At 60.8% G+C, this 52,910-nt stretch carries 69 protein-coding genes (2 of these 69 running past the window's edge); 39 read left to right on the forward strand and 30 right to left on the reverse strand.

What is annotated here, in order from left to right; all coding sequences use genetic code 11:
- Positions 1–89 carry the 3' portion of a flavodoxin gene (locus ACYPYQ_RS01665; RefSeq protein WP_459718490.1) on the forward strand. It extends 454 nt beyond the left edge of the window, so 89 of the gene's 543 nt are visible here — the last part of the coding sequence; the start codon falls outside the window, past its left edge; its stop codon occupies positions 87–89.
- The gene (locus ACYPYQ_RS01670) at positions 86–418 is read left to right on the forward strand and encodes a hypothetical protein (protein ID WP_459718493.1); all 333 of its coding nucleotides are present in this window, start codon (positions 86–88) and stop codon (positions 416–418) included. The genes ACYPYQ_RS01665 and ACYPYQ_RS01670 overlap by 4 nt, the downstream gene beginning before the upstream one ends.
- Positions 419–516: 98 nt before the next feature.
- Here the strand turns inward: ACYPYQ_RS01670 and ACYPYQ_RS01675 are convergent, their stop codons facing one another.
- The 12 genes from ACYPYQ_RS01675 to ACYPYQ_RS01730 all read right to left on the reverse strand — a co-directional run bounded on the left by ACYPYQ_RS01675 (position 517) and on the right by ACYPYQ_RS01730 (position 10,908).
- Complete coding sequence (locus tag ACYPYQ_RS01675; protein WP_459718496.1) at positions 517–903, reverse strand: glutaredoxin family protein; 387 nt, start codon at positions 901–903, stop codon at positions 517–519.
- 34 nt (positions 904–937) lie between these two features.
- Positions 938–1,675, reverse strand: coding sequence for a DNA/RNA non-specific endonuclease (locus tag ACYPYQ_RS01680; RefSeq protein ID WP_459718499.1), 738 nt, complete (start codon positions 1,673–1,675; stop codon positions 938–940).
- A 107-nt stretch (positions 1,676–1,782) separates the two neighbouring features.
- The gene (locus tag ACYPYQ_RS01685) at positions 1,783–2,658 is read right to left on the reverse strand and encodes a DMT family transporter (protein WP_459718504.1); all 876 of its coding nucleotides are present in this window, start codon (positions 2,656–2,658) and stop codon (positions 1,783–1,785) included.
- A gap of 319 nt (positions 2,659–2,977) precedes the next feature.
- Positions 2,978–3,448 carry an ankyrin repeat domain-containing protein gene (locus tag ACYPYQ_RS01690; protein WP_459718509.1) on the reverse strand — a complete coding sequence of 157 codons (471 nt, stop codon included), beginning with the start codon at positions 3,446–3,448 and terminating at the stop codon, positions 2,978–2,980.
- A gap of 123 nt (positions 3,449–3,571) precedes the next feature.
- On the reverse strand, positions 3,572–5,101 hold the full coding sequence (locus ACYPYQ_RS01695; protein ID WP_459718513.1) for a hypothetical protein: 1,530 nt from the start codon (positions 5,099–5,101) through the stop codon (positions 3,572–3,574).
- Positions 5,102–5,103: 2 nt separating this feature from the next.
- Positions 5,104–5,373: a nitrogen fixation protein NifZ gene (locus ACYPYQ_RS01700; protein WP_459718517.1), complete on the reverse strand. Its 270-nt coding sequence runs from the start codon at positions 5,371–5,373 to the stop codon at positions 5,104–5,106.
- A complete protein-coding gene (locus tag ACYPYQ_RS01705) occupies positions 5,370–5,774 on the reverse strand; it encodes a bacteriohemerythrin (protein WP_459718520.1) in 405 nt (134 codons plus the stop codon). Before ACYPYQ_RS01705 ends, ACYPYQ_RS01700 begins: the two co-directional genes overlap by 4 nt.
- Positions 5,771–6,628: an SIR2 family protein gene (locus tag ACYPYQ_RS01710; protein ID WP_459718524.1), complete on the reverse strand. Its 858-nt coding sequence runs from the start codon at positions 6,626–6,628 to the stop codon at positions 5,771–5,773. Before ACYPYQ_RS01710 ends, ACYPYQ_RS01705 begins: the two co-directional genes overlap by 4 nt.
- Positions 6,629–6,789: 161 nt before the next feature.
- Entirely contained in the window at positions 6,790–8,163 is a 1,374-nt protein-coding gene (locus ACYPYQ_RS01715; RefSeq protein WP_459718527.1) for a (Fe-S)-binding protein, read from the reverse strand.
- Complete coding sequence (locus ACYPYQ_RS01720) at positions 8,160–8,777, reverse strand: glutathione S-transferase family protein (RefSeq protein WP_459718530.1); 618 nt, start codon at positions 8,775–8,777, stop codon at positions 8,160–8,162. The genes ACYPYQ_RS01715 and ACYPYQ_RS01720 overlap by 4 nt, the downstream gene beginning before the upstream one ends.
- Positions 8,778–9,067: 290 nt before the next feature.
- Positions 9,068–9,844, reverse strand: a complete 777-nt coding sequence (locus ACYPYQ_RS01725; RefSeq protein WP_459718534.1) for a hypothetical protein — start codon at positions 9,842–9,844, stop codon at positions 9,068–9,070.
- A 173-nt stretch (positions 9,845–10,017) separates the two neighbouring features.
- Positions 10,018–10,908, reverse strand: coding sequence for an NAD(+)--dinitrogen-reductase ADP-D-ribosyltransferase (locus ACYPYQ_RS01730; RefSeq protein ID WP_459718537.1), 891 nt, complete (start codon positions 10,906–10,908; stop codon positions 10,018–10,020).
- 112 nt (positions 10,909–11,020) lie between these two features.
- Between ACYPYQ_RS01730 and nifH the strand changes: the two genes are divergently transcribed.
- From nifH to ACYPYQ_RS01770, 8 genes are all read left to right on the forward strand, one after another.
- Positions 11,021–11,899 (forward strand): nitrogenase iron protein, encoded by an 879-nt coding sequence (gene nifH, locus ACYPYQ_RS01735; RefSeq protein WP_459718539.1) that lies wholly within the window; start codon positions 11,021–11,023, stop codon positions 11,897–11,899.
- A gap of 106 nt (positions 11,900–12,005) precedes the next feature.
- Positions 12,006–13,481: a nitrogenase molybdenum-iron protein alpha chain gene (nifD, locus tag ACYPYQ_RS01740; RefSeq protein ID WP_459718541.1), complete on the forward strand. Its 1,476-nt coding sequence runs from the start codon at positions 12,006–12,008 to the stop codon at positions 13,479–13,481.
- 84 nt (positions 13,482–13,565) lie between these two features.
- Complete coding sequence (gene nifK / locus ACYPYQ_RS01745; RefSeq protein ID WP_459718543.1) at positions 13,566–15,134, forward strand: nitrogenase molybdenum-iron protein subunit beta; 1,569 nt, start codon at positions 13,566–13,568, stop codon at positions 15,132–15,134.
- Between the two features lie 71 nt (positions 15,135–15,205).
- Positions 15,206–15,427 carry a putative nitrogen fixation protein NifT gene (gene nifT, locus ACYPYQ_RS01750; protein ID WP_459718546.1) on the forward strand — a complete coding sequence of 74 codons (222 nt, stop codon included), beginning with the start codon at positions 15,206–15,208 and terminating at the stop codon, positions 15,425–15,427.
- Positions 15,428–15,445: 18 nt separating this feature from the next.
- Positions 15,446–15,646 (forward strand): 4Fe-4S dicluster domain-containing protein, encoded by a 201-nt coding sequence (locus ACYPYQ_RS01755; protein WP_459718548.1) that lies wholly within the window; start codon positions 15,446–15,448, stop codon positions 15,644–15,646.
- 132 nt (positions 15,647–15,778) lie between these two features.
- Positions 15,779–16,489, forward strand: a complete 711-nt coding sequence (locus ACYPYQ_RS01760; RefSeq protein ID WP_459718551.1) for a dinitrogenase iron-molybdenum cofactor biosynthesis protein — start codon at positions 15,779–15,781, stop codon at positions 16,487–16,489.
- A gap of 2 nt (positions 16,490–16,491) precedes the next feature.
- Positions 16,492–16,764 carry a DUF6129 family protein gene (locus tag ACYPYQ_RS01765; RefSeq protein WP_459718554.1) on the forward strand — a complete coding sequence of 91 codons (273 nt, stop codon included), beginning with the start codon at positions 16,492–16,494 and terminating at the stop codon, positions 16,762–16,764.
- An 84-nt stretch (positions 16,765–16,848) separates the two neighbouring features.
- Complete coding sequence (locus ACYPYQ_RS01770) at positions 16,849–17,115, forward strand: hypothetical protein (RefSeq protein WP_459718558.1); 267 nt, start codon at positions 16,849–16,851, stop codon at positions 17,113–17,115.
- On the opposite strand, the gene ACYPYQ_RS01775 is transcribed toward ACYPYQ_RS01770, so the two are convergent.
- The 6 genes from ACYPYQ_RS01775 to ACYPYQ_RS01800 all read right to left on the reverse strand — a co-directional run bounded on the left by ACYPYQ_RS01775 (position 17,116) and on the right by ACYPYQ_RS01800 (position 20,091).
- On the reverse strand, positions 17,116–17,724 hold the full coding sequence (locus tag ACYPYQ_RS01775) for an HD-GYP domain-containing protein (RefSeq protein WP_459718561.1): 609 nt from the start codon (positions 17,722–17,724) through the stop codon (positions 17,116–17,118).
- Between the two features lie 146 nt (positions 17,725–17,870).
- On the reverse strand, positions 17,871–18,935 hold the full coding sequence (locus ACYPYQ_RS01780) for a hypothetical protein (RefSeq protein ID WP_459718564.1): 1,065 nt from the start codon (positions 18,933–18,935) through the stop codon (positions 17,871–17,873).
- A 22-nt stretch (positions 18,936–18,957) separates the two neighbouring features.
- On the reverse strand, positions 18,958–19,107 hold the full coding sequence (locus tag ACYPYQ_RS01785; protein ID WP_459718567.1) for a hypothetical protein: 150 nt from the start codon (positions 19,105–19,107) through the stop codon (positions 18,958–18,960).
- A gap of 86 nt (positions 19,108–19,193) precedes the next feature.
- Entirely contained in the window at positions 19,194–19,508 is a 315-nt protein-coding gene (locus ACYPYQ_RS01790; protein ID WP_459718570.1) for an antibiotic biosynthesis monooxygenase family protein, read from the reverse strand.
- Positions 19,509–19,531: 23 nt separating this feature from the next.
- Positions 19,532–19,867, reverse strand: a complete 336-nt coding sequence (locus ACYPYQ_RS01795; RefSeq protein ID WP_459718573.1) for a hypothetical protein — start codon at positions 19,865–19,867, stop codon at positions 19,532–19,534.
- Between the two features lie 77 nt (positions 19,868–19,944).
- On the reverse strand, positions 19,945–20,091 hold the full coding sequence (locus tag ACYPYQ_RS01800) for a zinc ribbon domain-containing protein (RefSeq protein ID WP_459718575.1): 147 nt from the start codon (positions 20,089–20,091) through the stop codon (positions 19,945–19,947).
- Positions 20,092–20,275: 184 nt separating this feature from the next.
- Between ACYPYQ_RS01800 and modA (ACYPYQ_RS01805) the strand changes: the two genes are divergently transcribed.
- The 8 genes from modA (ACYPYQ_RS01805) to ACYPYQ_RS01840 all read left to right on the forward strand — a co-directional run bounded on the left by modA (ACYPYQ_RS01805) (position 20,276) and on the right by ACYPYQ_RS01840 (position 27,040).
- Entirely contained in the window at positions 20,276–21,040 is a 765-nt protein-coding gene (gene modA, locus ACYPYQ_RS01805; protein ID WP_459718578.1) for a molybdate ABC transporter substrate-binding protein, read from the forward strand.
- A gap of 228 nt (positions 21,041–21,268) precedes the next feature.
- A complete protein-coding gene (locus ACYPYQ_RS01810; protein WP_459718581.1) occupies positions 21,269–22,075 on the forward strand; it encodes a TOBE domain-containing protein in 807 nt (268 codons plus the stop codon).
- A gap of 19 nt (positions 22,076–22,094) precedes the next feature.
- Positions 22,095–22,850 carry a molybdate ABC transporter substrate-binding protein gene (gene modA, locus ACYPYQ_RS01815; RefSeq protein ID WP_459718585.1) on the forward strand — a complete coding sequence of 252 codons (756 nt, stop codon included), beginning with the start codon at positions 22,095–22,097 and terminating at the stop codon, positions 22,848–22,850.
- Positions 22,851–22,920: 70 nt separating this feature from the next.
- Positions 22,921–23,607 carry a molybdate ABC transporter permease subunit gene (modB, locus tag ACYPYQ_RS01820; RefSeq protein WP_459718588.1) on the forward strand — a complete coding sequence of 229 codons (687 nt, stop codon included), beginning with the start codon at positions 22,921–22,923 and terminating at the stop codon, positions 23,605–23,607.
- Entirely contained in the window at positions 23,604–24,677 is a 1,074-nt protein-coding gene (gene modC / locus ACYPYQ_RS01825; RefSeq protein WP_459718591.1) for a molybdenum ABC transporter ATP-binding protein, read from the forward strand. Before modB ends, modC begins: the two co-directional genes overlap by 4 nt.
- Positions 24,678–24,694: 17 nt before the next feature.
- The gene (locus ACYPYQ_RS01830; protein WP_459718594.1) at positions 24,695–25,144 is read left to right on the forward strand and encodes an N-acetyltransferase family protein; all 450 of its coding nucleotides are present in this window, start codon (positions 24,695–24,697) and stop codon (positions 25,142–25,144) included.
- A 151-nt stretch (positions 25,145–25,295) separates the two neighbouring features.
- Positions 25,296–26,078 carry a 4Fe4S-binding leucine-rich repeat protein gene (locus tag ACYPYQ_RS01835; protein ID WP_459718597.1) on the forward strand — a complete coding sequence of 261 codons (783 nt, stop codon included), beginning with the start codon at positions 25,296–25,298 and terminating at the stop codon, positions 26,076–26,078.
- A complete protein-coding gene (locus tag ACYPYQ_RS01840) occupies positions 26,075–27,040 on the forward strand; it encodes a hypothetical protein (RefSeq protein WP_459718600.1) in 966 nt (321 codons plus the stop codon). The genes ACYPYQ_RS01835 and ACYPYQ_RS01840 overlap by 4 nt, the downstream gene beginning before the upstream one ends.
- Before the next feature lie 8 nt (positions 27,041–27,048).
- Here the strand turns inward: ACYPYQ_RS01840 and ACYPYQ_RS01845 are convergent, their stop codons facing one another.
- From ACYPYQ_RS01845 to ACYPYQ_RS01875, 7 genes are all read right to left on the reverse strand, one after another.
- A complete protein-coding gene (locus tag ACYPYQ_RS01845) occupies positions 27,049–27,921 on the reverse strand; it encodes a peroxiredoxin family protein (protein WP_459718603.1) in 873 nt (290 codons plus the stop codon).
- Between the two features lie 5 nt (positions 27,922–27,926).
- Positions 27,927–28,514 (reverse strand): carboxymuconolactone decarboxylase family protein, encoded by a 588-nt coding sequence (locus ACYPYQ_RS01850; RefSeq protein ID WP_459718606.1) that lies wholly within the window; start codon positions 28,512–28,514, stop codon positions 27,927–27,929.
- 127 nt (positions 28,515–28,641) lie between these two features.
- Positions 28,642–29,541 (reverse strand): AraC family transcriptional regulator, encoded by a 900-nt coding sequence (locus ACYPYQ_RS01855; RefSeq protein WP_459718609.1) that lies wholly within the window; start codon positions 29,539–29,541, stop codon positions 28,642–28,644.
- A 6-nt stretch (positions 29,542–29,547) separates the two neighbouring features.
- Entirely contained in the window at positions 29,548–29,724 is a 177-nt protein-coding gene (locus tag ACYPYQ_RS01860) for a zf-HC2 domain-containing protein (protein ID WP_459718614.1), read from the reverse strand.
- 4 nt (positions 29,725–29,728) lie between these two features.
- Positions 29,729–30,292: a sigma-70 family RNA polymerase sigma factor gene (locus ACYPYQ_RS01865; protein ID WP_459718617.1), complete on the reverse strand. Its 564-nt coding sequence runs from the start codon at positions 30,290–30,292 to the stop codon at positions 29,729–29,731.
- A 94-nt stretch (positions 30,293–30,386) separates the two neighbouring features.
- Entirely contained in the window at positions 30,387–31,025 is a 639-nt protein-coding gene (locus ACYPYQ_RS01870; protein ID WP_459718620.1) for a c-type cytochrome, read from the reverse strand.
- Positions 31,026–31,043: 18 nt separating this feature from the next.
- The gene (locus ACYPYQ_RS01875) at positions 31,044–31,172 is read right to left on the reverse strand and encodes a hypothetical protein (RefSeq protein WP_459718623.1); all 129 of its coding nucleotides are present in this window, start codon (positions 31,170–31,172) and stop codon (positions 31,044–31,046) included.
- A 173-nt stretch (positions 31,173–31,345) separates the two neighbouring features.
- Here ACYPYQ_RS01875 and ACYPYQ_RS01880 point away from each other — a divergent pair, with 173 nt between their 5' ends.
- The 4 genes from ACYPYQ_RS01880 to ACYPYQ_RS01895 all read left to right on the forward strand — a co-directional run bounded on the left by ACYPYQ_RS01880 (position 31,346) and on the right by ACYPYQ_RS01895 (position 33,760).
- A complete protein-coding gene (locus tag ACYPYQ_RS01880) occupies positions 31,346–31,726 on the forward strand; it encodes a thioredoxin family protein (RefSeq protein ID WP_459718627.1) in 381 nt (126 codons plus the stop codon).
- 73 nt (positions 31,727–31,799) lie between these two features.
- A complete protein-coding gene (locus ACYPYQ_RS01885; RefSeq protein WP_459718630.1) occupies positions 31,800–32,525 on the forward strand; it encodes a cytochrome c biogenesis CcdA family protein in 726 nt (241 codons plus the stop codon).
- An 11-nt stretch (positions 32,526–32,536) separates the two neighbouring features.
- Positions 32,537–33,373, forward strand: a complete 837-nt coding sequence (locus ACYPYQ_RS01890) for an HD-GYP domain-containing protein (RefSeq protein ID WP_459718633.1) — start codon at positions 32,537–32,539, stop codon at positions 33,371–33,373.
- 9 nt (positions 33,374–33,382) lie between these two features.
- Positions 33,383–33,760 carry a hypothetical protein gene (locus ACYPYQ_RS01895; RefSeq protein ID WP_459718636.1) on the forward strand — a complete coding sequence of 126 codons (378 nt, stop codon included), beginning with the start codon at positions 33,383–33,385 and terminating at the stop codon, positions 33,758–33,760.
- A gap of 7 nt (positions 33,761–33,767) precedes the next feature.
- Here the strand turns inward: ACYPYQ_RS01895 and ACYPYQ_RS01900 are convergent, their stop codons facing one another.
- The 3 genes from ACYPYQ_RS01900 to ACYPYQ_RS01910 form a co-directional block, all read right to left on the reverse strand.
- Entirely contained in the window at positions 33,768–34,550 is a 783-nt protein-coding gene (locus ACYPYQ_RS01900; protein ID WP_459718638.1) for a DUF6969 family protein, read from the reverse strand.
- Complete coding sequence (locus ACYPYQ_RS01905) at positions 34,535–34,813, reverse strand: hypothetical protein (RefSeq protein ID WP_459718641.1); 279 nt, start codon at positions 34,811–34,813, stop codon at positions 34,535–34,537. The genes ACYPYQ_RS01900 and ACYPYQ_RS01905 overlap by 16 nt, the downstream gene beginning before the upstream one ends.
- Before the next feature lie 174 nt (positions 34,814–34,987).
- Positions 34,988–35,401, reverse strand: a complete 414-nt coding sequence (locus ACYPYQ_RS01910) for a DUF7674 family protein (protein WP_459718644.1) — start codon at positions 35,399–35,401, stop codon at positions 34,988–34,990.
- 217 nt (positions 35,402–35,618) lie between these two features.
- Between ACYPYQ_RS01910 and nifE the strand changes: the two genes are divergently transcribed.
- From nifE to ACYPYQ_RS01995, 17 genes are all read left to right on the forward strand, one after another.
- On the forward strand, positions 35,619–37,025 hold the full coding sequence (nifE, locus tag ACYPYQ_RS01915) for a nitrogenase iron-molybdenum cofactor biosynthesis protein NifE (protein WP_459718647.1): 1,407 nt from the start codon (positions 35,619–35,621) through the stop codon (positions 37,023–37,025).
- Between the two features lie 171 nt (positions 37,026–37,196).
- Positions 37,197–38,588, forward strand: a complete 1,392-nt coding sequence (gene nifN, locus ACYPYQ_RS01920) for a nitrogenase iron-molybdenum cofactor biosynthesis protein NifN (RefSeq protein ID WP_459718650.1) — start codon at positions 37,197–37,199, stop codon at positions 38,586–38,588.
- A gap of 10 nt (positions 38,589–38,598) precedes the next feature.
- Positions 38,599–39,009 carry a NifB/NifX family molybdenum-iron cluster-binding protein gene (locus ACYPYQ_RS01925; RefSeq protein ID WP_459718653.1) on the forward strand — a complete coding sequence of 137 codons (411 nt, stop codon included), beginning with the start codon at positions 38,599–38,601 and terminating at the stop codon, positions 39,007–39,009.
- Positions 39,006–39,428: a SoxR reducing system RseC family protein gene (locus tag ACYPYQ_RS01930; protein WP_459718656.1), complete on the forward strand. Its 423-nt coding sequence runs from the start codon at positions 39,006–39,008 to the stop codon at positions 39,426–39,428. Before ACYPYQ_RS01925 ends, ACYPYQ_RS01930 begins: the two co-directional genes overlap by 4 nt.
- Positions 39,425–39,886 (forward strand): NifX-associated nitrogen fixation protein, encoded by a 462-nt coding sequence (locus ACYPYQ_RS01935; RefSeq protein WP_459718660.1) that lies wholly within the window; start codon positions 39,425–39,427, stop codon positions 39,884–39,886. Before ACYPYQ_RS01930 ends, ACYPYQ_RS01935 begins: the two co-directional genes overlap by 4 nt.
- 10 nt (positions 39,887–39,896) lie before the next feature.
- Positions 39,897–40,109, forward strand: coding sequence for a CCE_0567 family metalloprotein (locus ACYPYQ_RS01940; protein WP_459718663.1), 213 nt, complete (start codon positions 39,897–39,899; stop codon positions 40,107–40,109).
- 2 nt (positions 40,110–40,111) lie between these two features.
- The gene (gene fdxB / locus ACYPYQ_RS01945) at positions 40,112–40,402 is read left to right on the forward strand and encodes a ferredoxin III, nif-specific (protein ID WP_459718666.1); all 291 of its coding nucleotides are present in this window, start codon (positions 40,112–40,114) and stop codon (positions 40,400–40,402) included.
- Between the two features lies 1 nt (position 40,403).
- Positions 40,404–40,727: a (2Fe-2S) ferredoxin domain-containing protein gene (locus tag ACYPYQ_RS01950; protein ID WP_459718669.1), complete on the forward strand. Its 324-nt coding sequence runs from the start codon at positions 40,404–40,406 to the stop codon at positions 40,725–40,727.
- Positions 40,721–41,095: a hypothetical protein gene (locus tag ACYPYQ_RS01955; protein WP_459718672.1), complete on the forward strand. Its 375-nt coding sequence runs from the start codon at positions 40,721–40,723 to the stop codon at positions 41,093–41,095. The genes ACYPYQ_RS01950 and ACYPYQ_RS01955 overlap by 7 nt, the downstream gene beginning before the upstream one ends.
- Positions 41,096–41,178: 83 nt before the next feature.
- Positions 41,179–42,522: a TAXI family TRAP transporter solute-binding subunit gene (locus ACYPYQ_RS01960; protein WP_459718675.1), complete on the forward strand. Its 1,344-nt coding sequence runs from the start codon at positions 41,179–41,181 to the stop codon at positions 42,520–42,522.
- 261 nt (positions 42,523–42,783) lie between these two features.
- Positions 42,784–42,999, forward strand: coding sequence for a hypothetical protein (locus tag ACYPYQ_RS01965; RefSeq protein ID WP_459718678.1), 216 nt, complete (start codon positions 42,784–42,786; stop codon positions 42,997–42,999).
- Positions 43,000–43,139: 140 nt separating this feature from the next.
- Entirely contained in the window at positions 43,140–45,065 is a 1,926-nt protein-coding gene (locus ACYPYQ_RS01970) for a transglycosylase SLT domain-containing protein (RefSeq protein ID WP_459718680.1), read from the forward strand.
- 4 nt (positions 45,066–45,069) lie between these two features.
- Entirely contained in the window at positions 45,070–46,287 is a 1,218-nt protein-coding gene (locus ACYPYQ_RS01975) for a multifunctional CCA addition/repair protein (protein ID WP_459719296.1), read from the forward strand.
- A gap of 247 nt (positions 46,288–46,534) precedes the next feature.
- On the forward strand, positions 46,535–47,290 hold the full coding sequence (locus tag ACYPYQ_RS01980) for an SEL1-like repeat protein (protein ID WP_459718682.1): 756 nt from the start codon (positions 46,535–46,537) through the stop codon (positions 47,288–47,290).
- Positions 47,287–48,558: a hypothetical protein gene (locus tag ACYPYQ_RS01985; protein WP_459718687.1), complete on the forward strand. Its 1,272-nt coding sequence runs from the start codon at positions 47,287–47,289 to the stop codon at positions 48,556–48,558. The genes ACYPYQ_RS01980 and ACYPYQ_RS01985 overlap by 4 nt, the downstream gene beginning before the upstream one ends.
- Before the next feature lie 63 nt (positions 48,559–48,621).
- The gene (locus tag ACYPYQ_RS01990; protein ID WP_459718690.1) at positions 48,622–49,017 is read left to right on the forward strand and encodes a hypothetical protein; all 396 of its coding nucleotides are present in this window, start codon (positions 48,622–48,624) and stop codon (positions 49,015–49,017) included.
- A gap of 73 nt (positions 49,018–49,090) precedes the next feature.
- Entirely contained in the window at positions 49,091–52,123 is a 3,033-nt protein-coding gene (locus ACYPYQ_RS01995) for a tetratricopeptide repeat protein (RefSeq protein ID WP_459718693.1), read from the forward strand.
- A 139-nt stretch (positions 52,124–52,262) separates the two neighbouring features.
- Here ACYPYQ_RS01995 and ACYPYQ_RS02000 read toward each other — a convergent pair whose 3' ends face one another.
- Both ACYPYQ_RS02000 and ACYPYQ_RS02005 read right to left on the reverse strand, forming a co-directional pair.
- Positions 52,263–52,769 (reverse strand): DNA-deoxyinosine glycosylase, encoded by a 507-nt coding sequence (locus ACYPYQ_RS02000; RefSeq protein ID WP_459718696.1) that lies wholly within the window; start codon positions 52,767–52,769, stop codon positions 52,263–52,265.
- A 4-nt stretch (positions 52,770–52,773) separates the two neighbouring features.
- Positions 52,774–52,910 carry the 3' portion of a class I SAM-dependent methyltransferase gene (locus tag ACYPYQ_RS02005; protein ID WP_459718699.1) on the reverse strand. 1,018 nt of this gene lie beyond the right edge of the window, so 137 of the gene's 1,155 nt are visible here — the last part of the coding sequence; its start codon lies beyond the right edge, outside the window; it ends in the stop codon at positions 52,774–52,776.

Consider the following 52,910-nt stretch of genomic DNA (forward strand, 5'->3'; position numbering starts at 1 on the left):
TGGATCAGGAGAACCAGAAACTATTGACCGATGCGCGCGTGGAAGCCTGGCTGAAACAGATCGCGCCCGCGTTCGGATTGCCGCTATGAGCAATAAGCGCGCTGCCATGTTCCGCAGCCTGCGTGCCAAGCATCGCCAGCAGGCGATGATCGTCGGCGTGGTCGGCTACACCGCCGAGACTTGGGCGCAGGTGAAAGCCACGGCGACTGATCCGCAATGTTTCGAAGAGACATTCGAGAGATGGAAGGACGTTGCCGTCTCCGCCCGGCGCGAGTTCCAGCGTTCCGGCGTGCAAGCAGTGGAGTATCAGATAGAGCCGCAAGTGTTCGCTGACTGGTGTGCGCAGCATCAGCAGCAGAACGATGCAAAAGCGCGCGCCGAGTTCGTGTCAGAGAAACTGAGCGCGGTTTACCGGTAACCCACCTGAATACGGCACAACGCTGCACCATCGGGGAGCGCTGCTTTCCGGTTTGGTGCATGAGTAGTATGGCTCAGGGCTTCCAGCGGCATCGTGAATCAGGCGAAGCGCTGCTGCAGATACCGGATGATGTCGCCGGACTCGTACATCCACTGTACCTGACCATCGTCGCCGGTGATGCGCAGGCAGGGCGTCTGAACTTTGCCACCGCCTTGCAGCAAAGCTTCTTTATGTTCCGCTTCATGCTGTGCATCGCGCAATTCTATCGGAAGCGACAAGCGCCCCATCTCATGCCGCACCTTGATGCAGAACGGGCAGGTCTTGAAGTGGTACAGCGACATCTTTGCGCATTCGCGTTCGACCTGCTGCTGGGCCTCCGCACTGCGCACCACGCCTTTCGGCATCGCCAGCTTCGCCCAGAGCAGCATGAACGGCATCAACACCAGGCGCAGTGTGCGGAAGAACATTCGTATCAAGGTTCTCATTTTTTGTCCTTTCGTTTTTCGTGTGGCGGGGGAGTTAGCTGCCACGATAGTTGGGCAGGAAATCCATCCCGGTGCGTTTTACTAATTCGATGTAGCTGATCGGTTTGCCTGCTTTCGCCGCATCATGATTGTCGATCCAGTGCGCCCATGTCTTGTTCGCGGACGGGTCGTAGACCAGCTTGAACAGATGTTTAGGTACCCAGACGCGGTTGCTGCCGATGGTGGAGGGCGCGGCATCGAACACCGGGCCGGTGATCACATACACATCCCCTTTTGCGCGCAACACGTATTTGCGCGTGTCCTTCTCGATCCTGGCCCATGCCTTGCGATTGTTGATCGGTGCCTGCGGCACCATGTTGGCGAGCGAGAAACTCTGCGCCATCGTTTCCGGTGTGGCCATGTCTGCAGCGGGTGCCATGTGGCCGCGGTCATAGCCGGAACCATTGTAGTCCTCCAGTTCGGCGCGTTCCGAGAGAGGCAGGCGTGCGTCGGCGAAGAATTCATCCGTGCGCTTCTCGTGCGCGGTTTGCAGGGTCTTGCGGTTCAGTTTTTCAGCGACGTAGAGCGGCGTGCGACTTTGCCCGGAATGCAAGACGGCGAACGCAGTGAAGCAGAGCGCACGCGTCTCATTGGCTTGCGGTTGAAGGACGATAGGCGGACTCTGGTTGGCGAATAGCTGGCGGCATTGTCCAAAATCGTTTTTGTCGGCAGATGCGTGAGACGAGAAAGCGAATGAGGCGGTGAAGACAAGTGCGTAGAGGAGGCGCTGCATAAGACTCTTGGTGAAGAACGACGCGCGAGTCTATAACAATAAGCAGGGGCAACTCATCGAATGAGCCGCCCCCGAGTGTCAGTAGTCACAATCTTTCTGCGGTTTATCTATCCCGCTTTCACCCGGCGCCCGCCCCACTGATGCAAGGCTAACCCGAGCACGATGCTGGCCGTGCCCAGCCAGACCTGCGGCAGGATGGCTTCGTTGTTCAGCGCGTGGCCGAGCAGCAGCGCCATCACCGGGGTGATGAGGGTGATCAGTGCGACGCGGGCAGTGTCCATGTGCTTGATCAGGTAGTAATACAGCGCGAAGCCGAGCACCGAACCGAACACGCCCAGATACAGAGTCGCCGCGATGGACTGTTGCGGTGCGCCGTGCGGCACATGGCCGTCCAGCACGAACCACGCCAGCAGGAACAGCGGCAGCGACACGGCCAGCGTGCCGCAGGTCATCGCCAGCGGCGGGCTGTCGTCGCCGATGCGCTTCACCCAAACCAGGCCGAGCGATTGCGCGGTGACGGCGCACAGCAGCGTGACGATGCCGAAGCCCGCGTTCGAGCCGAGGTCGAGTCCGCCGTAGAACACCATCACCAGACCGAGTACGCCCAGCAGCATGCCCGCTACTTTGTTGCGGCTGAGCGTTTCCTCTTCCAGCCACAGCATGGCACCCAGACTGGTGATCAGCGGCGACAGGCCGAACAGCACGGCGATCATGCCCGAGCTGACATATTGCGCCGACCAGTAGGTAAGCGCCATCGCGGCGAACATGCTCACGCCGCCCGCGACATAGGCCATACGCGCTTTGCGGTGCAGCGGGAAGCGGATACGGAACAGCGCCAGCAGGGCGATGCACAGCAGGACGCCGATCGCCATACGCGCAAAGACCGCAAAGCTGAACCCGATACCGAGCGAGCTCCACTTGATGGCGAGCGGCGTGGTGGACCAGATCAGGACGACAGAAACAAATGCTGCCGGAAGCGACATGATTTTCTCCATGGCTCAACTAACAAGCCGTTCGCCTGAGCCAAGTGGCGAACGGTGAAAAACAAAAAGGCCACAGAGGGAAGTCTGTGGCCTTGGGGATATCGTTACGACGGACTACGAAACTACTGCGAACCTCCCGGGCCACTGCGCGCAATGCGCCATACCGCGCGCTTCATCGCGACGGGTAGGGCTCGTACGTTGCAGTGGTGGTGTTGGGATCTCATGGGGTGGATTATCGTCATGCGGCCAGCCCGGCGTCAACGGAAATCTGTCGCCGGGCCATCCAGTGTGCTGCGCACTGGCAAGCGAGAACCCTGGCTCAGGCACAGACGGTCTTGCGAGCATCCTTGAGCAGGCGCAAACACTGCAGGTCGGCTGCCAGCTCCAGCGCGGTGAAATCGTCATGCGTCATCAGCTCGGTGTTCGCCCCCGCTTCCAGCAACAGTTCCACCAAGGGCGCCTTGCCTGCCGAGGCGCAGTAGATCAGCGCGGTCGCGCCGTTCACGTTCTGCGTGTCCAGCGGCGCACCGGCCTTGATGAGTTCGGCAACGCATGCCGCGCTGTTGGAATAACAGGCGAACCACAATGCTCCGTTGCCGTCGTTGTTCAGCAGCGCCGGGTCGGCACCACGCTTGAGTAGCGACCGGACCACGTCCAGATCGCCGGTCTGTGCGGCATACATCAACGGTGTGGTGCTGTTCGCCAGTGGGCGGTTGATGTCGGTCTCCACCGGGTCGCTGACATGGAATCTGGCCTGCGCCAGCCAGCAGCGGAGTTGATTGTCGTTCATGCGTGTTCCTTTCCGGGATGGGTTGCCAAAGCGCGGATGTTTCCGCGCGCAGGCCGCTCAGAGTTCAGGATGGGAAAAGAGTTCATTTTGATGGATGATTCTGCACAAGTCACTTGCGATGTCTTATGCGTAGGCAGGCAGGGTGGATATGCGCGCATCGTCCAGCGCCATGCCGATGGCATAGTGGTAGATCACCTGAAATTGCGCATCCTTGAGGCCCAGCACCTCGTGATCGGCATCGTCGAAGAAGCAGCCGATGCCGGTACCGCGCCAACCGGCGGCTTCGGCCTCCAGCGTGAGGATGTGGCCCAGCATGCCCGCTTCCCAGTGCAGGTGGCGGTAGGCGGCGGCATCGTGGGCGATGGGTGCTTCGAACTCGGCCAGCATCATGAATGTGACTGCGCAATGTGCGGCGATATCCTGATGGCAGGACAGGGTACGTGCGGTCTTTCCCGCTTGGGCGGTGACCAGGCGATAAAGCGGCAGGGTGTCATCGGCGACCTGCCAGGAGAAGCTGTCGCGCAGGGCTGACCCCAGTGATTCAACGACATCGGCGCGCGGCAACACATACAGGCCGGGTGCGACGCCTTCCACGCGGTGCACCAGCAACACCGGATGCACGCGCGGCGTGTGCGGCCACAGTTGCCACACCGGTGAGCCGCCTGCCAGAAGTGAACTCAGCATGCGTTTGAACAAGGAGTGCGGTATCACCGATACGCCGTCGAAGGCTTGTGCACTGCGGCGCTTCAATATCACTTGTGCGGCGCGTATGTCGGATGCATCGGTGTGCGTGGCGATCGCCTGCGCGGCAGATGCTGTCGCGGGCAGTGCGCCGCGCGTGGCGGCAGCGACCTCCTCGATCACCGGCCATTGGTACAGCGGACGCGGATCGAGCAGGCTGGGTGTGCCCGCGTAGTGCTGCCATGAAGTGGGTACATTATCTTCTGCATGCAGCGCCACGATCACTTCCGCCTCTTCCGTTTCCACGCCGCTGAAATCCTCGCTGCGATCCACGCCAAGCGCCTGCGCGACCTTGTTGGAGTCTAGGCGCAACAAGCGCGGTTGCCAGCCGTGCAGTGCTGCCGCGTAACTCACCGCCGCCAGCACATGGCCCATGTCGAGCTGGCAATAACGGAAGGCGCGCTCGCCGTACTTCCATGCTTCGCGCCAGTGGATGGAACTGAAACCCAGCCATACGCCGGGTGCGAATGTTCCGTCGTTCCAGGCGCGTCGTTCGAGCGCGTGATACAGGTTCTGATAGTGGTGCAGCCCGTCCGCGATGCCCGGTACTTGCGAGGTGATCAGCCAGCTTTCGGTGGGATGCAGGTTGCCAGAGGAAGGATGCGCGCGCAGCGACCAGCGCGAACCGGCGTATTCCTTCCATGCGGTGAGGCCGAGCGAGAGGCGCAAGAAGGAACCGAGATTGTGCGCATCGAACGGCAACGGTGCACGCGGCGCACCGAGTTCGCCCCATGCGATGTCATCGACGACCACTTCTCGCGGCAGCGCGGTCTGCGTGCAGCCAGTCCAGTCGCGGAACGCGGCCGGTTGTGCCTCCCAGTCCAGCGTACCGGGTCCGGCGGCGTAGCGGTCCAGTGCGTGTTTGCTGCGCACGTGATAAGTCATCACACGCGCAGCGCGTGGGTTGGACATCCTCAGTTCAGCCCGCTCAATTCGTCAGTTAGACAGCCGATGGGTTCGCCCAGCGTTCCTTCGGCGTCGATCTCGAAACGCACCAGATAGATGGCCTCGTCCGGTAGTTCCTTGGCATGGCCGACATTGACCACCACGCCGCGCGTACCGGCCGCGGCCAGCAGTGCGCCCACCGCCACATCGGGGATGCCGCTCTCGCCGGTCTCTTCCACCGGTTCGTTGAAAAGGTCGTATACGGCGAACACCATGTCGCCCATGTTATACATGCTCATACCGTCTCCTTCTGTTTCTTCAGGTGCATCGCCAGTGCCGCGTCCATCATGGCGACGTGCGTGTCGAACCAGTCCATCAGGCCATCCTTCACATAGGCGCGCACCAGCGGCAGGTGACCGCGCTTGAGGCTGCGGTTGAGTTGCTGCATCTCGCCCAGCACGCGGTGATGCTCTCCTTCGTGTTCCGGCAGGCCGCGATATTTCGATTCGCGCATCAGTTTACCCTCTGCGATGAAATGTTCACGGGTATGTGCGACCAGCGTCTGGAACAGCGCAGGGAACTCGGCAGGGCCGGCGGCGCTGAGCGCGGCCACCTGCGCGATGAATTCGCGGTGCGTGTCGTCGAATTCCGCCATCCCGAGCGTATGGCGTGCGTCGTCCCATGCGGAGGGATGCGTCATGCAGCTTCCAGCGCGGTACTCACCCCTTGCGCGGCGGCGAGCAGGTCGGCCACATCGGCGTTGACGATCTCGATGTTGAGGCGGTCGAGGTAACGCTTCTCCTTGTCGGTCGGATGCGGGATCAGCGCCCATCCTGCGGGCTTGTCCGCGCCGAAGATGATGTCGGAGAACACCATGCGGTCGGTGTCGCGGTTCAGGCGCAGGCCCAGCGTCACGTAGCGCTTGTTCTGGCGCGAACGCTTGATGAAGGACGGGATGGCGAAGCCGCCCATCAGTTCGGTGATGTAGTCGACGAAGTCGGCGTCCGATGCGATGTAGTTCGATTCCGGTGTCGGCGTGCCCAGCGGTTTGAACAGGATGGGCAGACTGCTGTCGACGGCTTCCTGCTCGACGGAGGTGTAGCTGGTGCCGTCGTAGTGGTAGAGCTTGAAGCGGAACGCCGTGCCCGACATGCGCGCGATGCCCACCACCAGCGTGTGCGGCGTGCCCGCATACTGCAGTTGCATCTGCGTGTCGCGGTTGGCGTCGATCATGTAGGGCAGCTTCTGCTCGCCCAGCCAGGCGTGCAGGGGCGATGTGCTCCACTGCATGTCCTTGTAGGTCGCATCGAGGAAGTTGTTCACTGCCTTGCGGCCGCGCTTCAATTCGATGTTCATCGCCGCGCGCGGGAATTCGTACATCAGCTTTGGCGCCATCGGCTGGCCGTTGTTCATCGCCAGGATCAGGCTATCGCTGTCGGCGGGGATCGCCTTGCCATTGGCATCGGTCACGCCGTTCAGGGCGCCGGGGCCGAGGTAGGGCACGACGCTGCCATCGCGCAGGCCGGATAAGATGTCGTCGAATGCTTTGCTCATGGGTCATGACTCCTGTCAGTAGGGATGCCATTCCATTCGCAATAATCACGCCAGCCATGCGAAGCCTGTAACAGTGGGGTTTGTGGGGCAGGGAGCTTGGTAGCAAACCCGACAAAGGCTAAACCGTTGTCGGGAATGGGTGCGGGGGTAGAGCGGATCGATTACTGGATCGCGCGTTGCAGCACCTGCGCCAGATGGTGAGATTCGCGTGCAGCGCCGTCGCGGATCTGTTGGCGGCAACTGGTGCCGTTGGCGATCACCAAGGTGTCCGTTTCAGCGGCACGTACCGTGGGCAACAAAGACAATTCGCCCATCTGCATCGACACATCGTAATGCTCCGCCTCCATGCCGAACGACCCTGCCATGCCGCAGCAACTCGACTCGATCAATTCCACCTGCAAGTCCGGCACCAGCTTCAATACCTTTTGCATCGCGGGCATCACTCCGAATGCCTTCTGGTGACAGTGACCGTGCACCAGCACTTTTTCCGGAATGGATATCAAGGGCAGGTTCAAACGTTTCGCATCATGTTCGCGTGCGAGGAACTCTTCCAGCAGCACGGCTGCGTTGGCGACCTTGCCAACACGTTCACCCAGTCCTAGCGAGTGATATTCGTCGCGCAACATCAGCAGGCAGGAAGGCTCCAACCCGATGATGGGCAGACCACGTTCAGCGAACGGTGATAGCACCTCCAGCATGCGCGTCGCTTCTGCGCGCGCCTCGTCTATCAATCCGTTGGAATGGAAAGTGCGGCCGCAGCACAGTGCGCGTTCACCTGCTTCTGGTTGTGCGATGTGCACTGTGTAGCCCGCAGCTTGCAACACATCCAGCGCCGCCTGTGCGATCTGCGGATCAAGGTGGTTGGAGAAGGTGTCCACCAGCAACACGACTTCGCGCGCCGCCACGTTCCCGAATAGTGTTCGCGGCACACTGGAAAGAAAATCCTGCGCCGCCGCCTTGGGCAGAGAACGTTGTGCGGCGATGCCCAGCCAGCGTTGCATCGCTTTCGCGACCAGCGGTACGCGAAGGCGCAACGCACCAATCAAATTGAGATGCTTCAGATGCTTCGCGTAGCGCGGTGTGAATGCGAACAAGCGCTCGCGCAATGGCACGTGGCCGAGTCGCTGCCAGCGCTGCGCCAGTGCTTCCACGCGCAGCAAGGCCATATCCACACCGTGCGGACACTCGCTCTTGCAGCCTTTGCAACTGACGCAATACTCCATCGCCTCGGTCAGCTCTTTGCTCAGGAATGGATGAGCGCCCAGTTCGCCGTCGAGCGCGGCCTTGAGCATGACCGCGCGATGATGCGTGGAATGCTTCTCGTCATCAGTGGCGCGGAAGCTGGGACACATCACGCCCTTGTCTTTCTTCTGACAATGGCGCTTGCCCATGCACACTGCCGCCGCCTTGGCATAACCTCCACCAGTTGCGGGCGCTGCTGCGCTCTCTCCGAAACCGCCGAAATCAAAACTGCAGTAGCTCTCGTAAGCCGACCAATCGAGTTGGGTCTGTATCTGTGCAGGCTTCTCGCTCATACCCGGTAACCTTCTTCCATCAGCACACGACGCACCGCAGGGCGTTGCAGCATGCGCTGGTAATGCGCCAGACAGTTAGTCGGCAGTTCCAGCTTGATCTTGTCCGCCCAGAATTCCACATAGAACAGCGCCGCATCCGCGATGCTGAAACTGCCGACCACATATTCCTTGCCCGCCAACACTTCGTTCATCACCGCAAAACCCTTGCTCACGATCTCGCGACCACGCGCCTGGATCGCTGCATGCTCGGTTGTGTTGGAAGAATAGTTCTCAGTAGTAAAGATGCGCGTGTAACCCGAACCGTGGATCGTGCCCACCACGTAATCCAGCGTCTCGATCACGCGCACCTCGCCCTCCACATCGTCCGGCAACAACTTGGATTTTGGATATTTGCGCGCCAGCCACCACGCGATGGCCTGAAACTCGGTGATGGACGAACCATCATCGCGCACCAGCGTCGGGATCGTGCCCTTGGGATTCACCGCCAGGTTCTCCGGCATGAGATGGTCGCCCGCCAGCAGGTTTACCAGATACACCTCGAACACCAGCTCCAGCTCTTCGAGCAGGATGTGGATACCGGTCGAGCACGAGCCGGGTGTCATGTAGAACTTCATTTTCTATTCCCAGCGTAAATAACGAACGCGACGCCACAACGAACGCTGGCGATGTCGGATTGCCTACAACCGTGATGCGCTACCTGAGAAGGCGGCAGATGTTGGGGTTGCAGGGGTCAGACTGTGGTCAGTCGATGTTGCAGAGTGCTACTGGGAGATGATGAGCAAGAAGCCGGCCAAGGAGTAGGCGCGGGAGGGATTGTGACTGACTGTTAATAACCCATAGCAGTCGTTGCTGGAAACAATTGTGATGCTGACCCCGTCAGCTCTCACAAGTGCTGTCGTCATGATTATTTCCCCTTAAATAATCTGTTGCATGGACAATTTTGGGTGGTCACTTCTTCCCGCTCACAGTATTTCAAACAAGCCTCATAAGTTGGCTGCCTTCTAAACCAACCGATTCCAGACCAGCCCCCATCACCTGTACGAATCATCTCAGGACAATTACTACCAAGCCCTCCGGCAATTCCAGATGCCTCCCTCAGAATGGTTTTGTACTCCGGCGTGCTGATGGGACGGTTCTTGTCATTCACACCTGCGGCCGTATAAAAGGACTTCAGCAGGCTGGAGGCTGGTCTGCCAACGATGACATTGGCCGTTGCACCGATGAGCCCCTGCGGCAGCTCGTCCAGTGTGATGCGCTTCCACTGCTTGCCCTCGTACTTGAACAAGACCTGCGGCGGATTGGGTCTGCCCCATTTGTTGTAGGCGATGCAGCCTGCCGGGTAGGTGGCGAGATAGGGCACGCCGCTGACGACATCGAAACGGAAGTGGTTGAGGCTGTTCGGCTCGGGCACGGAATCGCGGAAGTCGTTTTTCCAGACGATGCTTTTGTTGTCCGGCAGGTTGAAGGTGACGGTCTCTTCCAGCGGTGTGCGTTCGCGACTGTCCAGATAGGCAAAGCCGCCCAGGGTGTAGTAGCGTTCCGCGACGATGACCTGCCCGTCGTGCAGTTTCACCTCTTCCTTCCACTGCATCGAGGACGAGCATGCGCTGATGGTTGAACCCAGCAGCAAGACCAATCCCAGTGTTGCGATTTGTTTGATCATTCCGTTTTGCTTGCTCATGCCGATTCCTTCCACTGTGCTAAAGGGGGCAGCATCGAATTTATCTTGAACAGGATTCATGCCCGAAAGCTATCCCGCCATTGCAGCGGGGTCAATATGCCAAAGTATCTATGCTTGGCCTATATATCCAAGTGGCCGCTTCTGGCCGATAGTAGACCATAGTCGCCGGGATTTTAATACGCCGCCATCCCCACCTCATACAAACCACCGATCACCGTGTACTCATCCTCCCCCTGCAACATCCCCGGTAGCAATCTCGAATAGCAGAACACTTTGGCCAGTGGCACTTGCGCGGTGAGCAGGTAGTCGCCGAATTCGTCGGCGCGTTCGCGGTTGGATGTGAAAGAGTTGAGGTTGTTGAGAAGGACGATGCGGTTCTTGTTCTCCAGCGTTGAGAGGGTCTCGTGTTCGTCCATGCGGTTCACGCCGCGATAGAGCGTGAGGTGCGTTTCGCCGGGATGTTGTCTGGTGAGTTCGTATTGGCAGTAGGTGTAGAGCAGGTCGAACTGTGCTTCGAGTGCGTTGGTGCCGTACAGGGCGGTGGCGCGCATCTCAAGATATCTTCTGTATGCCTCGCCGGAAAAATCCCTGATCTGTCCGCCATGGTGTCTGGGCAGCAATCCGAATCTTGATTCCACCCAGCCTTTCAATGCCGCGCCTTCCGCGCCGTCCGAATCGAAACTCCAGCCGCGCATCATGCGCAGGTAGTCGGCTTTCAATCTTTTATGCAGGGTGCTGTCGGTGTAGCCCGCTTGTTCCGGCTGGTCCAGATAGAAGCAGGCATTCATGTGGATGCTGAAAGCGCGGGCGCGTTCGTGCGCGTCGTCCAGCGTGTCGAGCAACTGGAACAGGCCGTGGTGGAACTGTGCGACGCCGTCGAGTTCGAGCGGCACGGGCGCGCGCTGGAAGGTGAGGCCGCCGAGGATGTCGGCGGGCAGGTTGCAGCGGTTGATGGGCAGGCGCGCGTGGCGCGGCAGGCTTGTCGCTACTCCTACAAAGCGCTCGTCCTTGTTGTGTTCCCCATCCCCTCCATGGGTTTGCGCTTGAGTGGAATTGCGTTTCATTTCAGTCGCTTGGGGATTTGTCGGTGGGGTGGCACAGAGCTTGCGATGTAAAGGGTGCGAGCGAGAGAACTTCAATCGCGACTTAAATTTTGCAACTCTCAAGGAGACTAACATGGCACTGCGTCAATGCGCAATTTACGGGAAGGGTGGTATCGGTAAGTCCACTACGACCCAGAACCTGGTAGCGGCTCTTGCTGAAATGGGCAAGAAAGTAATGATCGTCGGTTGCGACCCCAAGGCCGACTCCACCCGCTTGATTCTGCACTCGAAGGCTCAGAACTCCGTGATGGAACTGGCTGCTGAAGCCGGTAGCGTCGAGGATCTGGAACTCGAAGACGTGTTGTCGGTTGGTTACGGCGGCGTGAAGTGCGTTGAGTCCGGTGGTCCTGAGCCCGGCGTCGGCTGTGCCGGCCGCGGTGTTATCACTGCCATCAACTTCCTGGAAGAAGAAGGCGCTTACGACGACGAACTCGACTTCGTGTTTTACGACGTGTTGGGTGACGTGGTTTGCGGCGGTTTCGCGATGCCGATCCGCGAGAACAAGGCGCAGGAGATCTACATCGTTTGCTCCGGCGAAATGATGGCGATGTATGCCGCCAACAACATTGCCAAGGGCATCGTGAAGTATGCGAACTCCGGCAGCGTGCGTCTGGCAGGTCTGATCTGCAACAGCCGTAACACCGACCGCGAAGATGAACTCATCATCGCCCTGGCTGCCAAGCTGGGCACACAGATGATCCACTTCGTGCCGCGCGACAACGCTGTGCAGCACGCCGAGATCCGTCGTATGACCGTGATCGAGTACGACGCCAAGGCAAAACAGGCTGACGAGTACCGCGCTCTGGCGAAGAAGGTTGTGGACAACAAGAAGTTCGTTATCCCCACCCCGATCACCATGGACGAGCTGGAAGAACTGTTGATGGAATTCGGCATCATGGAAGTCGAAGATACCTCCATCATCGGCAAGACGGCTGCCGAACTGGCTGCCTGATAAAAGGGCTTGAGAGTGGCGGGTCGGCAGCGTCCGGTCCGCCAGCCTCACCGAAATGAAACTCTGACGGACGCCACAGATTAGTGGGTCAATTAAGGAGAATGAAATGACAGCATTAACACGCGAAGAAACCCAGGCCCTGATTCAAGAGGTGCTTGAGGTCTATCCGGAGAAAGCAAAGAAAGACCGCGAGAAACACCTCGCCGTCAATGATCACTCTATCGAGCAGTCCAAGAAGTGCATCACCTCGAACCGCAAATCGTTGCCGGGCGTGATGACCATTCGCGGTTGCGCATACGCCGGTTCCAAAGGCGTGGTGTGGGGCCCGATCAAGGACATGATCCACATTTCCCACGGCCCGGTCGGCTGCGGTCAGTATTCCCGCGCCGGTCGCCGTAACTACTACGTCGGTACCACCGGCGTGAACACCTTCGGCACGATGAACTTCACTTCCGATTTCCAGGAAAAGGACATCGTGTTCGGCGGCGACAAGAAGCTCGCCAAACTGATCGGCGAGATCGAGCAGCTGTTCCCGCTGAACAAGGGTATCTCCGTGCAATCCGAGTGCCCGATCGGTCTGATCGGTGACGACATCGAGGCTGTTTCCAAGAAGGCCGCCAAAGAGATCGACAAGCCGGTCGTGCCGGTGCGCTGCGAGGGTTTCCGCGGCGTGTCGCAATCGCTGGGTCACCACATCGCCAACGACGCGATCCGTGACTGGGTCCTGCCGCGCCGTGATGGCAAGGCATTTGAGAGCACGCCTTACGACGTGGCCGTGATCGGCGACTACAACATCGGCGGCGACGCCTGGTCTTCCCGCATCCTGCTGGAAGAGATGGGTCTGCGCGTTGTTGCACAATGGTCCGGTGACGGCACCATCGCCGAGATGGAGAAGACACCCTACGTCAAGGTCAACCTGATCCACTGCTACCGTTCGATGAACTACATCGCGCGCCACATGGAAGAGAAGTACAACATCCCCTGGATGGAATACAACTTCTTCGGCCCGACCAAGGTTGCCGAGTCGCTGCGTGCCATCGCCGCCAAGTTCGACGACAAGATCAAGGAAGGTGCCGAGCGCGTCATCGCCAAGTACCAGCCGCTGATGCAAGCCGTCATCGACAAGTACAAGCCGCGTCTGCAAGGCAAGCGCGTCATGCTGTACGTGGGCGGTCTGCGTCCGCGTCACGTGATCGGTGCCTATGAAGACCTGGGCATGGAAGTGGTCGGTACCGGTTACGAGTTCGCGCACGGCGACGACTACGATCGCACCATCAAGGATATGGGCAACGCCACACTGCTGTACGACGACGTCACCGGCTTCGAGTTCGAGGAATTCGTCAAACGCGTCAAGCCCGACCTGGTCGGCTCCGGCATCAAGGAAAAGTTCATCTTCCAGAAGATGGGTGTTCCCTTCCGCCAGATGCACAGCTGGGACTACTCCGGCCCGTACCACGGCTACGACGGCTTCGCCATCTTCGCCCGCGACATGGACATGACTTTGAACAACCCGTGCTGGGGCAAGATGCAGGCACCGTGGCTGAAGAAAGCTGATTCCGAAGCGGAAAAGAAGGCAGCGTAAGAAACAAGCGGGCGGTGGCGACGCCGCCCATCTATCAATCTGTGCCGGCATCTGCAAATTGGCAGTGCGGCTAAGGAGATAAAAATGCAACAAGCTGATGACATCAAACCCTGTTATCCATTGTTCCGTCAGGACGAGTACAAGGAATCGCTGACCAACAAACAGAACGCTTTCGAAGAGCGCCATGAAGCCGACAAGATCGCCGAGACCTTCAAGTGGACCACCACGATGGAGTACCGCGAACTCAACTTCAAGCGCGAAGCGTTGACCGTTAACCCGGCCAAGGCCTGCCAACCCCTGGGCGCGGTGCTCTGCGCACTGGGCTTCGAGAAGACCATGCCGTACGTGCACGGTTCGCAAGGCTGCGTGGCTTACTTCCGCACCTACTTCAACCGTCACTTCCGCGAGCCGGTCTCCTGCGTTTCCGACTCCATGACTGAAGACGCAGCCGTTTTCGGCGGTCAGAAGAACATGATCGACGGTCTGGAAAACTGCCGCGCCATCTACAAGCCGGACGTGATCGCCGTATCCACGACCTGCATGGCCGAAGTTATCGGTGACGACCTGAACGCCTTCATCCGCAACACCAAGAAGGCCGGCAACATCCCCGAGGACTATCCTGTTCCGTTCGCGCACACCCCGTCTTTCGTGGGTTCGCACGTCACCGGTTGGGACAATATGTTCGAAGGCATCATCGGCTACTTCACCCGCAACAGCATGGACGACAAGGTTCCGGGCAAGAACGGCAAGATCAACATCGTTCCCGGCTTCGAGACCTACCTCGGCAACTACCGCGTCATCCATCGCATGCTGGACGAGATGGGCGTTGCACACACCATGCTGAGCGATCCGACCGAAGTGCTGGATACACCGGCTGACGGCCAGTTCCGCATGTACGCCGGCGGCACGACCCAGGACGAGATCAAGGATGCACCGAACGCGACCACCACTTTCCTGATGCAGCCGATGCAACTGGAAAAGACCAAGAAGTTCCTCGACACGACATGGAAGCATGAAGTGCCGAAGCTGAACATCCCGATGGGTCTGGAGTGGACCGACGAGTGGCTGATGAAGGTCTCCGAAGTCACCGGCAAGGCGATCCCGCCCTCGTTGCTGAAAGAGCGCGGCCGCTTCGTCGACATGATGACCGACAGCCACACCTGGCTGCACGGCAAGAAGATCAGCCTGTACGGGGATCCAGACTTCACGCTGGGCATGACCAAGTTCCTGACCGAACTGGGCATCGAGCCGCTGCACGTGCTGTGCAACAACGGCAGCAAGAAGTGGACGAAAGCCATGCAGAAGATGCTGGACGAGACTCCCTACGGCAAGAACACCCAGCTGTTCGCGGGTGCCGACCTGTGGCACTTCCGTTCGCTGGTGCTGACCGAGAAGCCGGACTTCATGATCGGTAACTCCTACGGCAAGTTCATCCAGCGCGACACGCTGGCCAAGGGCAAGGAGTTCGAGGTTCCGCTGATCCGTATCGGTTTCCCGATCTTCGATCGTCACCACCTGCATCGCGCCACCACACTGGGCTATGAAGGTGCCATGCAGATGCTCACCACACTGACCAATGCAGTGCTGGAGCGTCTGGACGAAGAGACCCGCGGTATGGGAACCACCGACTACAACCACGACTTGGTGCGCTAAAGCACAGCCTTTCACCCCCTCTTCCGCTTGCGGGAGAGGGCTGGGGAGAGGGTGAAGGAAAGGAAGTAGTCATGGCAAACATCATGATCCAAGGCAGCAAAGGTGCGTACGTGTTCTACCTGCCCAAGCGCGACCTCGAGGACGCCATCGTTTCGATGGAGTTCGACACCCCGGAGAAGTGGGGCGGCGAGATCAAGCTCAACAATGGCGGCACGTATTACATCGAGCCGCAGCCTGCACCGGCACGGTTGCCGATCTCGTTGCGTGCCAAGCGTCTGGATGCGGCGGAATAAACGACTAGGAGAATTATCATGGCATATAAGATCAATGCTGACCTGTGCACTGGTTGCGACGACTGCGTGGCGGATTGCCCCACGGCTTCCATCAGCGTGAAGAAGGGCGTGTACGTCATCAACGCCAACGAATGCACCGAGTGCGAAGGCGATTTCGACAAGCCGCAGTGCGTGAAGGTTTGCCCGATCAAGGGTTGCATCACGCAGATCGCAGCGTAACAAATCTCCGTTCATGGTTGGCCAATCCGGCTGTGAACGGACCCATTCAGTAGCCCGGAAGGAGTCCTTCGACAAGCTCAGGACAGGCTTGGTGAAATCCGGGATACAAAGCAGCAAACAAGAGGTACCGATATGACTACCACCACCGTCATCACCAAAGCCGCCGCACTGCGCATCGCGCAAGCCGCGCGCGTCCTCGCCGATGTGAATGCGGGTGCGTTTGCGGCCAAGCTGGGGGATAACCTCGGTCTGCCGATCACCGAAGAGAAACTCGCCAAGGTGACCGTGGCCGACATCAAGCTCATCCTCTCCGGCGAAGAGACGGTCGATCCGGACATGGATAGCGCCTCGATCAAGCTGGCCGTGCGCCATCTGTGGGGCCAGGCCGCCGATGCCGAGGACCTGCCGCCGGTGGCCGCCTATAAAGATGGCGACATACCCGGGAGTCTGCGCGTGGCAGTGGCGTCGAATACCGAAGAGAACCTGGATGGCCACTTTGGCTCCTGCCCGCGCTTCCTCGTCTATCAAGTCGGTCGCGACGAGATCCGTCTTGTCGAGATCCGCTCCACCAGCCTCACCGACGAGGCCGAAGACAAGAACGTCGCGCGCGCCAACCTCATCAAGGATTGCCAGATCGTCTACGTGCAATCCATCGGCGGCCCGGCAGCGGCCAAGGCCGTGCGCGCCAACATCCATCCGGTGAAAGCACCGGAAGGCGGCAAGGCCAGCATCGCGCTGCAACGCCTGCAAGCCGTGCTCGACGCGCCGCCGCCCTGGCTGGCCAAGATACTCGGCGTGGAAGCCAAATCGCTGAGCCGTTTCGCCGGTGTGGAAGACGACTGACCATGCTTTCCATCGCCACATTGCAGCAGATCGCCGACGCGGCCACTTCCATCGGCACGCTGAACGATGCCACGCTGGACTCGTTGAAGAAGAGCTGGCCGGATCTGCGTTTCACCTTCTGCAACGACGATGACATGCCCGCGCGCCTGCCGCCTGCGTTGCAGGGCGGGAAGTTCAACGTCTATCTGGTGGGCGGCGGCGAACACTGCCTGAGCCTGACTCAGGATATGGAACATGCCATCGGCGTCGTTCTGGCGCAGGTGGATGAAGAATGAACAAGAATAGTTTTGGGGGAATCGTTTATAACTAAAACGCTTGCATAACGAAAATAATAAAAGCAAAAAAACGGGAGCTTAAACATGCTTGATCCAGCAACCTTGGCTTTACTGGCCAAGTTAAAGGTATTGGCAAAAAAAACGGGGACCAATCTGGACCTGGTCAAAATGAGCGGCGACTTGGGCTACGCCGAACTCACCCTCAAAGAACTCAGCAATGCCGACGATCCGGAACTGGTGCTCGTCGTCATCCAGCTGATGAACCAGTTCGGCATGATCGACACACCTGCCGCAACCACCAAGAGCGAAGAGAAAAAAGACAGCGACCGGTACATCGGCGCGTTGCGCTGATCAGCCTTTGGCCAGGCTGAATTCGCCGGATTCGATGACTTCGTAAAAGATCTCCATCAGCTCGGGGTCGTGTTTGATCCCGGTCTCCTGGCGCATGATCGCCAGCACCTCCGGGTGGGATTTGGCGCTGTGGTATGTCCTGGTGACGGCCATGGCATCGTAGCTGTCGGCGATGGAGATGATGCGGGCGCAGATCGGGATGTTCTCGCGCTCGAGACCGTCCGGATAGCCGGAGCCGTCGAAGTGCTCATGATGGTGGCGGATCACCGCCGAGGCCTGGTGCGCGCCATCGATCTCGGTCGCCGCGATGATCTCTGCGCCGATCTCGGAATGCTTCTTCATCTGCTCCCACTCTTCCGCGGTGAAAGCTGAAGGTTTCAGCAGGATGTGGTCGGGGATGCCGATCTTGCCGATATCGTGGAACGATGCCGCGATCTTCAGGGCTTCCAGCTGGCTTTCGGTCAAACCGCGGCAGACGCCGATCGCGGCAGAAAGGTCGCGCACCCGCTCGGAGTGCAGGCGAGTCAACTGATCGCGGTAACCCAATGCGACTGACAACGCCTTGGTGTACCCGTACAGCACCTTCAATGCTGGATCGTTCGGTTCCATGGCTGAAATAAAATCGGGATGATGGGTGAATTCTCGTCCTGTGGCGCGGATTAATCAAGCTTGATGCAGGTGTGGAGAAGGCCGGGGTGGCGGAGGCCGAAACCGCAGCTGCATCCGTATGAAGGGAGCGATGGGTCAGCTCCTGCTTATGGTGCCGGCGTCAACTTCACCCAGTCCTGATTGAAAGAAGGCGGGATGGCTCCCGCAGTCATTTCCGGCCGGCTGTCGAACCGACACTCCTTGCCGTTGATCTGGTGGAACCATTCGCGGAAGCGCAGCATGCTGGCCGGATTCATCACGCACGCCTTCTGGCCGAAAGGGTGGCCGAGCTGGTAGAGCAGGTGACCGATCTCATGCGCCAGATAGGCTCCCGCCAGCTCTGCGGCGATCTCTTCGGAATACTGCTCGCCGCCGCGCAACTGCCGGGTGATCTCGGAATCATCCGTGAACGGGAACGTACTCATGAATACGAACGAACCATACCGGCTGTTGCGGCTGTAGGAAGTCGTGCCTACCGTCACTCCGCCGCGGATCGCGGAATGGATATCGACGCCGTAGTACTCGGCGCTGGCGATGAACTGGTTGGTCAGCACCAGATCGTATTGCAGGTTGCCGTAACCCAGCGTGTCCCAGTAGACCCATTCGTTGTATGGTGAGGCATCGATCACCGGGGCACCATCGGCCGCCATGACATGGCGCCACTGTTCCAGCCTTTCCAGCATCACTTTCGTCAGCGACTCGGAGAGCGCCATCAGATCCTTTGGCGGCGAACCCGGCAGATAGGGGGCCGCAAAGGTCAGCGCGTCTTCCAGTTTCGTCTTGCGTTCCGTCAGCGTGTTGTTGATCCCCTCGGCCAGCCTGCGCTTGTCACCGGTACCGGACTTGAAGTCGTAGATCGATTCGACGCGCGCCGCCCGTATCGGCGGAGGGATGAGCGCGAACATCTGCTCGACTCCGGTCTCCGTGATGTCGGTGAACTCGACGAAGGTGCCGAAGTTCTTCCACATGGTCAGTTGGGCGGAAGCCAACACGATGCGCAGATGGTCCGGCGAGAAACGCGCCAGACGCGGATTGTTCGCATAGGCGACACGGATCACGACATTGGTACCCGGCTTGACGGGTGCCACCGGCGCATTCTTCCAGTCGCCGGTGGTGGTGGTCTTGCTGCAGCCGAGCAGCAGCAGAACAAGGATGAGGAAAGGTCGCTTCATCGGCAAGACGGCTTCGCTTTCCTTACAGCCCCAGAATGATCATCACCCCGGAGGCGGTGGCAAGAATGGCCATGATCGTGCCCATGCCGGAGAAACTGAAATGGAGCAGATGTGCCAGTCCGGTGAGGATGAGCCATGCGCCCAGTAACAGTACGCCGATGCTTCTTTTCATTGTCGAATCTCCTTGAATGAAGTGATGGATTTGAATGCCAGTTCACGCAGAACTTGTGCAGTGTAACGGTAACCGGTCCGCCCAGGCTAGAACCCGTACTCGCGTTCCACGCGGCAAACACGCACCCGAAACGACTTGTACCACTCCTGTGCGCGGCTCTGCGCCTGGCGATGGTCGAGATTCTCCTTCCACGCCTTGATCGCCTCCAAGCTCTCCCAGTACGAGACCGTGATGCCCAGCTCGTTCCGCGCGCTGTCCATGCCGAGGAATCCGGGCTGCTGCTTCGCCAGCTCCGCGATGTGCTTTGCCATTTCGGCATAGCCGTTATCGCCCTCGGTGCGGAAGGAGGTGAAGATGACGGCGTAGTAGGGTGGGGTGGGGGTGTCAGCGGGATCGGGCATTTACGCGTCTCACAATATGGGCGTCAATCCGAACCGGAGTCGTTCAACTCATTCTTTGTGCCGGGCGGCACCCGGATCTCCATCTCAAGTGCGGCTATCCCGATATTCACGGTCGCCTTGAGCGATACAGGCTGCGCTGACAGAGGGCGGGTCTTGAGCTCGTCCAGCGCTATCTCGAGGATGCTGCACATCTGGGCCGTCGATGCGCGAACAGCCTTTTCATTTAAAGCGTCGGTCATGTCGGATGCGGTCTGGGCGAGTGACTCGACCCCGCCCTTGACGGAAGTGGTCACTCCCTCGACGGCATCGTTCGCCTTGGTTGCGACTTGTGAGCCGAGACCCTTTATTTTTTCAAACATGGTGATAGTCCTGTTATCTGGTGGTGAACATATATTGGCGGCCGGTGGATCACAGACAGAAGCAAACTGGTTCGGGTTCAGACGTGCCCGTATTGTCGAACGCCGCATTTCGGGCATATCTCCGCCTTCACTTTTATGATGGCGCCACACTCGCTGCAATACTTCTCATCAATCCCTTTGGTGACTTGTTCGCCCATGGACATCCCCTTTGGTGGATAGTGCATTACGCTTAACCATAAAGTTGTCTATGATTCCGCAACTGCTTCTTCTTTATGACCAGTTTGATCGGGCCAGCCCGCACCGTACCTGCTCAAAACCCCTCGGTCAATATGCCAAAAGGTCTAGATACAGTTCACCGCTCCTCAGCCAGCTTGTTATCATGGTAGCCATTCCAGTCAGGAGTCGAAGATGCAGATCCTATTGCGTAACCATATCGCCGCCGTATTGATGTTGTGCGGGCTGATGACCTCGCCGGTGCAGGCCGGCGAGGTGAGCGTCGCGGTGGCATCGAACTTTGCCGCGACGATGGAGCGCCTTGCCCCTTTGTTCCAGAAGGAGAGCGGCCACACGCTGAAGGTCACGCCGGGTGCCAGCGGCAAGCTGTATGCGCAGATAAAAAAAGGTGCGGCGTTCGATGTGTTCCTCTCGGCGGATGAAGAGCTGCCGAAACGTTTGATGCAGGAAGGAACTGCGGTTGTCGGTTCCCGCTTCGTCTATGCCACCGGGCGGCTGGTGCTGTGGAGCGCACAGCCCGGCTTCGCGGATGACAAGGGGCTGGTGCTCAACCGGGGCAACTTCAACTTGCTGGCGATCCCCAATCCGGTCAGTTCGCCCTACGGTGTGGCGGCGAAAGAGACACTGACCAAGCTGACGATGTGGAACGCGATGCAGCGCAAACTGGACAAGGGTGATGATGTGATCGAGACATATCGGTTCGCCGCCACCGAAAGAACGGAACTGGCCCTTGTCCCGCTGTCGCAGGTGATGCGCGACGGCAAGGTGAGTTCCGGTTCCTGGTGGCTGGTGCCGCCCGAGATGCACAACCCCATTCGCCAGAGTGCGGTGTTGTTGAGCGGTGCAAAAGATCCGGCTGCGGCCAAAGCTTTCCTCGTTTTCCTGAAGAGCGAGAAAGCGGTGAAGGTGATGCGCGGCTTCGGCTACGAGTTCCCCTGAGATATCGGCTCATCCATCCGGGCGGGAAAGCGTTATAACCTTTGCGTTGTAACGAACCCGCCAAATTGTTCTGTCTGGCACAAAGCGGATCGTTTACATCCGTTCCTGTAGTACCCCCATCGAATCCATAAAACCCAATACCGGCGCAGGTTTGTGGCTGATGACGCACGTCCTGGCATCCCTTTTGCAATACGTTATGTCGACAAGGTGATAACGAGTGAGGGCGACATGACGCAAACCATAGCAGAGAAGAGCGAACCGGCAAGCATGCCCGGACTGAGACTCGCCCGCGGCAGGCGCTGGGACCATCTGGAATTGCTGGAGCGCATCGCCGCGACCGGTTCCATCACGGCGGCGGCGAGTGCGATGGGCATGAGCTACAAAGTGGCGTGGGAGGCGGTCGAGGCGATCAACAATCTTTCCGAGCAGCCGCTGGTGGAGCGCAAGACCGGCGGTCAGAAGGGCGGCGGTACGACGCTCACCACGTATGGCCGCCGCGTGGTCGGCGCCTACCGCCGGCTGGAACAGGAGCGCGAGCAGGTGCTGAAGAAATTGGCCGAAGTGATGGATGACTTCGATGAGTATTACCACGTGATAAGGAGATTCGATATGAAGACGAGTGCGCGCAACCAGTTTTTGGGGACGGTGAAGACCATCAAGACCGGGCCGATCAACGCCGAGGTGGTGCTGGACATCGGCAGCGGCGACACGCTGGCGGCGGTGATCACCAACGAGAGTGTGGAGCATCTCGCGCTCAAGGTCGGCAGCGAGGCCTACGCGATGATCAAGGCGCCCTGGGTGATCGTGACGACATCGGATGGATTCAAGACCAGCGCGCGCAACGAACTGCACGGCACGGTGGTGCGCTGCCAGGAAGGGGCGGTCAGCGGCGAAGTCATCATCGAATTGTCCGGCGGCAAGACCGTAGCGGCCATCGTGACCAACGACAGCATCAAGTCGCTGGGGTTGAAGGAAGGGGTAAAGGCATGTGCGCTGATCAAGGCGTCGCACGTCATTCTCGCAGTCAATGCATAATGTAAAAAGGAGAGCAAAGATGAAATCGATCAAGTTCGGGTTGTTGGGCGCGCTGTTGGCAACGATGGTGCAGGAGGCGAATGCGGGCGAAGTGAGCGCGGCTGTGGCCGCCAATTTCACCGCGCCGGTGCAGCAGATCGCCGAGCTGTTCCAGAAGGAGACCGGTCACACGGTGAAGTTCAGTTTCGGTTCCAGCGGCAAGTTCTATTCGCAGATACAGAACGGTGCGCCGTATGACGTGTTCCTTGCCGCCGATGAGAAGAACCCCAAACTGCTGGAGCAGGAAGGGTTGGCTGTCAAAGACTCGCGCTTCGTCTACGCGCTGGGCAAACTGGTGCTGTGGAGCGCCAAGCCCGGTTTCGTGGATAGCAAGGGCGCCGTGCTTGGCAAGGATGGTTTCAACAAGATCGCCTATGCCGACCCCAAGCTCGCGCCTTACGGTCTGGCTGCACAGGAGACGCTGCAAAAGATGAACCTGTGGGACAAGGTGCAAAGCAAACTGGTGACGGGCGAGAGCATCACCCAGACCTACCAGTTCGCTGCGACCGGCAATGCCGAGCTGGCGTTCATCGCACTGGCGCAGATCACCAAGGACGGCAAAGTGAGTGAAGGATCGTGGTGGATCGTGCCTGCGGATATGTACAATCCGATCAAACAAAGCGCGGTGCAGCTGACTGCCGCGAAAGACCCTGCTGCAGCGAAAGCGTTCATGACGTTCCTGAAGAGCGAGAAGGCGCTGGCGATCATTCGCAGTTTTGGTTACGGGCTGCCATAAGTATTTCTCCCTCTCCCGCAGGCGGGAGAAGGGGGCAATGAATAAGTTAAATAGTTAGCGACAAGAACTCATGACATCACTTGACCCCGCCGACCTCCAAGCCGTCTGGCTCACCCTGAAACTGGCGAGCGTGACCACTTGCCTGCTGTTGTTCATCGCCACGCCGCTGGCCTGGTGGCTGGCGCACAGTCGCAAGTGGTACAAGGGCCTGGTGTCTGCCACAGTGGCATTGCCATTGGTGTTGCCGCCCACGGTGCTGGGCTTCTATCTGCTGCTGGTGATGGGGCCGAACGGGCCGGTGGGTGAGCTGACCAGCGCCTTGAATCTCGGCAGGTTGCCTTTTTCGTTTGCCGGTCTGGTGATCGGCTCGGTGCTGTTCTCGCTGCCGTTCGCCGTGCAACCGATCCAGAACGCCTTCGAGGCGATGGGCCAGCGTCCGCTGGAAGTGGCTGCGACCTTGCGCGCGAGTGCGTGGGATCGCTTCATCAGCGTGGCGTTGCCGCTGGCGCGTCCGGGTTTTCTCACCGCCATCATCCTTGCTTTCGCACATACCGTCGGCGAGTTCGGCGTGGTGCTGATGCTGGGCGGCAACATTCCCGGTGAGACGCGCGTACTCTCGGTCGCCATCTACGGCCACGTCGAGGCGATGGAGCTGTCGGCGGCGCATATGCTCTCGGGCGGCATGGTGCTGTTCTCTTTCCTGGTGCTGCTCGGTTTGTATCTCGCAGGCGGTCAGATATCGAAGGTGACCAAATGAGCGAAATTCAAGCCCGCTTTGCACTGCAGCGCGAAAGTTTTACGCTGGATGCGAACTTCAATGCGCCAGCCGTCGGTGTCACCGCCCTGTTCGGCCCATCCGGTTCCGGCAAGACCACATTGTTGCGATGCATCGCGGGACTGGAGCGCGCGCATGGCACGTTGCAGGTGAACGGCGAGACTTGGCAGAACGAGACTACCTTTGTGCCGGTACATAAACGCCCGCTGGGTTATGTGTTCCAGGAAGCCAGCCTGTTCCCGCACCTGTCGGTGCGCGCCAATCTGGAATACGGTTTCAAACGCATCGCCCCTGCCGAGCGCAAAGTGCCGCTGGAGCAGGTGGTGGAATGGCTGGGCCTGAGCCGACTCATCGAGCGCAAAGACCCGGCACTGCTCTCCGGCGGAGAACGCCAGCGCGTCGCCATCGGTCGCGCGCTGCTCACCAGCCCGCGCATCCTGCTGATGGACGAACCGCTCTCCGCGCTCGACAGCAACAGCAAGCAGGAGATATTGCCGTATCTGGAGCGACTGCACCGCGAACTGAACATTCCCGTGCTCTATGTCAGCCACGCGATGGACGAGGTGGCAAGGCTGGCCGACCATCTGGTACTGTTGGAAAAAGGCCGCGTCATCGCCAGCGGTGAGTTGCACGAAACGCTCGCGCGGCTCGACCTGCCCACTGCACATTTCGACGATGCTGGCGCGGTGATCGAAGCGGCGGTGGCGCAACAGGATGAGAAGTATCATTTGACCCGGCTGGATTTTGCGGGCGGGCAACTGTGGGTGGGCAGGGTGGAGCAACCCTTCGGCACGACGGTGCGCGCCCGTGTGCTGGCGCGCGATGTGAGCATCGCCACGCAGGCACCGCAGGGGTCGAGCATCAACAACATCCTCAACGCGCGTATCGAAGAGATACGCGACGAAGGGCCGGACAAGGTGGTGGTACTGATGAAGGTGGGCGAGTCGCAGAGGCTGCTGGCGCGCATCACGCGCCGTTCGCGCGACCATCTTGGCCTGGTTGCCGGGATGTTTGTGTGCGCGCAAGTGAAGAGTGTCGCCTTGATGAATTGATGGATCACGGAGTTTGAATGATGACTGAGATCGGTTTCGCCACTGCCGCCGACTTGCCCTATATGGCCGACCTGCTCGCCGAGCTGTTCACGCTGGAGAGCGATTTCAAGCCGGACCGCGAGAAGCAGATCAGCGGCCTGCGCACCATCCTCGACGAACCCGAGCTGGGCAAGCTGTTCGTGTTGCGCGTGGACGGCAAGGTGGCGGGCATGGCCAACGCGTTGTTCACCATCAGCACGGCGGAAGGCGGACGCGCCTTGCTGCTGGAGGATGTGATCGTCAGCCGCGAATACCGCGGCGGCGGGTTGGGGCGGCAATTGGTGGAGCATGTGCTGCACTGGGCCAAGCTGCGCGGCATCGTGCGCATCACGCTGCTGGCCGACCGCAACAACCAGCCAGCGCTGGATTTCTACCGCAAACTCGGTTTTGGCGATTCAAACATGACTGTGTTGCGCAGGAAGCTGTAGCGCCACATTGTTTGTCGCAATCGCTACAAAATTTCCACCTCCGGCTCCCATTCGGAAGCGCAACCCCCCGCCGTTACTGGCATATCAGCCGCATCACCATTTTGGCACGGTGGTTGCTCATCATTCCCCCGGGTTCATTGCGGAGTCATCTTTGAAGGTCCTGAACATGTCGGAACATCATTCCGGGGGCTCGCCTTTGGCGGAGGTCGCGCTGGCCGATTGCTCGGTTTGTCCGCATCGCGCATTGCTGGCCGAGGCGCGTTGCGTGCCGGGCGATATCTGCGTGACCGCGCAGAGCGGGCGGCAGATCGACCGTTTTTTGCGGCGCAACCCGCAGTTCGCCGAGGGTTATCTGCACGATCATTTCTGGGAGCGCCGCGCCATCGCCGCGCGCTATGCCCCGCTGGAGGTCGTGCGACGATTGCCGCGCGATGCGGACGAAGTGGTGCGGCGCGTGGTGGTGAGCCGTGTGCCGGTCGATGAACTGGACGCTTACCTGCACGATAGCGACCGCGAGGTGCGCATGACGGCGGCGAACCGTGTGGCGCCGGAAAGATTGAACGCGCTGATGGCCGACGTGGACTATCTGGTGCGCCTGCAGGTCGCCAAGCGCCTGCCGCACGGGCAGTTGCGGAACATGGCCGGCGACGAGGACCGCGAAGTGCGCAAGGAAGTGGCGCGGCGGCTGCCGTCCTTTGCCTTGGGCATGATGCTGAAAGACAGCGACGCGGAAGTGCGCCGCATCGTCGCGCAGCGCTGTCTGCCGGACGACGCGGCGAAACTGCTCGCGGACGACGACTGGCTGGTGCGTCTGGAAGCGGTGCAGCGCGCACCGCTGGAAGTCATCGCCGAGATGGTGGACGACGCCGAACCGGATGTGCGCGCCGCCGTGCGCGAACGCTTGAATGATTTTTTGCTGGGAGATGAGCTATGAGTATCCACACACCCGATGAAAAGATGTTGCGCAAACTGGCGGAAGAGGCGGAAGCCATCCCGCCGCGTCCGCATCATGCCGCTTTGCTGGAAACGGCCAACCGCATCTGCACTGACTGCAACTTTCGCTATGCGCTGAACCGCGGCGGCTGGTACCGGCCCGGCGGCGTCATCAAGGCCGACGGCAAGCGTTTTGCGGACAGCCTCGAAACGTGGGCGAAAGCCAGTCTGGAAGCATGCGGCGGCGACATGAATGAACTCATCGAACGCTATGCGGACAGCGACCTGCAGGTGACGCGCCATTCGGGAAGCACGCATTATTTCGTAGCGGCCTACGGCCCCGGCGCGGCGGATTTTTTGCAGATGGAAGTGGAAGAGTTGCAGGAAGTGCTGGACCGCAAGCTGTTCGATGCCGACAACCTGCCCGATGATCTGCAGGAACTCGTCGAGCCTTTGAGCCCGCTGGAATTGCAGGCCCAGCCCGTCGGCGCGCCGCGCTACCAGTTCCGCCGCATGCTCGACATGCGCCAGACCCTCGCCAAAGTGACGATGGCCGAAGGGCGCGATGCAGGTCTGCCGCGTCTGCTTGCCGAGTGGTCGCACAGCAGCGCCGCGTCGCGCGGTCACTTCAGCGACCACTGGATCGTCGCCCTGCGCGAGCATCAGGACCGTTATCGCAACCCCGTCGTCTCCGCCTCGCTGGTGTCGCGCAAGGCGCGCACGCTCAAGCCGTTCCAGTGGAACGTCGAATTGTCGGGTGTGGAGATGTTGAACCAGTTGCAGGCCTTCGACCGCGCGGCGGGTTATCCCTCGGCCTGGTATTTCCATCTGGTCGCCGGAACATTCACACCGCCCAAGATCGCCTATGCCGTCGCGCGCGATCTCGAAGCGGGATTCAGTTACTTGCCGGATACCGAAGCGGCGCTGGTGAAGAGCTGGGTGGCGGCGCCGTATTCGGTTTGAAGCGCCGCTCAGACCGCGGCCACCACACCGTGTTTGCGTAGCACCTCCAGATACGTGTCCGGCTCCGGGCGCACGCGGTAGTTGTCCGTCTCGTGCGTCCACACGATCTTGCCGTTCTTGTCGGTGATGATGACGGTCGGCAGCACCGTGTCGCTGTCGTAGCCGAGCATCTGCATCCCCATCGGCAAGCCGTGTGGATGCTCGATGCCGAGTCGGCGGGCGGCCGCGTTGTCCTCGTCCGTCAGGAACTCGAACGACAGTTCGATGTGGAACTTCTTCGCGATCCCCACCGTGTTGGTGTGCGGTTGCGGCGAGATCATGGCGATGCGCACCCCGAGCCGGTTGATCTCCTTGTAGCGTTCGGCCAGTTCCTTGAGTTGCGCCATGCAGAACGGGCACCAGTTGCCGCGGTAGAAGATGATGATGGCTGGCTTGTCGGTCAGGCTGCGCGAGTTGACCATCTCCCCCTTGGTATTGCGCACCGAAAAGTCCGGCAACGGCGCACCGACCACCAGCTTCATGTTCGCAGTGCGTCCGCCGTAAACCGAGAACCAGTAGGCATATAACAGGAACGCCCCCCATGCGGCAGCGGCCAGCGCAGGCGCCAGCCCGTCCGCGCCTTGTACCGACCAGGCGAAACCGGCGGCTCCGACTCCGGCCACTCCCAGCAGATTGAGCAGGGGGAAATGTGCGCTGGTACGCGCCAGATCCTTGAGCAGCATGGCGCGCATGATCACCGACAGGATAGGTACGGTGGTCAGCAGCACACCCGTCCATGCCATCGCGGCCGCCCCCTGATAAAGCATCCATCCCGCATAGCCGGTGATGCCCATGATCGCCATCATGTAGTTACTGATGAAAATCGACTTGAGCAGATTCATGGCGCTTACTCCTGGTGAGTGTTGCAAGCGGGCTGACCCGGCACTTCCCACGCTTCGCCGGCAAAGGCGGCATCCAACGGCGTGTCGGTCAGGTGATTGGCATAATTGCTGAGCGTCTTCATGCTGACGCCGAGTATCACTTCCAGCGCGTTCTGCTGGGTGTAGCCCGCCGCAAGGAAATCGTTCAACTCCCTGCTACCACCGACCCGGCCGCGTTTGTGCACCACGGCCTTGGCAAACACAGACAGTGCGTTCAGCTTCTCGTCCGGCAAAGTCTGGCTGCTGCGCAGGGCAGCGATGATGTTGTCGGCGACCTTGACCATGTTGCGCGCAAGGAAGGAGTGGGCCGCCACGCAATAGGCGCAGGCGTTCTCGACGCTGACGGAGATGAGTACGATTTGCTGCTCGGCGGGCGTGAGCGAACTCTTTTCGAGCAGGGCACCCAGGTTCTTATAGGCTTCGAGGGTGGTCGGCGCTTCGGCCAGATGGGCGTAAAGATTGGGGATGAAGCCCAAGCCTTTATTGGCGGCCTCAAGGATGGGCACGGCGGCAACCGGTGCGGTCGCGAGGTTATGCAGTTTGAACGGGTTCATGACGGTCTCCTGAGTTGGTTGAGCAACGGTTTGTTGCCTGAGCCCATTGTCAGGAAGCGGAGGGTTTGCCTCCATGACCGCCAGAAGGTGATTTGTGTCTGATCGTCCAGGCAGGCGATGCGGCTGGTCAGCCGCGTGCCTTGCCGGGCGGAATGCCGATGATGCGTTTGAACGCTTTGCGGAAAGCGGCTTCCGATTCGTAGCCGCACTTCATGGCGACATCCAGCATGTTGGCATTGCCGTCGGCGAGCATGCCGCTGGCCAGTTGCATGCGCCATGTCGCGACGAACTCCATGGGCGGCATCCTGACCAGTTGCGTGAAACGTTCCGAGAACGCCGAGCGTGACTGGCAGGCGAGACCGGCCATGCGTTCCACTGTCCATGCTTCGGCGGGCGCATCGATGAAGGCCGCGACGGCGGGGCGCAGGTGGTCGTCCGACAACGTCGCCAGCAGCGGAGACAGTTTCGGTTCCACATGCAGCGCATGACGGATCACATACAGGAACAATGTATCCGACAGGCGATCGAGGATCGCGGTCACACCCAGCTCGTTGCGGGTCGCTTCCTCGGTCATCATCTCGATCAGGCTGCGCATCTGACGGCCGACCGGGCTTGCATCCGGTCGGATCAGCATGAACTCGGGAAAGGAGGCGAGCAGCAGGCGGCGGATATGCGCGGGTAGCCGCAGATGTCCGCACAGCAGGCCGCTGCCGGGGGCATGCACATCCAGCGGCGCGGGGTGCGAGTAATCGAACGGCTGTTGCGGAATGACTCGCTGGGCGCTGAAGGTGTGCGCCGCATCGTGCGGGAAGAAGGCGATGTCGCCCGCTGTCATGTGCGCGGGCTCGCTGCCATCCTTCATATGTATCCATGCCTCGCCGTGACACACCAGATGGAAGGTGGTGGCGTCAGAGCCGCCGGGCGTGGACATGTGCCAGGCATCGCACAACTGGCCGACGTAATACACCTCCGAGCCCAGATGCAGGCGGCGCAGAAATTCGTTGAGCTGTTGCGGCGTCGCGCTCATCAGTCTTTACAGCTTGCGCGGCAGTTCGCGCGCAGCCTTGCGGATGAAGGCGAGCTGCTTCTCGAAATTGCGGCAGCCCTTGCACATCATCAGGTGCATGCGCATCGCCAACCTTTCGCGCCAGGTGATCGGGCGGTCTTGCGATTGCGATAACAGTTCGGTGTTGTGTTTGCAGTCCAGCATATGGTCACCTCGCATTTCCAAACCAGTTCAGATCGAGGCACTCGCGCAACGCCAGCCGCGCGCGGTGCAGGATCACCCAGCAGTTAGTCGTGGTGATGGAGAGTTCCTGACAGATATCTTCGGTCGACATCTCCATGAACTCGCGCATCATGAAGGCGCGTGCGCTGTTGAGCGGCATGTGCCGGTTGCATTGCTCGAACACTTCCCAGAAATGGGTGTTCTCCATCGATTGCTCGGGCTCGTTCCAGGTCTGCGGCGGAGTCGCCCAGCGCCCGTTCTCCTTGAACAGCGCATCGACCAGCTCGTGCTCATCCTCGCCTTCGGCCACGTTCAGTTGCGGCTCGCGTGCGCGCTTGCGCAGCATGTCCAGTATCTTGTGCTTGAGGATGCCGACCAGCCAGGTGCGCAGCGATGATTGTGCCGTGAACTTGCTGCGGCTCTCGATGGCCGCGACCAGCGTCTCCTGCACGGCATCCTCCGCCAGATGCGGATCGCGCAATTGCAGGATGGCGTAACGCACCAGATAGCTGCGGTGCTGTTGCAGGTCTTCGGGATCGATGGCGCTCATTCAGACTCCGTAGGGCAGGGCTGTCGCATGGTAACACCCGCCAAAATGCAAAGCACCCGCCGGGTCGCGGCGGGTGCGATCGCAGTTCGGCTCTTCAATGTTGCTGCGCTGCACAAGGATTCGCCGCTGCACATGGATTGCGTGCAGCACAGGGGTTCTTCGCCGCGCACGGGTTGGCTCCGGCCATGAAACCCTTTTGCAGCGATGCCGTGTAGGCGGTCAGCGCAGCCAGTTTCTTGCTGTTCCATGGCAAGGGTTTGGCCGCCATCGGCACCACCATGCAGAACTGCACCATCTCGTCCAGATGCACGGCCTTCACCGCAGAGCGGTCGTGCGTCATCTGCACATAATGCGGATACGGTTGGGCGAAGGTGTTCTGGAAAGCGCCGTTGCCCTGATGACAGGTGTTGCACGACATGCCGTTGCTGCTCAGCGTGGTGTCGCCGAACAGTTGCTTGCCATAGGCGATCAGCTCGGACTGCTTGCCGCGAAAGGGGCGGTGCTTCTTCGGGCGCAGCACTAGCCGGGTATCGACGCGGTCCGACATCGTTGCCGCGCAGGGGTTCTTCGCCGCGCACGGATTCTTCGCGGCACAGGGGTTCATGCGCGACGAGCCCGGACGCGGGGCGCAGGGATTCGCCGGGCGGCAGGGCGCAGCATAGGCCGCGCCGCCCAGGGACAAGGTCAGCGCGCCGGACGAGATCAGCGCACGCATCAGGGCAGAGTGTTTCATATCGTTCTCCTTTCGGGCTCAGGCGAGGAACAAGTACGCAGCGACGCCGAGAACTGCGAGCAGCACCATGACCAGCATCATCTTTTCATGCACGCACATGCCGGGGGTGGTCTCGCAACTGCTATTCATTTTGCACATGATGGACATATCAGCCTCCTGTTGAGTAATGGGAAAGTCACGCTTTGCTTCGGTGACGTGCGTTAGTCGTGTGTAACGAAATAATCCTTACAAACGAATAACCGTGTAAGGAATCCGCCTGTCCAACGACTAAGTCATAGCAGTACGATATTTACTCGATTAACCCTACCAAGGAGAGCGCCATGAGAACGCTAGTGAAATTCGTGACCACGCTGGCATTGCTGTTTCCCCTGTTCGCCCAGGCCGTCGGCGAGCCCTACACCCAGGACAAGCTCGATGCTTTGAACAAGTCCGGCAAACCCGCGCTGGTGTTCATTCACGCCGAGTGGTGCCCGACCTGCCGCGCGCAGGATGCCGTGCTGGAGAAGTTGTTGCCCACCGCCGAGTTCAAACCCATCACCACGCTGAAGGTCGATTTCGACATGCAACAGGAGGTTGTGAAAGCGTTTGGTGTCCGCTATCAGAGCACGCTCATCGTGTTCAAGGGCGGCAAGGAAGTGACCCGCGTGACCGGGGAGACCGACCGCGCACGCATCGCCGAGTTGTTGCGCAAGGCGCTTTAACGTGATGTGCGTGCTGCACAAGTCCTCTCTCCCGCGAGCGGGAGAGAGTTAGAGAGAGGGTAAGGGTGAGCCGATGGAATTAACCGCAGCCAGCTACGGCCTGTCGTTTTTAGCAGGCGTGCTGTCCACTCTGTCGCCCTGCGTGTTGCCGCTGATCCCCATCCTGATGGGTTCGGCGGCGAGTTCGCATCGCTACGGCACATTCGCACTGGTGGGCGGCCTGATGTTGTCGTTCACGCTGATCGGCGTGGGGCTCGGCTCGCTGGGCGGCAGCATCGGCCTGGAGCAGGACACCTTGCGCACGGTCGGCGGAGTGCTGTTGATCGTGTTCGGGGCTGTGCTGTTTTCGAGCAGGCTGCAAGAGTACTTCAGCGCAGCAGTCAGTCGGCTGGGCGTGGGGCAGGGATTGTTGGCGCGTTTCAACCTGAGTGGATTGCACGGCCAGTTTCTTCTTGGATTGCTTCTCGGCATCGTGTGGAGCCCGTGCGTCGGCCCCACACTGGGCGTCGCGATCACACTGGCCAGCCAGGGGCAGGCACTGGTGCAGGTCGCGGCGGTGATGCTGATATTCAGCCTCGGTGCTGGCCTGCCGCTGCTCGCCATTGGTTTGCTGTCGCGCCAGGCAATGGGCAAATGGCGCGGGCGTATGATGGAAGCAGGACAAAAGGCCAAGAAGATCTTCGGTGCTGCGCTGCTGCTGATCGGTGTGCTGGTGCTGTCCGGTGCGGATAAGGATTTTGAGAAGTGGGCAGTGAACGCGATGCCCGAGTGGATGGTGACGTTGACCACCAGATTTTGAGGGAGGTTGAGATGGCAGAGAAAGAATCGTTGTTGAACACGCTGCTCGGCTTGTCGATGATCGTCGAGGCACGCGACCCCTACACCGGCGGTCACCTGTGGCGCGTGTCGCAATTCTCCAAACTGCTGGCGCAGCAAGCGGGCTTGTCGCGCCGCGACATCGCGCTGTGCGAAGTCGGCGGCTTTCTGCACGACCTCGGCAAGGTCGGCGTGCCCGATGCCATCCTCAACAAGCCGGACCGGCTCACCGATGGTGAATACGACATCATCAAGACCCATCCTTCGGTCGGAGGAAAACTTCTCTCCAACCATCCCTTGGCGAACCTAGCGTTCGAGGCGGTGGTCGGCCATCACGAACGTCCAGACGGCAAGGGCTACCCGTACGGTCTCGCGGGCGAAGTCATCCCCGAAGTCGCGCGCATCGTCGGCATCGCCGACGCTTTCGATGCCATGACCAGCACGCGCGCCTACCGCAAGGGCATGCCGACGGAAAAGGCTTTCACCATCATTGGCGACGAGCTGGGCAGGCAATTCGATTCCAGCCTGGCGAAACATTTCCTGTCACTGAACGCTTCCGACCAACTGACCCACATCGTCGGCCACAGCGAACCCGGTCTGCCGTTGCAACACTGCGGCTGCGGTGCGCCGCTGGCGATACGCAGCGCACAGCGCGATGGGGATCATGTCTACTGCCATTGCTGCGGCGGCGAATCGCGCCTGAGCAAACACGGCGACGAGATCAAGATCGAGATGACCGGCCAGCGCGGCGGGGCGGCGGAGCTGGTGCCCGACAGCGACCCGGACCTGATCGGCGCGATGGTGGAAGACATTGCGCCGCATGTATTGTGAGGTGACATCATGAACGCACCATTGAACAACACCGTCGAGATCAACGGCAGACCAGTATCGGTGGAATGGAGCAAAGCCGCCGCACGCGAACTGGCACAGCGCGCGCAACCGCTGGTGGTCGAGCTGGAACTCTACTTTTCCTGTCTGGTGAAGAAGTTCGTCCACTTCCACGAAACGGCACCGCAATGCGACACCGTCCCCGTCAACGACAAACTCGCCGTCTTCTTCCGCCCTGTCACCTCCACTGCCTGCTCGTTCGAAGTCGCAGACCGTTTGGGCAGACAGCCCGAGATCGAACTCGATACACCCAACGTGCGCAAGATCGCGCCGAAGCGGGTCAAGCTCGATTTCGTGCGCGGCGCGTGGCAGGGGAATTACTGGATATGAAGGGTCGTTAGCCTTGCCGCCCGGCGAGCGCCAGTTCCACCAGCCATAGCGCGTCCTCGACCGATATTTCCATCTGACTGGTGATATCAAGTTCCCTGTCCTCGAACACATCCCCATCGGGATGCGTTGCAGCCCATGCCCACACGATCTCGTCGCGCTTCTGCAGCAGTGCTTCGATGTGCGGGCGGTAGAGCACGAACATCGCGCTGATCCAGCGGTTCACCGGCAGCGAGGGGAAGGCATGGTCGATGACGAAGCGATCCAGCATGTGGATCACCTGTTCGGCGGGATACCAGGCTTCGGCGGTCACCCAGCGGTTGGTGGTGAACAGGGTGGTCGGAAAGCCGTAGCCGTCCATGGCGATGGCGACCAGATGCGACAGCGCTTCATTGCCTTGTGGCCACGGATCGGTGGCCGGGTAATCAATCGGTGCGACATCGGCGGGCATGCCCTTGGGGCGCAGGAAGCAGTGGAAGTGTCCGTGCTCGCCCGTTTCGCTGCGATGCGCGTGGTAGTAATACTGCGCATGGCTCTCGCGGTCGTACACGTCGTCATTCGGGTAATGGTTGAATTCGTAGAACGTCTCGCCCTTGTTCAAGGAGTCGCGCAGCACTTCGCCGACGATGTTCAGTTCGGCTTTCTTCAGCGCGCGATACATCTCCACGATCTCGCGGCCTGCCTGCCGCATGGCCTGCAACTGCGCCAGCGGCAGACGTGCCAGATCGGGTGCGTCAACCAGCCTCGATTCGAGGCCGGTCGCAGGTGCTGGCTGACTTAATGCGCTGCGCATGGGTTTTTGGCGCCGCAGGGGTTCTTCGCGGCACAGGGATTCTTCGCCGCGCAAGGATTGGCCTTCTTTTTGGATTTCGCCATGCACGGGTTCTTGCTGGCGCAGGGATTCTTTCCGGCACAGGGGTTGGCTTGGGACATCTTGTGCGAACGCGCCGCACAGGGATTGGCCGCGCCGCAGGGAGCTGCCATGGCTGCGCCGCTCATGGCCGCAGCCAGCGCGCCGGAAGAGATCAGGGATTTTGCGATCGTGTTGAGTTTCATGGTGCTCTCCTTGGAGGTGATGGCAAGGCCGAAATGGCGGATGCAAGCATTGGTCGGCGGAGGGCGCAGAACCTTACACGGAGGTGGATATTGCGGTGACGGATTCGATCCGTGGAGAGACGAAAAGAAAACGGGGCAAGGCTTCCGCATTGCCCCGTCGCATTGAAAGCGCTTTTATCTCAGCTCTTCGTAATGACGTTCCATGAGCTCCAGTGCGGCGGCAAGCCGTTTGGGCATCAGGGTGCGCGCCATGGCGAACTCGGGTGAGGTCTCGCCGTAGAAAAGATTCGTAAGGTAGGAGATGCCGATCGCCTCGTGCAGTTCGGTGCTGGCCGATTCCAGCATCTCGTCGACGAAGGCGAAGTGCGCACTTGCGGTCGGCCAGTCTTTCTTTTGGATCGCTTCGCGTGTGGCGAGCTTAAGCGCATCCACCTCGACGGGCAGCACGCCGAAATCCGCCTCGTCGATGATCGCTGCCACTTTGGGAAAACGGGCCGCGAGATGGTCGGCAAACCGGGGGCCGGCCTGACTTGAGATGATATTGCCGTAGACAAACCAGGTGCCGGTGCGATCGGTGTTGAATGCCATGATGACCTCCTGTATTAACAACATTAGAAGCGTGGGCATTCTGTGGTTGTAATAAACAGGTGTCAACAGGCCTGACGGTCTATGTCTCTTTGTTGCATGAGTAGACCTTGTCGGGTTTGCTACAAGACATTCTCAAATAAATCCCATTTAAATCAAACCGCTGTCTCTGGCACGGCACTTGCGAATACAAGGGCGTCAATCATTGTGAGCCATTGCCATGCAAGCCAAGGACATCGCCGAACTGCTGAACGAACCGGCCTGTACGCATAACAAGAAGGAGAAATCCGGTTGTGCGCGTCCCAAGCCCGGGGCGACTGCGGGTGGCTGTTCGTTCGACGGGGCGCAGATCGCTTTGCTACCTATCGCGGACGTTGCACATATCGTGCACGGGCCGATCGCGTGTGCGGGCAGTTCCTGGGACAACCGCGGCACGCGTTCTTCGGGGCCGACGTTGTATCGCATCGGCATGACCACCGACCTGACCGAGCAGGATGTGATCATGGGGCGCGGCGAGAAGCGTTTGTTCCATGCCATCAAGCAGGCGGTCGACACCTATTCCCCCAAGGCCGTGTTCATCTACAACACCTGCGTGCCCGCGCTGACCGGCGACGACATCAGCGCAGTGTGCAAGGCCGCGGCCGAGAAGACCGGCGTGCCGGTGGTGCCGGTGGACTGTGCCGGTTTCTACGGCACCAAGAATCTGGGCAACCGCATCGCGGGTGAGGCGATGTTCAAATATGTGGTGGGAACGGGCGAGCCGTTGCCGGTGCCTGACGCGCTGCAACGCCCCGGCATCAAAGTGCACGACGTGAACCTGATCGGCGAATACAACATCGCGGGCGAATTCTGGAACGTGGCACCGTTGTTCGACGAACTCGGCTTGCGCATCCTGTGCACCTTGTCCGGCGATGCGCGCTTCCATGAAGTGCAGACCATGCATCGCGCCGAGGCGAGCATGGTGGTGTGCGCCAAGGCCTTGCTCAACATCGCGCGCAAACTGCAAACCGATCACAAGGTGCCGTTCTTCGAAGGCAGCTTCTACGGCGTCACCGATACATCGAATGCCTTCCGGGATTTTGCCAAGCTGCTGAACGATCCCTCGCTGACCGAGCGCACCGAGGCGATGATCGTGCGCGAGGAAGCCAAGATCAACGCCGAGCTGGACCCGTGGCGCGAGAAGCTGCGCGGCAAGCGCGTGTTGCTCTACACCGGCGGCGTGAAGTCGTGGTCCATCGTCTCTGCCTTGCAGGACCTGGGCATGGACGTGGTCGCTACCGGCACCAGCAAATCCACCGAGGAAGACAAGGCGCGCATCCGCGAGATCATGGGCGACAAGACCAAGATGATCACCGACGGCAGCCCCAAGGCATTGCTCGGCGTGGTGAAGGAATATGAAGCCGACATCCTCATCGCGGGTGGCCGCAACATGTACACCGCGCTCAAGGCGCGCATCCCTTTCCTCGACATCAACCAGGAGCGCGAATTCGGTTACGAGGGTTACAGCGGCATGGTGGAACTCGCGCGCCAACTGGCGCTGACCATCCAGAGCCCGGTGTGGCCGAGCGTGCGCAAACCGGCGCCGTGGGCGAAGTCGAATGTGCCGGGTGTGGAGTTGGGGGCGTGATGATGATTGCGACTCGATATTCAATCCGTCATTCCGGCGCAGGCCGGAATCCAGCGAAAACATATAGCCCGCGTAGCGGACAAAACGAATTGCTAAACCATTGTTGTCCCGCTGCGCGGGGTCATTCTTTCAACTGGATTCCGGCCTGCGCCGGAATGACGGAGGTGTGACATGGCCGAGATATTGAAACGCAACAAAGCACTCGCGGTGAATCCGCTCAAGGCCAGCCAGCCGGTCGGCGCGTCGCTCGCTTTCCTCGGCATCAACAAAGCCATTCCGATGATGCACGGTTCGCAGGGCTGCACCGCGTTCGGCAAGGTGTATTTCGTGCGCCACTTCCGTGAGCCGATCCCGCTGCAGACCACGGCGATGGATCAGGTGTCCACGGTGATGAGTGCGGACGAGAACGTGATCCTCGGTCTGGCGACCATCTGCGAGAAGAGCAAGCCGGCGCTGATCGGGCTGCCGACCACGGGTTTGTCGGAGACGCAGGGCACGGACATAAAACGTCTGGTGAAGGATTTCTACGCCGCGCATCCAGAGTTCGCGCACATCCCGGTGGTGCCGGTGAACACGCCGGATTTCAGCGGCTGTCTGGAGAGCGGCTATGCGCTGGCGGTGAAGGCGACGCTGGAAACCATGTTGCCGGAGAAGACGGACAACGTGGGCAAGCGCAAGAAGCAGGTCAACGTGCTGGCCGGTTCTTTCCTCACGCCGGGCGATGTGGAACACATCAAGGAACTGGTCGAGGCATTCGGCCTGCGTCCGCTGGTGTTGCCGGACATCGGCGATTCGCTCGACGGTCACCTCACCGAGATGGAAAGCTCGCCGCTCACTGTGGGCGGCACGCCTGTCAGCGACATCGGCAGCATGGGCGAATCCATCGCCACGCTGGTGCTGGGCAATTCGCTGTTCGATGCGGCGGACTTCCTTAAAGCGCAGACCAATGTTCCCGACTATCGCTTTGATGCCCTGATGGGTCTGGAAGCGGTGGACAGTTTCGTGCTGGCATTGGCCGAGATCAGCGGCAAGCCGGTGCCGGAGAAGATCGAACGCCAGCGCGCGCAATTGCAGGACGCGATGGTGGATGCGCATTTCATGCTGGGTTTCGCGCGCGTCGCCATCGCTGCCGATCCCGATCTGCTCTACGGCTTCTCGCGGCTGGTGACGGAGATGGGCTGCGAGGTGGTGGCCGCCGTCGCACCGGCGCGCGCCAACATCCTGGAGAGCGTGCTGGCGGAACAGGTGGGCATCGGCGATCTGGAAGACCTGGAGATCGCGGCCAAGCGCAAGGGCGCGCAACTGGTCATCAGCAATTCGCACGCGGTGGAGACGGCGCGCCGTCTCGGCGTACCGCTGCTGCGCGCGGGCTTTCCGCAATACGACCTGCTTGGCGGCTACCAGCGCCTGTGGGTGGGTTATCGCGGTACGCGCCAGTCGCTGTTCGATCTGGCGAACCTGCTGGTGGAGCACGGTCATATCGAGCCGGAGCCGTATGTCTCCATCTATGCACAGCGGACAGGAGAGAGTCGTGCGACACCTGCGGCTGGTCAAACCCACTGAGGAGGCAGCGATGACAGTGAAGATCGCATTCGCCACCAGCGACCGCAAGGCGGTGAACCAGCATTTCGGCGCGGCGGAAGCATTCGCCATCTATGAGGTGAGCGAGCATGACGCGAAGCTGATCGAGGTGGCCGAGTTCATCGAGACCGCGATGGACGGACACGAAGGCAAGCTGGCCGCCAAGGTGGAACTGCTGGGTGATTGCGCGGCGGTGTATTGCAACGCGGCGGGTGCATCGGCGATCCAGCAGCTGTTGGCCGGTGGCATCCAGCCGATGCGTGTGGACGAAGGCATGTGCATCGACGGTCTGCTGAGCGGATTGCAGCAGAGCATGGTGAGCGAGCCGCCGGTGTGGCTGACGAAACATCTGAAGAAGCAGTCGAGCAAGAGCTTTGCGGACGACGAGGAGTGGCAGGAATGATCAGCGCACCGGTACGCGTGATCGCTGTGCAGAACCGCGTGGCACAGGTGATGCCCACCGAGAAGTCCGGCTGCGGCGGTTGCGCATCGCGCGAGTCGTGCGGCGTGTCGGGGCTGGGCAGATATTTCTCGTCGCGGCGCAAGACCATCGATGTCGCCTGCGATGCGCAAGTGCGTGCGGGTGATGCGTTGCAGCTTTCGCTGAGCGAAGGCGACCTGATCAAGGCCGGGCTGCTGGCCTATCTGTTGCCGTGCGTGACGGCGGTGGCCGGTGCGGCACTGGCATCCGGTTACGGAGATGCCGGCTCGGCAGTGGGCGCAGCCGTCGGTGCGGCAAGCGGTTTCGTTCTGGCGCGCGTGTCCGGCTGGGTGCCGCGTGTAGTCGTGCAAACAAGTTCAACCAAAGGAGAAACACCATGAGTGAGGCAATTGCAGAAGATCCGTTGATGACCACGGATTTCATCAAGGAGATGGTCAAGCAGATGCGCGCCGTCGACAGCTACGGCACGTATGACGGCTGGCCCGCCGAGCGCGTGCTGGCGCCGTATGTCCTGACCAAGGAACAGAAACGCGAGATCCCGATCATCGGCGATCCGGACGAGATCCTGCTGTCGCGCATCAAGTGTTTCTACAACGCCATCGCTTCGCTGATCGAGAAGGAATGCGGACAGATGGCAGTGCCGATGATCAACATCACCCACGAAGGTTTCGGCCGCGCGGTGATCACCGTCGGCAAGCTGGTGGTGATGGACAAGACGTTGCGTGACGTGCACCGCTACGGTTACGAGAGCCTGTCCAAGATGAAGGACGAGGGCGACAAGCTGCTCTCCGTCGCGCTGGAGATCATCGGCAAGCACCCGGATGTGGCGGGGATGTAAGGAGGGGGAGATGACGGAAGATGAACTGAAAGCCCTCGACAAGGAAGTGAAGAAACTGAAGCGCATCGCCACGGAGTGGGCGGGGCAGTTGCACGATCTGGTCGAGGACAAGTTGCCGGCGGGCTACAAGGAGCTGCCGGGCATCGCGCAATCCACTTACGAGGCTTGCCAGGCATGGGCCGAAGCGAGCGCAAGATTATCCGAAGTTCAGAAGGAAGCATGACCATGTCAAACATCACCGGCATCACCCGAGGCGGCACGCCTTACGAACCGACTTTCGTCACCGCACTGGACCCGGCCAACTGCATCGGCTGCGGCCGCTGTTTCAAGGTCTGTCCACGCAGCGTGTTCGAGCTGCTGGAGCGCGACGAGGATGACGAGAACTACGACGAGGACGAGGACAACATGATGGTGATGTCCATCGCCAACGCGCTGGATTGCATCGGCTGCGGATCGTGCGCACGTGTCTGCCCGAAACAATGTCATACGCATCAGCCGATGCCGGTGGGAGCCTGATATGCCGAAACCGACCAGACATGTGTTCGTGTGTTCGCAGAACCGTCCCGCCGGTCACCCGCGCGGATCGTGCGGCGCGAAGGGCTGCGCCGAGGTGGTGGACGAGTTCATGCAGCAGTGGCAGCAGCGCCAGGCCTTCGCTGAGGTGATGGTCACGCCCAGTGGCTGCATCGGCCCGTGCAGCATGGGGCCGAACGTGCTGGTCTATCCGGAAGGTGTGATGTACAGCGGCGTGACCCGTGCGGATGTGGGCGAGATCTTCGAGCAGCATCTGCTGGGTGGCACGCCGGTGGAACGCCTGAAGGCCCCTGCCGACGTATGGTAGAACTGGATACCTCGCGGCAGTTGCCTGCCGCGCTGGAGGCGGTGGCGAGGCGCATCATCATCGCTTTGCAGCTGGAGGCCGAGCGGTTCAGCGCGACCGGCGCTGCACCCTGCATAGACCTCGCAGCCGCGCAGTTCACGCGCGTGGTCGACCCGGCCAACCAGCAGCCGGGCTACGAAGGGGTGTGGCGCAACGCGCGCAGGGAGCGCTGCGGCGGCATCACCTTCAACAGCGACGGCAGCTTCTATGCCGAGTACGACCTGTTCTGCCCGCACCCGAGCGATGAAAAATGGTTCGTGGAGATGGTCACCGTCTGGGGTAACACCGATCACATCAGCAGCGAAGCGACGCTGATACCCGCCCTGTAGCCGACCTGCCACGGAAGTTCGGCGAACGGCTATGATGCGCATCGTTCGCGGCGAGCTTGCCGCAATGTGGGAAGGTGCACATCGTGTCTGAAGAGAATCGTGAGATGAATACCGAAGAGGCGCGCGAGGAATTGCACGTCTCTTTGCCTATGGAAGCGTTCAAGGCAGCGCTGCCGTATCTGCTCGCGCTGCTGGTGATCGCAGGTGTCGGCTACTGGCTGGTCGATCCGGCCCCGCCGAAGACTATGGTGATCTCCATCAGCAAGGAAGACGGCAACTATCAGGCCTATGCCAGTCTGTACGCCGCGCTGCTGCAGCAGGAAGGCATCACGCTGGAGATACGCGAGACGGAAGGGCCGCTGCAGAGTCTGGAGGAATTGCGCCAGCCGGATTCAGGCGTCGATCTAGCCTTCGTGCCGGGCGGTATGGCGGGCGGGCAGTCCACGGTGGGGCTGGAGTCGCTGGGTAGCCTGTACTACGAACCGTTGTGGATCTTCCACCGGGGCAAGCAGAAGATCGAGCACCTGTCGCAGCTCAAGGGGCTGCGCGTCGGGGTGGGGCGGCCGGACAGCAGCACCCGTCTGATAACGAAGGTGTTGCTGGATGCGGCCGGGGTGACCGAGCAGAACGCCACGCTGTACGAGATCGGCCTGGACGATTCCATGGAAGCGCTGCGGCACGACGTCGTGGATGTCATCTTCCTGACCGGCGTGCCGAACTCGCCGCTGATAGCCGAGGTGGCGAACATGCCCGGCGTGTCGCTGGTCGATCTGGACGACTCCGAAGCCATTTCGCGCCAGTACAGTTTTCTGCATCACCTGGTGCTGCCGGAGAGCGCGCTCAGCCTGCAGGCGAACATCCCGCCGCGCCGTGCGCATCTGTTGGCCCCCACTGTCACGCTGGTGGCGCGCGATACGCTGCATCCGGCGCTGACCTACCTGCTGCTCAAGGTACTCACCCGCGTGCACGGCAATGCGGGCATGCTGCAAAAAGAGCATGAGTTCCCGGCCGACAAGGATTCCGATTTCGAACTGAGCAGCCAGGCGGAATATTTCTACCAGTCCGGCCCGCCTTTCCTCGACCGTTACCTGCCGTTCTGGGCGGCGACCTTCGTCAGCCGCGTGCTGATCATCCTGATGCCGTTGTTGGCGCTCGCTATCCCGCTGAGCCGCCTGGCACCGGCGATCTATACCTGGCTGGTGAAGTCTCGCATCCACAAACTGTATGGAGAATTGCGTTTCCTTGAGTTGCAGTTGCGCAATGCTCCCCAGCCTGTCGATCTTGCGCGATTCCGGCATGAGCTGGATGCGATAGAGAACAAAGTCAACCACTTGCGCTTGCCGGTGGCGTTCTCCAGCCACCTGTACGAGCTGCGCAGCCATATCGGGTTGGTACGTGCTCGCATCGAGCAGTACGCGACGGCCTAACAGGCTGTTGAAAAACTACTGCGGTGGTCATCTGCAGCGTTGCGCGGTGCTCGAAATCCTCATGTACTGCATGTACATTCCGGTTTGGTTACGACTAACCTGAAGGTAAGTCTGCACCGCAACAACGTTGTCTGCGCGCCGTGCGCCTTGCATCCGACCATCCTCGCTACGTTTTTCAACAACCTGCTAAGCATTCTTCGTGGCGTGCCGATACATTGTTCACAGGGGCGCGAGGTCGCCCCGCAGTGAAGGAGGTGTGACATGACTATCGTGATGGATATGGGCAGCTACGAGATCGCGCGCGTGGAAGAGGTCGTCGAGTCCTACGGGGACGAGGTGATGTACGCAGGCTGGAACCCGCAACTGGCCCAGGCCGAGGTCGCTCACATCGCACCGGCACGCCCGGCTTTCCCGCCCTCCTTGGCGGATGCCGATATCGAAGCCTTCCTGCACAAGATGTACGCGAACCAGCGTTGAGCCGGTCGCTGCAGGATGTCGAAGACGCTCCCGTGCGGGGGCGTTTTTTTTTGCTTTTTCGCCGCAACCGGGGGGCGTCTGACAGAGCGCAAGAAGCAGGCTGTGCTATCCTTTATCGCGTACGAACCGGACTTTTCCACATGCGTTTCCTCTACCTCATTTTGCTGTTGTTGCCGCTGATCTCCCGTGCCGATCAGGAACAGGATTTCATGGCCGCGCGCGCGGCGTTCGCCGCCGGGAAGGTGGCGGAACTGGAGCGTGTGGCGCAGCGTCTGCAGGATTCCCCGCTGGAACCCTATGTCACCTATTACCGCCTGCGGTTGCACTGGGACGAGGCCAATACGCGTCCCGTGCACGAGTATCTGGCGCGCGAGGAAGATACGCCGGTGATCGACCAGTTCCGTGGCGAATGGCTGAAACAGATGGCGAAGAAACAGCGCTGGGACGAGTTCGCCGCCGAATATCCCTATCTCATCAATGCCGATGCCGAGCTGACCTGCCATGCCATCGCCTGGCAGCGCATGCAGGACGAGGCGCTGGCGCTGCGTGCCGCGCGCAAGCAATGGTTCGCGGGCGCGAAGGCGGACAGTTGCGGCCCGGTGTTCGAGGTCGCCATCCGGCGCGGGGTCATCACCCCGCAGGATGTGGTGCAGCGCATGCGCACCCTGCTCGAAGCGAACAACGTGAACGATGCGAAGAAACTGGTGCGCCATCTGCCGCAAGCGATGCGGCCTGCACTGGCCGAATTGGACGAAGCCAAACGCGATCCGCAGCGCTATCTGCAGCGGGTGAAGCTGGCTGACGCGGGGGACGGGCGACGCATGGTCGCGCTGTTCGCGTTGCATCGGCTGGCACGCCAGTCGGTGACGCCGGCGCATGTGCAATGGCAGCGGCTGGAGAGCCATTTCCCCGCCGGCGAGCGGCAGTATTTCCACGGCCTGCTTGCTTTTGAAGCGGCACGCCAGCACGACCCGCGCGCGCTGGAATGGTATGCCGCCGCCGAGGATGCGGTGCTCGATCCGCAGCAACTGGCCTGGCGCGTGCGCGCCGCACTGCGCGAACAGGACTGGCATGCGGTGTGGGAGGGCATCACCGCCATGCCGCAGGAACAGCAGAACGAGGCGGCCTGGCGCTACTGGAAGGCTCGGGCGCTGATCGTGCTGGGGCATCCGGACGATGCCGAGGTGTTACTGGCACCGCTCAGTCGCGAATACCATTTCTACGGCCAGCTGGCGGCGGAAGAACTGGGCGCTTCGCCGGCGGCCGGCATCATGACAGCCAGCTTCCAGCCTTCACCGGACGAGGTGGCCGGGATGGAAGCGCGTCCAGAGGTGCGCCGCACCGTGCTGCTCTACCAGATGGGGTTGCGCACCGAGGCCATGAAGGAATGGGACTGGGCGATGCGCGGTCTGGACGACCGTGAGCTGCTGGTGGCGGCCGAGGTCGCGCGCCGCAACGAGATGTACGACCGCTCCATCAATGCCGCCATCCGCACCGTCTCGCTGCACGATTTCAACCTGCGCTACCCCGCGCCCTACCGCGATGCATTGCGCGTTTCGCTGGACGAGCACGATGTGGAGGAGGCGTGGGTGTACGGCCTGATGCGCCAGGAGAGCCGCTTCGTCACGCACGCCAAATCGAATGTGGGCGCAGCCGGCCTGATGCAGATCATGCCAGACACCGCGCGCTGGGCAGCGCGGCGCATCGGCCTCAAGGGTTACCGCAAAGGCCTCATCCATCAACTGGATGTGAACCTGCGTCTCGGCACCTATTACATGAAGAGCGTGTACAGCCGCTTCGAGGACAATCCGGTTCTGGCTTCCGCCGCCTACAACGCAGGGCCCACGCGCGCCAACCGCTGGCGCGGCGGCGTGCCGCTGGAAGGGGCGATCTATGCCGAGACCATCCCCTTCGACGAGACGCGAGACTATGTGAAGAAGGTGATGAGCAACACCATCTACTACGCCAAGCTGTTCGGCCACCCTGCAGAATCGCTCAAGCAGCGCTTGGGCGTGGTCGGCACCAACCGGCCGGTACAGGCGCGCGCGCATGCCGAAGCGATGTGAAGGGCTGAAGACCTATTGCGTCGGCGGCGCAGTGCGCGACCGTTTACTGGGGCTGCCGGTGAAGGACCACGACTGGGTCGTGGTCGGCAGCACGCCAGAGGAGATGGTGGCGCGCGGCTTCACGCCGGTGGGTGCGGATTTCCCCGTCTTCCTGCATCCCGACACGCACGAGGAGTACGCGCTGGCGCGTACCGAGCGCAAGACGGCTGCCGGCTACAAAGGTTTCAACATCTACGCATCGCCCGACGTCACGCTGGAGCAGGACCTGCTGCGCCGCGACTTCACCGTCAACGCCATCGCGCAGGATGATGACGGCAACCTCATCGACCCCCACAACGGACAGGCCGATCTGGAAGCGGGCGTGCTGCGCCATGTCAGTGACGCCTTCGCCGAAGACCCGGTGCGCATCTTGCGCGGTGCAAGGTTCGCAGCACGTTTCGGCTTCACCATCGCGCCCGAGACAATGGACTTGATGCGCGCCATGGTGGCGAACGGCGAGGTGGATGCACTGGTGCCTGAACGCGTGTGGCAGGAACTGTCGCGCGGCCTGATGGAAAGACATCCTTCGCGTTTCTTCCTCACGCTACGCGAATGCGGCGCGCTGAAGAGGATATTGCCCGAGGTGGATGCGTTGTTCGGCGTGCCGCAGCCCGTGCACTACCATCCAGAGGTAGATTGCGGCGTGCACGTGATGATGGTGCTGGACGACACGGCCAAACTCGAACGCTCACTCGAAGTGCGTTTTGCCGCACTGGGCCATGACCTCGGCAAAGCCACTACGCCCGAAGAGACATTGCCCAGGCACATAGGTCACGAACAACGCAGCATCGATCTGGTGAAAGCGGTCTGCGAGCGTTTGCGCGTGCCGGGCGACTGTCGCGATCTTGCGTTGCTGGTCGCGCAATATCACAGCCACATCCACCGCGCCAAATCCTTGCGCCCGGACACCATCGTAAAGTTGTTCGACCGCTGCGACCTGTGGCGCAAGCCGGAACGGTTCGCGCTGATCCTCGAAGCGTGCATCTCCGATGCTCACGGCCGCACCGGACACGAGGAAGACGACTACCCTCAAGCGCGCTTCATGCTGTCCTGCGCCAAGGCCGCGCAGGCGGTGAATGCCGGCGACATCGCGCGAGCCTGTGCAGACAAGAACCTCATCGCCGACAAGGTGCGCGAGGCGCGCATCGTGGCGGTGGAGGCCGTGGTCAAGGCCAGGTCGTAAGCTGCCGCCTGCCTTCTTGAAAACGTCGGGAGGGGGATTCCCCCGATATCAATAACGTCCGTTCGCTGGGCTGTATGGCAAAAACGAAACGCTTGAGGTATCTTGCTGCGCGAATGAATCGAGCGGAGCCTGAGCCATGGTTGCTTGTTTGTCGGATGTGAAATCTTCTGTTCTTCTGCGTCTCTCAGTCGTCCTTTTTGTATCCCTCCTGCCGGCCGCGGCGCGCGCCGACGCCGAGGGCGACCGCATGCTGAAGGAATCGCTGTTGCGCCAATATACGTCCTCCGAGGCGGACAGGCGTTTCGACGAACACCAGCGCAATCCCGATGCGGCCACCAAGGCGCTGGGTGCCGGCGTCTCCAACCTGGTGAGTCGCATGTATCAGCGCGAGTTGCAACGCCAGGCCGCAGCCGAGCAAGAAGCGGATATCTGGAACACATACTGGTTCGCTATCGACGGCGGCAAGGAAGTGATGGTCAGCAACGAGAACGAGCGGCGCATCCTGCTCGAGATGCTGGAGACCAATTCAAAGAAGGGTTACTGGCGTGCCAGCCAGCGCCTGATCGAGTATGCGCTCTGGCTGCACCCGGACGGCCCGACCATTTTCCCCGGTCAGCCCCGCGACGACGAGGCTGCGCTGTTACTGCGGCGCAAGGCTTACGGGCGGGATGACAAGCGGGAGCTGTGGGCGGTGAACATGCTGGCCAAGCTCTATCTGGTGGGGCGCGGTGTGGGAAGGGATGAAGAGGAGGCGCTGCGCCTCTTCAATTGGTGCGCAAACGATAAGGGCGAGAATAGGATCGCACGCAGTGACGAGGAAGACCAGGTCACCATCCGCACGCGCTGCAGCTTCAATGCCGCACGCATGGTGGAGAAGGGATGGGGCGTGGATGCTGACCCGGCCAAGGCCAAGGCGATGCGCGAACAAGCCGCCGCCTTCTACAACAGCAAGAACAAGTCTCAGCACGATGTAGCCAAGCTCGAGGAGATGATCCGGCCATGATGCGCTCAACCACCACCGTACGTACCCTTGCAGCCTTCTGTGCCTTGCACTTGACCCTGCTTGCCAACACGGTCTGGGCCGACAGCAGCAACCTGCGGTTCTTTGACGACTTTTCAAAGCCTTCCGGATGGGCGCGAGATACCGAGCGCGACAAAGTAGCCGAAGAAAACGGTGTGCTGCGTATCGAGCGCAAAGACACCAACAAGAAAACCGAGATTACCAAGCCAGTTTCCGTGACTCCCGCTGCAGCTTGGCGAGTCAGTCTCGATGTCCGCTTTGCTGCCTATGCCAAGGACGATGTCAACGTCCGTGCCGGCTTCTCGATCACCGGCGCGCTTGGAGATAGCATCGAAATAGTCATCGACCGAGAGGGAGATGTGCTGTTTACTCATTTCAACGGAAAAGACTGGGTTAAACCCAATCCTGTGCACTTTGCCAAGGCCACCGCAGCGCGGCTTGAAGACAATGCAATCAATACGCTTGTCGTCGAGCGCGAGGCCGGTTATTTCCGCATCTTCGTCAACGGCGTGTTCGTGGCACGTACCCGCATCATCGATCTCACCCCGCGCTTTGTTGGCGTCATTGCGGAATCATTCAAGCCTGCAGTGGAGGAGCTGGACAACCTCAAGCTGGAGGAGATCGGCAAGGATAGCCGCTATGTGAGGCTGCTCAACATCGTCGGCACGCCCGGTACACAGGAGCTGCTGGTGGACAAGTTCGATAACGACGATAACTGGCTCATCACCGATACAGACGAATACAGCTCCAAGGTGAGCGGCGGGCGCTATTTGGTGACCGGCAAAACGGATGACGACTACGGGCTCATCGGCGCCACCTCACTCGGCGGCATTGGCCGCAGTAACCTCCCTTTCGGTTTTCAGGTGAGCACCCGTGTCACCAATCTGGGGGAGATCGTCAAACCGCACGGCATCGCCATCTTTGGCAGCGAGAAAAAGGGTCAGACCACGCCTTTCCTGGCGCTGTGGGTGACCGACAAACTTATGCGGCTGGTCAACCAGAAGCCGGACGGGCATATGGACGCCGTGACGCCATGGATCGAGACGCCGTCACTGCGGGCCGATGGCGACAACTGGCTCAACATGAGCGTGCTGGCCGACGGCCGCGTGCTGGTCTTCGTCAATTTCGACTACCAGACCACGGTGCAGATGCCCGACTGGTATGAACCGCGCAACCTCTGCTGTGTTGGCATCAGCTTCTTCGGCCCGCAGAGCTTGGCCTTCGATAACTTCTATGCGCGCGAATTCTAAGACTACGTTCGTGCAGGGAGCGGCGGGTTAGTCGCCGCAACGTTATCAAAGTCGGACAGCGCCATGTTATCCACCCACGATTCGCCAGCCTTGAAAGGCGTTCTGCTACTGCTCATCCTGTGCTGCCTGTGGTTTGCTACCTCGGCCGTGGGCGAAGCCGTCAGCGGCAACTGGCTGCCGCTCGCAGTGGCGCTGCTGCTGTGGTTGCCGCTCGCCTGGGGATTGTGGCGGCTCCATCCGCTGGCACGCCGCGTCGCCGTGGCGCTGCTCTGGCTGGTGGTGATCGTGCTGCCCATCGGCGTCATCAATCCTTTCGCTGCGATGGATGGCGCTGTCGATATCGGGCAGCCGCTCTGGCGCTTGCTGGTGCCGGTGTTCTCCGGCGTTGCGCTGGCGCTGTTCATGCTCCACATCCTTGGCAAATACAAAGCAGAGTTCAGTCGCGATGACACCCGCTGACATCAAGCTCCGCTGCGCCGATCCTGCAATTCACTCTCAGTCCGCCTCCATCTGCCCAGGAATATTTGCCGCTATGAGATCGCTCCCGTTTCTGCTGTTTTCCCTGATGTCGTTCCAGGCTCTTGCCTACGACAACTGTGATCGCCTGCGCCAGAATGAAGCGGCATTCAACGCCTGCATGAACTCATGGCATGGACGGGACACCATCGATTCATCTGCCAGCGATGCGCGCGCTGCCATGTACCAGCGTGAATACGATGCGCGCATCCGGGACGAGGAGGCGCGCAACGCCGAAATAGATCGCCGCCTTAAGGAGAGCGCGGCCGCGCAGCGCTCTCAACAGGAAACGGAGGAACAGGAGCGCCGCCGGTTCCTTGGCGGGCGCGAGGCCAACGCACTGGCTTCGCGGCTTCTGATCGAGCAGCGCCTGCAAGCTTTGGCGGCGAAGGCCAACGCCAAGCCGCACCCCAGCCCGGACGACTACCGGGAGCTGATCTTCACCGCCTACCCGGAAGCCGACCTGATGCTCCCATGGGCCAGCCGTGCTGCCCGGGAATATGGTGGCCGCTTCAAGTTGCTGGAAGGGCTCAGCCTGAGCATGAACTGTCCCGGCAAGCGCAACGTCGATATTGCCGGCAACGACAGTTGGGGGCGGTGGATGGGGCGCAACCAGTGCGACACCGCCATGCAGGAGCGTGGCGTGGCGATGATGCATGCCTACATGAATGAAGCCGCGCCGGTGGATCGCCTGCTGATCTGTGCCCAGAGCGACTGGCGCCGCCGGCAGTTCATCATCGATGCCTTCACGGATAGTATCGACAACAGCCACACCCGTCGCCACGCAGCGCAGCTCGAAGACTGTTACGCCCGGCTCGGCGACATCCCGCGCGAAGTGTCGGAAAAATTCAACGCCACCCTCGCCGCACCGCCGCATACCGGCCTTGGCGAACCGAGCTTCGCCTTCTTCAACCCGCAGTGGCAGACCCTGAAAGACCTGCGCGACACGGCCACTATCCAGCGCTTGATTCTGGCCTCCCTGCTCGGCGGCAACTACCGGCACGACGCTAACCCCTACGAGCCCGACGAACGCTTTGACCCCGTGGCAATGGCCCGGCAATACGGCCTCGACCTCGCCTGGGCGACCAACAAGCCAGCGCAGCCCTTCCAGCCCGGCCCGATCAGCCTGCGTCAACTGGGGCGCACTACCGAGGCTGGCAGCCTGCCGATGCCGGCCTGGAGCGACCCTTCCGCCGCGCTCGTTGCGCTCAACAAAGTGGCCGGCGACCATCTCAATGCCAACCGCCACGGCGAAGCCCTGGCCCTTTACGAGGCTGCCCTGGCGGTGGGGCAGCAGACGCGGGGTAAAGTGGATCTGGCACAGGTCGGCCTCACCCTCCACCAGATGGCCGGGCTGTTCGAGGCGCATCAGGATGCGGAAGCTGCCGAGACCTTGTACCGTCAGGCCATCGCCACCCTCGACGAGCGCATCGCCCAATCATGGTCCATCCGCCAGCCCAAGGAGCTGTTGCGCACCACCTTGCTCAAGCTCGCCAACCTGTATGCTAGCCAGAAGCGCTATGCGGAGCAGGAGCCTTTGGAGCGTCGCCGGGTGGACATCCTTAAGTATCTGTACGGCGACAAACATTACAGCATCAGTATGGCCTATTACCGCTTGGGGGAAGCTCTGGAAGGCTTGAACCACCTCAACGAGGCCGTGGGCAGTTATCTCGATGCGTACTTGAAAAACCCCGAGTCCGACGATATGGATCGTCGGCTGGCCGGCTTGACCTACTGGCGCATCGGTGTGGCGACCCGGAATATGGGCCACCATGCCCAGGCGGAAGAGGCGTTCGACCGTGCACAGGGGTTTTATGCACAAATTACCCCGCTGCCCGCGGCCGACATCGCCGATCTCTATGAGAGCCGCGTCAAACTCTATCAGCTGACCGGGCGCCAGGCCGACGCCGCCAAGGCGCAAGCCCTTTCCGACGACTTCCGCGCCGGCAAGATTCAGCAACTCCAGCCGCAGTCCCGACCACAGGCCGCGAGCAGTGTGCAGCAGAACAAGAACGCGGAGGAGTATTACCTTATCAACGGGATGAACGAGGCGCTCACGACGGGGAGATTTGAAGACACCCTGCGTGCCGCCGAGGCAGCCATCGCCTTCGTCGATGAAGCGGGAGCGCACAGCCTGGAAGCCATGGCGCTCAACAGGATGGGGGAGGCGCTGGCGGGGCTGAAACGGTTCGACGAAGCCGAGACGCGTTTCAAGCAGGCGCTAACCAAGGCCCCCAGCGAAGAACAGGCCGCATTCGCTCGCGAGCAGCTGGCCGCCCTCGCGAAATTGCGCACACCCGCCGACTGGCGAGATGAATGGCGCAAGCTGTACGACACCGCCCTGCGCATGAACGAGGACGACGATGCCGACCAGGCCGTCGCCATCGCCAAGGCGCGCGAGGCTCTGGCCTTGGCCGAACAAAAGGGCGGCGCGCAACACCGCCTGGTGGCGGAAAGCCGCAACACCCTGGCTGTCTGCCTGCGCACCGACCAGCAGTATCCGGAAGCGGAGCAGCAGTACCTGCAAGCCCTTAGGGAGGCGGAAGCCGCCGACGGCAAGGATTCGGACCTGGTTGCCATCATCGCCACCGAACTGGCCACGTTGTACGACTACCGGACCCGCCACGCCGAGGTGCTGCCCCTGCATCGCCGCGCCCTGGCCATCCGGGAGAAGGGCAACAACCTCCTCGCCCTAGAGAAAAGCCTGGACTTGCTCGTCGATCACCACAGGAGCCAGCGCCAGTTCGTCGAGGCGGAACCCTACTCCCGGCGACTGGTGGAACTGGCGGAGCGCCTGAACGGCCCCGACCATCCCGCTGTGGCCGTGGCGCATACCGATTTGGGATTCATCCTTTTCATGCTCAAGCGTTACAACGAGGCAGAGCCCCTGTACCTGCGCGCACTGGCCATTGCCGAGAAGAATGCGGCGAAGCAACCGCGTCTGCTGCAGGGTACGCTGGATTCGCTGGCCAACCTTTACCTCTGGATGAAGAAACCTGACGAGGCGGCGCGCTACAAACAACGGCGCGATACGCTGGCAACGCGGTGAGCGATGGGGCGCAAGACGGGCACAACCGGATCGGCATGGGAGATTCGCATTGACGGCAGCGGGAGGCCGACAGCACGGAACCGAGTTTCGGCGGGCATCCCGCGCCGCATCGTTCTGCGGCTCGACAGCTGCGGTCCGCTCAATCTTGCGGTGAGTCTGTCAGTGATGTCCTCCACGCAGCCAGCTTCTCCTCATAACGCATCCCGGCATGCGCCGGACTGGTGGAAGGCAGACGCGTGTAATGCAGTTCGGGCAAGGCCTGCCGCCCGGTCACATATCTCCTGAAACTCTCTTCCGCCTTCGCGCCGTTGAAACAGATGCGGGTGATGTGCGGATGTCGCTTGAAGAACGCCGCGAAGTCATTGACCTGTTCGGCCTCGATATTGCTGTCCAGGCTGCCCTGCCGTTCGCACGAATGCAGCACGTCCCATAGCGCGATATGGGCGTTTTGCATTACCTGCAAACGTTGTGCATAGGGCAAGTGAGGATGCGCGCCGACCAGTTCACCCATGATCTTCCAGAAGGCATTGTGCGGATGGGCGTAGTACTGCTGCGCGTCGAGAGAGCGCTGGCCGGGCATGCTGCCGAGGATGAGGATCCTGGCATTGCGGTCTGCGACGGGCGGGAAGCTGTTCAGGCGCTGCATGCCGTCACAGCATGCGTGAGCGGTCGCCGGACATGAAATTGTGCAGCGGCGCGTCGATGCCTTTGCCCATCACCAGCACCTTGAACAGTTCGCCCATCTCGGCCGGGCTGGTGAGTTTCTGCACCTGCTTGGCGAGCGGCA

Source organism: Sideroxyarcus sp. TK5, from assembly GCF_054601595.1.

Coding starts and splice junctions, on each gene's coding strand:
- ACYPYQ_RS01670 (WP_459718493.1), top strand. CDS start 86: ATGAGCAATAAGCGCGCTGCCATGTTCCGCAGCCTGCGTGCCAAGCAT.
- ACYPYQ_RS01675 (WP_459718496.1), bottom strand. CDS start 903: ATGAGAACCTTGATACGAATGTTCTTCCGCACACTGCGCCTGGTGTTG.
- ACYPYQ_RS01680 (WP_459718499.1), bottom strand. CDS start 1,675: ATGCAGCGCCTCCTCTACGCACTTGTCTTCACCGCCTCATTCGCTTTC.
- ACYPYQ_RS01685 (WP_459718504.1), bottom strand. CDS start 2,658: ATGTCGCTTCCGGCAGCATTTGTTTCTGTCGTCCTGATCTGGTCCACC.
- ACYPYQ_RS01690 (WP_459718509.1), bottom strand. CDS start 3,448: ATGAACGACAATCAACTCCGCTGCTGGCTGGCGCAGGCCAGATTCCAT.
- ACYPYQ_RS01695 (WP_459718513.1), bottom strand. CDS start 5,101: ATGTCCAACCCACGCGCTGCGCGTGTGATGACTTATCACGTGCGCAGC.
- ACYPYQ_RS01700 (WP_459718517.1), bottom strand. CDS start 5,373: ATGAGCATGTATAACATGGGCGACATGGTGTTCGCCGTATACGACCTT.
- ACYPYQ_RS01705 (WP_459718520.1), bottom strand. CDS start 5,774: ATGACGCATCCCTCCGCATGGGACGACGCACGCCATACGCTCGGGATG.
- ACYPYQ_RS01710 (WP_459718524.1), bottom strand. CDS start 6,628: ATGAGCAAAGCATTCGACGACATCTTATCCGGCCTGCGCGATGGCAGC.
- ACYPYQ_RS01715 (WP_459718527.1), bottom strand. CDS start 8,163: ATGAGCGAGAAGCCTGCACAGATACAGACCCAACTCGATTGGTCGGCT.
- ACYPYQ_RS01720 (WP_459718530.1), bottom strand. CDS start 8,777: ATGAAGTTCTACATGACACCCGGCTCGTGCTCGACCGGTATCCACATC.
- ACYPYQ_RS01725 (WP_459718534.1), bottom strand. CDS start 9,844: ATGAGCAAGCAAAACGGAATGATCAAACAAATCGCAACACTGGGATTG.
- ACYPYQ_RS01730 (WP_459718537.1), bottom strand. CDS start 10,908: ATGAAACGCAATTCCACTCAAGCGCAAACCCATGGAGGGGATGGGGAA.
- nifH (WP_459718539.1), top strand. CDS start 11,021: ATGGCACTGCGTCAATGCGCAATTTACGGGAAGGGTGGTATCGGTAAG.
- nifD (WP_459718541.1), top strand. CDS start 12,006: ATGACAGCATTAACACGCGAAGAAACCCAGGCCCTGATTCAAGAGGTG.
- nifK (WP_459718543.1), top strand. CDS start 13,566: ATGCAACAAGCTGATGACATCAAACCCTGTTATCCATTGTTCCGTCAG.
- nifT (WP_459718546.1), top strand. CDS start 15,206: ATGGCAAACATCATGATCCAAGGCAGCAAAGGTGCGTACGTGTTCTAC.
- ACYPYQ_RS01755 (WP_459718548.1), top strand. CDS start 15,446: ATGGCATATAAGATCAATGCTGACCTGTGCACTGGTTGCGACGACTGC.
- ACYPYQ_RS01760 (WP_459718551.1), top strand. CDS start 15,779: ATGACTACCACCACCGTCATCACCAAAGCCGCCGCACTGCGCATCGCG.
- ACYPYQ_RS01765 (WP_459718554.1), top strand. CDS start 16,492: ATGCTTTCCATCGCCACATTGCAGCAGATCGCCGACGCGGCCACTTCC.
- ACYPYQ_RS01770 (WP_459718558.1), top strand. CDS start 16,849: ATGCTTGATCCAGCAACCTTGGCTTTACTGGCCAAGTTAAAGGTATTG.
- ACYPYQ_RS01775 (WP_459718561.1), bottom strand. CDS start 17,724: ATGGAACCGAACGATCCAGCATTGAAGGTGCTGTACGGGTACACCAAG.
- ACYPYQ_RS01780 (WP_459718564.1), bottom strand. CDS start 18,935: ATGAAGCGACCTTTCCTCATCCTTGTTCTGCTGCTGCTCGGCTGCAGC.
- ACYPYQ_RS01785 (WP_459718567.1), bottom strand. CDS start 19,107: ATGAAAAGAAGCATCGGCGTACTGTTACTGGGCGCATGGCTCATCCTC.
- ACYPYQ_RS01790 (WP_459718570.1), bottom strand. CDS start 19,508: ATGCCCGATCCCGCTGACACCCCCACCCCACCCTACTACGCCGTCATC.
- ACYPYQ_RS01795 (WP_459718573.1), bottom strand. CDS start 19,867: ATGTTTGAAAAAATAAAGGGTCTCGGCTCACAAGTCGCAACCAAGGCG.
- ACYPYQ_RS01800 (WP_459718575.1), bottom strand. CDS start 20,091: ATGCACTATCCACCAAAGGGGATGTCCATGGGCGAACAAGTCACCAAA.
- modA (WP_459718578.1), top strand. CDS start 20,276: ATGCAGATCCTATTGCGTAACCATATCGCCGCCGTATTGATGTTGTGC.
- ACYPYQ_RS01810 (WP_459718581.1), top strand. CDS start 21,269: ATGACGCAAACCATAGCAGAGAAGAGCGAACCGGCAAGCATGCCCGGA.
- modA (WP_459718585.1), top strand. CDS start 22,095: ATGAAATCGATCAAGTTCGGGTTGTTGGGCGCGCTGTTGGCAACGATG.
- modB (WP_459718588.1), top strand. CDS start 22,921: ATGACATCACTTGACCCCGCCGACCTCCAAGCCGTCTGGCTCACCCTG.
- modC (WP_459718591.1), top strand. CDS start 23,604: ATGAGCGAAATTCAAGCCCGCTTTGCACTGCAGCGCGAAAGTTTTACG.
- ACYPYQ_RS01830 (WP_459718594.1), top strand. CDS start 24,695: ATGATGACTGAGATCGGTTTCGCCACTGCCGCCGACTTGCCCTATATG.
- ACYPYQ_RS01840 (WP_459718600.1), top strand. CDS start 26,075: ATGAGTATCCACACACCCGATGAAAAGATGTTGCGCAAACTGGCGGAA.
- ACYPYQ_RS01845 (WP_459718603.1), bottom strand. CDS start 27,921: ATGAATCTGCTCAAGTCGATTTTCATCAGTAACTACATGATGGCGATC.
- ACYPYQ_RS01850 (WP_459718606.1), bottom strand. CDS start 28,514: ATGAACCCGTTCAAACTGCATAACCTCGCGACCGCACCGGTTGCCGCC.
- ACYPYQ_RS01855 (WP_459718609.1), bottom strand. CDS start 29,541: ATGAGCGCGACGCCGCAACAGCTCAACGAATTTCTGCGCCGCCTGCAT.
- ACYPYQ_RS01860 (WP_459718614.1), bottom strand. CDS start 29,724: ATGCTGGACTGCAAACACAACACCGAACTGTTATCGCAATCGCAAGAC.
- ACYPYQ_RS01865 (WP_459718617.1), bottom strand. CDS start 30,292: ATGAGCGCCATCGATCCCGAAGACCTGCAACAGCACCGCAGCTATCTG.
- ACYPYQ_RS01870 (WP_459718620.1), bottom strand. CDS start 31,025: ATGAAACACTCTGCCCTGATGCGTGCGCTGATCTCGTCCGGCGCGCTG.
- ACYPYQ_RS01875 (WP_459718623.1), bottom strand. CDS start 31,172: ATGTCCATCATGTGCAAAATGAATAGCAGTTGCGAGACCACCCCCGGC.
- ACYPYQ_RS01880 (WP_459718627.1), top strand. CDS start 31,346: ATGAGAACGCTAGTGAAATTCGTGACCACGCTGGCATTGCTGTTTCCC.
- ACYPYQ_RS01885 (WP_459718630.1), top strand. CDS start 31,800: ATGGAATTAACCGCAGCCAGCTACGGCCTGTCGTTTTTAGCAGGCGTG.
- ACYPYQ_RS01890 (WP_459718633.1), top strand. CDS start 32,537: ATGGCAGAGAAAGAATCGTTGTTGAACACGCTGCTCGGCTTGTCGATG.
- ACYPYQ_RS01895 (WP_459718636.1), top strand. CDS start 33,383: ATGAACGCACCATTGAACAACACCGTCGAGATCAACGGCAGACCAGTA.
- ACYPYQ_RS01900 (WP_459718638.1), bottom strand. CDS start 34,550: ATGCGCAGCGCATTAAGTCAGCCAGCACCTGCGACCGGCCTCGAATCG.
- ACYPYQ_RS01905 (WP_459718641.1), bottom strand. CDS start 34,813: ATGAAACTCAACACGATCGCAAAATCCCTGATCTCTTCCGGCGCGCTG.
- ACYPYQ_RS01910 (WP_459718644.1), bottom strand. CDS start 35,401: ATGGCATTCAACACCGATCGCACCGGCACCTGGTTTGTCTACGGCAAT.
- nifE (WP_459718647.1), top strand. CDS start 35,619: ATGCAAGCCAAGGACATCGCCGAACTGCTGAACGAACCGGCCTGTACG.
- nifN (WP_459718650.1), top strand. CDS start 37,197: ATGGCCGAGATATTGAAACGCAACAAAGCACTCGCGGTGAATCCGCTC.
- ACYPYQ_RS01925 (WP_459718653.1), top strand. CDS start 38,599: ATGACAGTGAAGATCGCATTCGCCACCAGCGACCGCAAGGCGGTGAAC.
- ACYPYQ_RS01930 (WP_459718656.1), top strand. CDS start 39,006: ATGATCAGCGCACCGGTACGCGTGATCGCTGTGCAGAACCGCGTGGCA.
- ACYPYQ_RS01935 (WP_459718660.1), top strand. CDS start 39,425: ATGAGTGAGGCAATTGCAGAAGATCCGTTGATGACCACGGATTTCATC.
- ACYPYQ_RS01940 (WP_459718663.1), top strand. CDS start 39,897: ATGACGGAAGATGAACTGAAAGCCCTCGACAAGGAAGTGAAGAAACTG.
- fdxB (WP_459718666.1), top strand. CDS start 40,112: ATGTCAAACATCACCGGCATCACCCGAGGCGGCACGCCTTACGAACCG.
- ACYPYQ_RS01950 (WP_459718669.1), top strand. CDS start 40,404: ATGCCGAAACCGACCAGACATGTGTTCGTGTGTTCGCAGAACCGTCCC.
- ACYPYQ_RS01955 (WP_459718672.1), top strand. CDS start 40,721: ATGGTAGAACTGGATACCTCGCGGCAGTTGCCTGCCGCGCTGGAGGCG.
- ACYPYQ_RS01965 (WP_459718678.1), top strand. CDS start 42,784: ATGACTATCGTGATGGATATGGGCAGCTACGAGATCGCGCGCGTGGAA.
- ACYPYQ_RS01970 (WP_459718680.1), top strand. CDS start 43,140: ATGCGTTTCCTCTACCTCATTTTGCTGTTGTTGCCGCTGATCTCCCGT.
- ACYPYQ_RS01980 (WP_459718682.1), top strand. CDS start 46,535: ATGCTGAAGGAATCGCTGTTGCGCCAATATACGTCCTCCGAGGCGGAC.
- ACYPYQ_RS01985 (WP_459718687.1), top strand. CDS start 47,287: ATGATGCGCTCAACCACCACCGTACGTACCCTTGCAGCCTTCTGTGCC.
- ACYPYQ_RS01990 (WP_459718690.1), top strand. CDS start 48,622: ATGTTATCCACCCACGATTCGCCAGCCTTGAAAGGCGTTCTGCTACTG.
- ACYPYQ_RS01995 (WP_459718693.1), top strand. CDS start 49,091: ATGAGATCGCTCCCGTTTCTGCTGTTTTCCCTGATGTCGTTCCAGGCT.
- ACYPYQ_RS02000 (WP_459718696.1), bottom strand. CDS start 52,769: ATGCAGCGCCTGAACAGCTTCCCGCCCGTCGCAGACCGCAATGCCAGG.